Annotated in this window: 55 protein-coding genes and 3 pseudogenes (1 of these 58 running past the window's edge); 29 read left to right on the top strand and 29 right to left on the bottom strand. The window is 72.1% G+C overall.

The features are described from left to right. Nucleotides 1-10, top strand: the final stretch of a protein-coding gene (locus ACZ6WH_RS13125) for an MFS transporter (protein ID WP_469728097.1). The gene continues 1,241 nt to the left of window position 1, outside the view; only the last 10 of its 1,251 coding nucleotides appear in the window; its start codon lies beyond the left edge, outside the window; the stop codon is at nt 8-10. A gap of 58 nt (nt 11-68) precedes the next feature. Here ACZ6WH_RS13125 and bioD read toward each other — a convergent pair whose 3' ends face one another. The 3 genes from bioD to bioB are packed head-to-tail and all read right to left on the bottom strand — an operon-like array spanning nt 69 to nt 3,331. Then, nucleotides 69-761 carry a dethiobiotin synthase gene (gene bioD, locus ACZ6WH_RS13120; protein ID WP_469728095.1) on the bottom strand — a complete coding sequence of 231 codons (693 nt, stop codon included), beginning with the start codon at nt 759-761 and terminating at the stop codon, nt 69-71. Nucleotides 762-777: 16 nt separating this feature from the next. Then, complete coding sequence (locus tag ACZ6WH_RS13115) at nt 778-2,082, bottom strand: adenosylmethionine--8-amino-7-oxononanoate transaminase (protein WP_469728093.1); 1,305 nt, start codon at nt 2,080-2,082, stop codon at nt 778-780. After that, the gene (gene bioB / locus ACZ6WH_RS13110; protein WP_469728091.1) at nt 2,075-3,331 is read right to left on the bottom strand and encodes a biotin synthase BioB; all 1,257 of its coding nucleotides are present in this window, start codon (nt 3,329-3,331) and stop codon (nt 2,075-2,077) included. Before bioB ends, ACZ6WH_RS13115 begins: the two co-directional genes overlap by 8 nt. A gap of 144 nt (nt 3,332-3,475) precedes the next feature. On the opposite strand from bioB, the gene ACZ6WH_RS13105 reads away from it, so the two are divergent. Beyond that, a complete protein-coding gene (locus ACZ6WH_RS13105) occupies nt 3,476-4,663 on the top strand; it encodes an 8-amino-7-oxononanoate synthase (RefSeq protein WP_399703385.1) in 1,188 nt (395 codons plus the stop codon). A gap of 63 nt (nt 4,664-4,726) precedes the next feature. Here ACZ6WH_RS13105 and ACZ6WH_RS13100 read toward each other — a convergent pair whose 3' ends face one another. Both ACZ6WH_RS13100 and ACZ6WH_RS13095 read right to left on the bottom strand, forming a co-directional pair. After that, nucleotides 4,727-4,963, bottom strand: a complete 237-nt coding sequence (locus ACZ6WH_RS13100) for a DUF397 domain-containing protein (RefSeq protein ID WP_361561497.1) — start codon at nt 4,961-4,963, stop codon at nt 4,727-4,729. A gap of 35 nt (nt 4,964-4,998) precedes the next feature. After that, nucleotides 4,999-5,871: a helix-turn-helix domain-containing protein gene (locus tag ACZ6WH_RS13095; RefSeq protein WP_432862139.1), complete on the bottom strand. Its 873-nt coding sequence runs from the start codon at nt 5,869-5,871 to the stop codon at nt 4,999-5,001. A gap of 256 nt (nt 5,872-6,127) precedes the next feature. On the opposite strand from ACZ6WH_RS13095, the gene ACZ6WH_RS13090 reads away from it, so the two are divergent. Then, entirely contained in the window at nt 6,128-6,592 is a 465-nt protein-coding gene (locus ACZ6WH_RS13090) for an ATP-binding protein (RefSeq protein ID WP_432862142.1), read from the top strand. A gap of 576 nt (nt 6,593-7,168) precedes the next feature. Here ACZ6WH_RS13090 and ACZ6WH_RS13085 read toward each other — a convergent pair. From ACZ6WH_RS13085 to ACZ6WH_RS13075, 3 genes are all read right to left on the bottom strand, one after another. Further along, nucleotides 7,169-7,339 carry a hypothetical protein gene (locus tag ACZ6WH_RS13085; RefSeq protein ID WP_469728088.1) on the bottom strand — a complete coding sequence of 57 codons (171 nt, stop codon included), beginning with the start codon at nt 7,337-7,339 and terminating at the stop codon, nt 7,169-7,171. A 48-nt stretch (nt 7,340-7,387) separates the two neighbouring features. Beyond that, nucleotides 7,388-7,834 carry a DUF4328 domain-containing protein gene (locus ACZ6WH_RS13080; RefSeq protein ID WP_469728086.1) on the bottom strand — a complete coding sequence of 149 codons (447 nt, stop codon included), beginning with the start codon at nt 7,832-7,834 and terminating at the stop codon, nt 7,388-7,390. A gap of 72 nt (nt 7,835-7,906) precedes the next feature. Then, a complete protein-coding gene (locus ACZ6WH_RS13075; RefSeq protein WP_469728084.1) occupies nt 7,907-8,242 on the bottom strand; it encodes a winged helix-turn-helix transcriptional regulator in 336 nt (111 codons plus the stop codon). Between ACZ6WH_RS13075 and ACZ6WH_RS13070 the strand changes: the two are divergent. Next, nucleotides 8,190-8,637 (top strand): annotated as a pseudogene (locus tag ACZ6WH_RS13070) (NAD(P)-binding domain-containing protein). The gene ACZ6WH_RS13075 and the pseudogene ACZ6WH_RS13070 sit on opposite strands and share 53 nt — an antisense overlap. Nucleotides 8,638-8,720: 83 nt before the next feature. Here ACZ6WH_RS13070 and ACZ6WH_RS13065 read toward each other — a convergent pair. From ACZ6WH_RS13065 to ACZ6WH_RS13055, 3 genes and pseudogenes are all read right to left on the bottom strand, one after another. Further along, nucleotides 8,721-9,263 (bottom strand): C40 family peptidase, encoded by a 543-nt coding sequence (locus tag ACZ6WH_RS13065; RefSeq protein WP_469728082.1) that lies wholly within the window; start codon nt 9,261-9,263, stop codon nt 8,721-8,723. A 536-nt stretch (nt 9,264-9,799) separates the two neighbouring features. Continuing rightward, nucleotides 9,800-10,114 carry a hypothetical protein gene (locus ACZ6WH_RS13060; RefSeq protein WP_469728080.1) on the bottom strand — a complete coding sequence of 105 codons (315 nt, stop codon included), beginning with the start codon at nt 10,112-10,114 and terminating at the stop codon, nt 9,800-9,802. Nucleotides 10,115-10,238: 124 nt separating this feature from the next. Continuing rightward, nucleotides 10,239-10,862, bottom strand: a pseudogene (locus ACZ6WH_RS13055) (ATP-dependent Clp protease proteolytic subunit); the annotation flags it as partial. 65 nt (nt 10,863-10,927) lie between these two features. Between ACZ6WH_RS13055 and ACZ6WH_RS13050 the strand changes: the two are divergent. After that, entirely contained in the window at nt 10,928-11,242 is a 315-nt protein-coding gene (locus ACZ6WH_RS13050) for a type II toxin-antitoxin system Phd/YefM family antitoxin (protein ID WP_432862156.1), read from the top strand. A 41-nt stretch (nt 11,243-11,283) separates the two neighbouring features. Here the strand turns inward: ACZ6WH_RS13050 and ACZ6WH_RS13045 are convergent, their stop codons facing one another. Beyond that, entirely contained in the window at nt 11,284-12,231 is a 948-nt protein-coding gene (locus ACZ6WH_RS13045) for a M28 family metallopeptidase (RefSeq protein ID WP_469728077.1), read from the bottom strand. A 438-nt stretch (nt 12,232-12,669) separates the two neighbouring features. Between ACZ6WH_RS13045 and ACZ6WH_RS13040 the strand changes: the two genes are divergently transcribed. The 7 genes from ACZ6WH_RS13040 (at nt 12,670) to ACZ6WH_RS13010 (ending at nt 19,033) form a co-directional block, all read left to right on the top strand. Further along, on the top strand, nt 12,670-12,972 hold the full coding sequence (locus ACZ6WH_RS13040) for an urease subunit gamma (protein WP_469728075.1): 303 nt from the start codon (nt 12,670-12,672) through the stop codon (nt 12,970-12,972). Between the two features lie 17 nt (nt 12,973-12,989). Further along, on the top strand, nt 12,990-13,301 hold the full coding sequence (locus ACZ6WH_RS13035; RefSeq protein WP_399703366.1) for an urease subunit beta: 312 nt from the start codon (nt 12,990-12,992) through the stop codon (nt 13,299-13,301). Next, entirely contained in the window at nt 13,294-15,015 is a 1,722-nt protein-coding gene (locus tag ACZ6WH_RS13030; RefSeq protein WP_469728072.1) for an urease subunit alpha, read from the top strand. The genes ACZ6WH_RS13035 and ACZ6WH_RS13030 overlap by 8 nt, the downstream gene beginning before the upstream one ends. A gap of 64 nt (nt 15,016-15,079) precedes the next feature. Next, nucleotides 15,080-15,754, top strand: a complete 675-nt coding sequence (locus tag ACZ6WH_RS13025) for an urease accessory protein UreF (RefSeq protein ID WP_432862166.1) — start codon at nt 15,080-15,082, stop codon at nt 15,752-15,754. Between the two features lie 56 nt (nt 15,755-15,810). Then, nucleotides 15,811-16,512 carry an urease accessory protein UreG gene (gene ureG / locus ACZ6WH_RS13020; RefSeq protein WP_361561718.1) on the top strand — a complete coding sequence of 234 codons (702 nt, stop codon included), beginning with the start codon at nt 15,811-15,813 and terminating at the stop codon, nt 16,510-16,512. Then, the gene (locus ACZ6WH_RS13015) at nt 16,509-17,342 is read left to right on the top strand and encodes an urease accessory protein UreD (RefSeq protein WP_469728070.1); all 834 of its coding nucleotides are present in this window, start codon (nt 16,509-16,511) and stop codon (nt 17,340-17,342) included. Before ureG ends, ACZ6WH_RS13015 begins: the two co-directional genes overlap by 4 nt. A 110-nt stretch (nt 17,343-17,452) precedes the next feature. Beyond that, nucleotides 17,453-19,033, top strand: coding sequence for an alpha/beta hydrolase (locus tag ACZ6WH_RS13010; RefSeq protein WP_469728068.1), 1,581 nt, complete (start codon nt 17,453-17,455; stop codon nt 19,031-19,033). A gap of 74 nt (nt 19,034-19,107) precedes the next feature. Here the strand turns inward: ACZ6WH_RS13010 and ACZ6WH_RS13005 are convergent, their stop codons facing one another. Together ACZ6WH_RS13005 and ACZ6WH_RS13000 are read right to left on the bottom strand one after the other, a co-directional pair. Beyond that, on the bottom strand, nt 19,108-19,806 hold the full coding sequence (locus tag ACZ6WH_RS13005; protein WP_432862175.1) for a lysophospholipid acyltransferase family protein: 699 nt from the start codon (nt 19,804-19,806) through the stop codon (nt 19,108-19,110). A gap of 143 nt (nt 19,807-19,949) precedes the next feature. Continuing rightward, the gene (locus tag ACZ6WH_RS13000; protein WP_469728066.1) at nt 19,950-20,876 is read right to left on the bottom strand and encodes an alpha/beta fold hydrolase; all 927 of its coding nucleotides are present in this window, start codon (nt 20,874-20,876) and stop codon (nt 19,950-19,952) included. Nucleotides 20,877-20,984: 108 nt separating this feature from the next. Between ACZ6WH_RS13000 and ACZ6WH_RS12995 the strand changes: the two genes are divergently transcribed. Next, nucleotides 20,985-21,683, top strand: coding sequence for a TetR/AcrR family transcriptional regulator (locus ACZ6WH_RS12995; RefSeq protein WP_469728064.1), 699 nt, complete (start codon nt 20,985-20,987; stop codon nt 21,681-21,683). 24 nt (nt 21,684-21,707) lie between these two features. Here the strand turns inward: ACZ6WH_RS12995 and ACZ6WH_RS12990 are convergent, their stop codons facing one another. After that, on the bottom strand, nt 21,708-22,298 hold the full coding sequence (locus tag ACZ6WH_RS12990; protein ID WP_469728063.1) for a TetR/AcrR family transcriptional regulator: 591 nt from the start codon (nt 22,296-22,298) through the stop codon (nt 21,708-21,710). Between the two features lie 403 nt (nt 22,299-22,701). Here ACZ6WH_RS12990 and ACZ6WH_RS12985 point away from each other — a divergent pair, with 403 nt between their 5' ends. After that, entirely contained in the window at nt 22,702-24,360 is a 1,659-nt protein-coding gene (locus ACZ6WH_RS12985; RefSeq protein ID WP_469728061.1) for a catalase, read from the top strand. A gap of 217 nt (nt 24,361-24,577) precedes the next feature. Continuing rightward, nucleotides 24,578-25,552, top strand: a complete 975-nt coding sequence (locus ACZ6WH_RS12980) for an MBL fold metallo-hydrolase (protein ID WP_469728059.1) — start codon at nt 24,578-24,580, stop codon at nt 25,550-25,552. Nucleotides 25,553-25,568: 16 nt separating this feature from the next. On the opposite strand, the gene ACZ6WH_RS12975 is transcribed toward ACZ6WH_RS12980, so the two are convergent. Continuing rightward, nucleotides 25,569-25,964, bottom strand: coding sequence for a tautomerase family protein (locus ACZ6WH_RS12975; protein WP_432862191.1), 396 nt, complete (start codon nt 25,962-25,964; stop codon nt 25,569-25,571). Between the two features lie 213 nt (nt 25,965-26,177). On the opposite strand from ACZ6WH_RS12975, the gene ACZ6WH_RS12970 reads away from it, so the two are divergent. Further along, nucleotides 26,178-26,873, top strand: coding sequence for an alpha/beta hydrolase (locus tag ACZ6WH_RS12970; RefSeq protein ID WP_469728940.1), 696 nt, complete (start codon nt 26,178-26,180; stop codon nt 26,871-26,873). Between the two features lie 72 nt (nt 26,874-26,945). On the opposite strand, the gene ACZ6WH_RS12965 is transcribed toward ACZ6WH_RS12970, so the two are convergent. Together ACZ6WH_RS12965 and ACZ6WH_RS12960 are read right to left on the bottom strand one after the other, a co-directional pair. Further along, nucleotides 26,946-28,226, bottom strand: coding sequence for a family 16 glycosylhydrolase (locus ACZ6WH_RS12965; RefSeq protein ID WP_469728057.1), 1,281 nt, complete (start codon nt 28,224-28,226; stop codon nt 26,946-26,948). A gap of 218 nt (nt 28,227-28,444) precedes the next feature. Then, nucleotides 28,445-29,374 carry an alpha/beta fold hydrolase gene (locus ACZ6WH_RS12960; RefSeq protein WP_469728055.1) on the bottom strand — a complete coding sequence of 310 codons (930 nt, stop codon included), beginning with the start codon at nt 29,372-29,374 and terminating at the stop codon, nt 28,445-28,447. A gap of 147 nt (nt 29,375-29,521) precedes the next feature. On the opposite strand from ACZ6WH_RS12960, the gene ACZ6WH_RS12955 reads away from it, so the two are divergent. Beyond that, nucleotides 29,522-30,139: a TetR/AcrR family transcriptional regulator gene (locus ACZ6WH_RS12955; protein WP_469728053.1), complete on the top strand. Its 618-nt coding sequence runs from the start codon at nt 29,522-29,524 to the stop codon at nt 30,137-30,139. On the opposite strand, the gene ACZ6WH_RS12950 is transcribed toward ACZ6WH_RS12955, so the two are convergent. Then, entirely contained in the window at nt 30,136-30,711 is a 576-nt protein-coding gene (locus ACZ6WH_RS12950) for a TetR/AcrR family transcriptional regulator (protein WP_469728052.1), read from the bottom strand. The two genes, ACZ6WH_RS12955 and ACZ6WH_RS12950, sit on opposite strands and share 4 nt — an antisense overlap. A 123-nt stretch (nt 30,712-30,834) precedes the next feature. Between ACZ6WH_RS12950 and ACZ6WH_RS12945 the strand changes: the two genes are divergently transcribed. Together ACZ6WH_RS12945 and ACZ6WH_RS12940 are read left to right on the top strand one after the other, a co-directional pair. After that, nucleotides 30,835-31,293, top strand: a complete 459-nt coding sequence (locus tag ACZ6WH_RS12945) for a nuclear transport factor 2 family protein (RefSeq protein ID WP_469728050.1) — start codon at nt 30,835-30,837, stop codon at nt 31,291-31,293. 22 nt (nt 31,294-31,315) lie between these two features. After that, nucleotides 31,316-31,953: pseudogene (locus ACZ6WH_RS12940) on the top strand (LysE family translocator). A gap of 87 nt (nt 31,954-32,040) precedes the next feature. Here ACZ6WH_RS12940 and ACZ6WH_RS12935 read toward each other — a convergent pair. Continuing rightward, nucleotides 32,041-32,319: a DUF6355 family natural product biosynthesis protein gene (locus ACZ6WH_RS12935; protein ID WP_469728049.1), complete on the bottom strand. Its 279-nt coding sequence runs from the start codon at nt 32,317-32,319 to the stop codon at nt 32,041-32,043. A 414-nt stretch (nt 32,320-32,733) separates the two neighbouring features. Between ACZ6WH_RS12935 and ACZ6WH_RS12930 the strand changes: the two genes are divergently transcribed. After that, complete coding sequence (locus ACZ6WH_RS12930; protein ID WP_469728047.1) at nt 32,734-33,771, top strand: alpha/beta fold hydrolase; 1,038 nt, start codon at nt 32,734-32,736, stop codon at nt 33,769-33,771. A 393-nt stretch (nt 33,772-34,164) separates the two neighbouring features. After that, a complete protein-coding gene (gene gntA, locus ACZ6WH_RS12925; RefSeq protein ID WP_432862217.1) occupies nt 34,165-34,857 on the top strand; it encodes a guanitoxin biosynthesis heme-dependent pre-guanitoxin N-hydroxylase GntA in 693 nt (230 codons plus the stop codon). Between the two features lie 129 nt (nt 34,858-34,986). On the opposite strand, the gene alaS is transcribed toward gntA, so the two are convergent. Further along, a complete protein-coding gene (gene alaS, locus ACZ6WH_RS12920; protein WP_469728045.1) occupies nt 34,987-37,632 on the bottom strand; it encodes an alanine--tRNA ligase in 2,646 nt (881 codons plus the stop codon). 79 nt (nt 37,633-37,711) lie between these two features. Next, entirely contained in the window at nt 37,712-38,782 is a 1,071-nt protein-coding gene (gene tsaD, locus ACZ6WH_RS12915) for a tRNA (adenosine(37)-N6)-threonylcarbamoyltransferase complex transferase subunit TsaD (RefSeq protein ID WP_469728043.1), read from the bottom strand. A gap of 199 nt (nt 38,783-38,981) precedes the next feature. Between tsaD and ACZ6WH_RS12910 the strand changes: the two genes are divergently transcribed. Next, complete coding sequence (locus ACZ6WH_RS12910) at nt 38,982-40,334, top strand: cytochrome P450 (protein WP_469728042.1); 1,353 nt, start codon at nt 38,982-38,984, stop codon at nt 40,332-40,334. A gap of 34 nt (nt 40,335-40,368) precedes the next feature. On the opposite strand, the gene ACZ6WH_RS12905 is transcribed toward ACZ6WH_RS12910, so the two are convergent. The 5 genes from ACZ6WH_RS12905 to ACZ6WH_RS12885 all read right to left on the bottom strand — a co-directional run bounded on the left by ACZ6WH_RS12905 (nt 40,369) and on the right by ACZ6WH_RS12885 (nt 45,080). Beyond that, nucleotides 40,369-40,527, bottom strand: coding sequence for a hypothetical protein (locus ACZ6WH_RS12905; protein ID WP_361561460.1), 159 nt, complete (start codon nt 40,525-40,527; stop codon nt 40,369-40,371). 138 nt (nt 40,528-40,665) lie between these two features. Continuing rightward, nucleotides 40,666-41,628 (bottom strand): cytochrome c oxidase assembly protein, encoded by a 963-nt coding sequence (locus ACZ6WH_RS12900; RefSeq protein WP_469728039.1) that lies wholly within the window; start codon nt 41,626-41,628, stop codon nt 40,666-40,668. 116 nt (nt 41,629-41,744) lie between these two features. Continuing rightward, on the bottom strand, nt 41,745-42,770 hold the full coding sequence (locus ACZ6WH_RS12895; protein ID WP_469728038.1) for a 6-phosphofructokinase: 1,026 nt from the start codon (nt 42,768-42,770) through the stop codon (nt 41,745-41,747). Nucleotides 42,771-43,081: 311 nt separating this feature from the next. Continuing rightward, nucleotides 43,082-43,810 (bottom strand): type 1 glutamine amidotransferase, encoded by a 729-nt coding sequence (locus ACZ6WH_RS12890; RefSeq protein ID WP_399703286.1) that lies wholly within the window; start codon nt 43,808-43,810, stop codon nt 43,082-43,084. A 31-nt stretch (nt 43,811-43,841) separates the two neighbouring features. Further along, nucleotides 43,842-45,080 (bottom strand): Mur ligase family protein, encoded by a 1,239-nt coding sequence (locus ACZ6WH_RS12885; protein WP_361561456.1) that lies wholly within the window; start codon nt 45,078-45,080, stop codon nt 43,842-43,844. Nucleotides 45,081-45,336: 256 nt separating this feature from the next. Here ACZ6WH_RS12885 and def point away from each other — a divergent pair, with 256 nt between their 5' ends. Continuing rightward, the gene (gene def, locus ACZ6WH_RS12880; RefSeq protein WP_469728035.1) at nt 45,337-45,885 is read left to right on the top strand and encodes a peptide deformylase; all 549 of its coding nucleotides are present in this window, start codon (nt 45,337-45,339) and stop codon (nt 45,883-45,885) included. A gap of 228 nt (nt 45,886-46,113) precedes the next feature. Here the strand turns inward: def and ACZ6WH_RS12875 are convergent, their stop codons facing one another. Continuing rightward, nucleotides 46,114-46,755: a TetR/AcrR family transcriptional regulator gene (locus tag ACZ6WH_RS12875; protein ID WP_432862232.1), complete on the bottom strand. Its 642-nt coding sequence runs from the start codon at nt 46,753-46,755 to the stop codon at nt 46,114-46,116. A 149-nt stretch (nt 46,756-46,904) separates the two neighbouring features. Here ACZ6WH_RS12875 and ACZ6WH_RS12870 point away from each other — a divergent pair, with 149 nt between their 5' ends. Then, complete coding sequence (locus ACZ6WH_RS12870) at nt 46,905-48,131, top strand: acyl-CoA dehydrogenase family protein (RefSeq protein WP_361561453.1); 1,227 nt, start codon at nt 46,905-46,907, stop codon at nt 48,129-48,131. Nucleotides 48,132-48,241: 110 nt separating this feature from the next. Here ACZ6WH_RS12870 and ACZ6WH_RS12865 read toward each other — a convergent pair whose 3' ends face one another. Beyond that, a complete protein-coding gene (locus tag ACZ6WH_RS12865; RefSeq protein ID WP_469728033.1) occupies nt 48,242-48,997 on the bottom strand; it encodes a GntR family transcriptional regulator in 756 nt (251 codons plus the stop codon). Nucleotides 48,998-49,188: 191 nt separating this feature from the next. Here ACZ6WH_RS12865 and ACZ6WH_RS12860 point away from each other — a divergent pair, with 191 nt between their 5' ends. The 5 genes from ACZ6WH_RS12860 to ACZ6WH_RS12840 form a co-directional block, all read left to right on the top strand. Beyond that, on the top strand, nt 49,189-50,226 hold the full coding sequence (locus tag ACZ6WH_RS12860) for a nucleoside hydrolase (protein ID WP_469728031.1): 1,038 nt from the start codon (nt 49,189-49,191) through the stop codon (nt 50,224-50,226). Beyond that, nucleotides 50,223-51,683 (top strand): MFS transporter, encoded by a 1,461-nt coding sequence (locus tag ACZ6WH_RS12855; RefSeq protein ID WP_469728029.1) that lies wholly within the window; start codon nt 50,223-50,225, stop codon nt 51,681-51,683. The genes ACZ6WH_RS12860 and ACZ6WH_RS12855 overlap by 4 nt, the downstream gene beginning before the upstream one ends. A gap of 251 nt (nt 51,684-51,934) precedes the next feature. After that, complete coding sequence (gene gcl / locus ACZ6WH_RS12850; RefSeq protein WP_432862248.1) at nt 51,935-53,722, top strand: glyoxylate carboligase; 1,788 nt, start codon at nt 51,935-51,937, stop codon at nt 53,720-53,722. 133 nt (nt 53,723-53,855) lie between these two features. Next, the gene (locus tag ACZ6WH_RS12845; protein ID WP_469728028.1) at nt 53,856-54,680 is read left to right on the top strand and encodes a TIM barrel protein; all 825 of its coding nucleotides are present in this window, start codon (nt 53,856-53,858) and stop codon (nt 54,678-54,680) included. 50 nt (nt 54,681-54,730) lie between these two features. Continuing rightward, a partial coding sequence (locus tag ACZ6WH_RS12840) for an NAD(P)-binding domain-containing protein (protein WP_469728027.1) occupies nt 54,731-54,962 on the top strand: 232 nt, incomplete at its 3' end.

The raw sequence follows: 54,962 nt of genomic DNA, 5'->3' as shown, positions 1-54,962 counted from the left end.
GCTGGACTGAGCCGCGCCTACGACGAAGGGGGCACCGGCTCGCAGCCGGTGCCCCCTTCGTCGTACCGCTAGCCTTGCCAGGTCCCGCCGAGCCGCGGCGCCAGCCACCCCGGCGCCTGCGTGCGGAACGTCTCCGGTGCCAGCGCGCCCGAGCCTTCCGGTACGAGGCCGAGCAACGGCGCGCCGGCCGACCTGGGCAGATCCTCCAGATTGCACCGCGAGGCCAGATCCGGCTCGGCGGGCCAGCTGCCGACGACGACGCCCGCGCACGCGATGTCCATCGTGCGCAGCGCGAGCGCTGTCAGGGCGGTGGAGTTGAGCGTGCCCAGGCCCGCCCGGGCCACGACCAGCATCGGCGCACCGGCCGCCCGCGCCGCGTCGGCGAGCGTCGCGCCGGCCTCGTCGAAGCGGACCAGCAGCCCGCCCGCGCCCTCGACCAGCACGAGGTCGTGCTCGGTGGCCAGCTTGGCCGCGGCCTCGGCGATCTCGTACGGCCGCAGCGTCGGCATCCCGGCCCGGCGGGCCGCCGTGTCGGGCGCCAGCGGTTCGGGATAGCGGGCGAGTTCGGCGGTGGTGACGCCGGGGCCCGCCAGCCGCGCGACCTCGGCCGCGTCGCCCGGCTCGCCCGGCGCGACCCCGGTCTGGGCTGGTTTGAGCACCGCGACCGACCGGCCGCGGGCCGACTCCGCCGCCGCGACGGCCGCCGTGGTGACCGTCTTGCCGATCTCCGTGCCCGTGCCCGTGATGAACAGCACCGACATGTGAACCGTGTTCCTCTCAGCCCTCGCGCGCGGCAGCGCACACCGCGGCACAGATACGGGCGATGTCCTCGTCGCCGGTGATGTACGGCGGCATCGTGTAGATCATGTCGCGGAAGGGACGCAGCCAGACGCCCGCGCCGACCGCGGCCCGGGAGGCGGCCGTCATGTCGACGGGATGGTCGAGCTGGACGACGCCGATGGCGCCCAGTACCCGTACGTCCCGAACGCCCGGGATCGTCCTGGCCTGTTCCAGTCCGTCGCGCAGCCCGGCCTCGATCCGCTTGATCTCCTGGCGCCAGTCCTGCGCGAGCAGGACGTCCAGCGAGGCGTTGGCGACGGCGGCGGCCAGCGGGTTCGCCATGAACGTCGGCCCGTGCGCGAGCACCGGCACCTCGCCGCGGGAGATCCCGTCGGCCACCCGCGGTGTGCACAGCGTTGCCGCCATGGTCAGATAGCCGCCGGTCAGCGCCTTGCCGACGCACATGACGTCCGGCACGACACCGGCGTGCCCGGCCGCGAAGAGTTCGCCGGTGCGGCCGAAGCCGGTGGCGACCTCGTCGAAGACCAGCAGCACGTCGTGCGCGTCGCACGCCTCCCGCAGCACCCGCAGGTAGGCGGGGGAGTGGAAGCGCATGCCGCCGGCGCCCTGCACGACCGGCTCGACGATCACCGCGGCCAGCTCCTCGGCATGGCGGCCGATCAGCTCCCGCAGGTGGTCCGCGTACGCCTCGTCCGGCGGCGCGTCGAAGCCGGCCGGCGGCTCGTCGGCGAAGACCTGCCGGGGCAGCACCCCGGACCACAGGTCGTGCATCCCGCCGTCCGGGTCGCAGACCGACATCGGCTGCCAGGTGTCACCGTGGTAGCCGCCGCGCCAGGTCAGCAGCCGCTGCTTGGCCGGGCGGCCGAGCGAACGCCAGTACTGCAGGCACATCTTGGCGGCGACCTCGACCGAGACGGACCCGGAGTCGCACAGGAAGACGTGCTCCAGGTCGCCCGGCGCGATGTCGGCGAGCCGTTTGGCGAGCCGGACGGCGGGCTCGTGCGTGAGCCCGCCGAACATCACATGGCTCATCCGGTCCAGCTGGCCGCGCGCGGCCTCGTTCAGCACCGGGTGGTTGTAGCCGTGGATGGCCGACCACCAGGACGACATGCCGTCGACCAGTTCGGTGTGGCCCTGTACCGGTTCGGCGGTGCGCAGCCGGACCCCGGCGGCGGACTCGATCACCAGTGGATCGTCCGTGCCGGGCATCGGGCCGTACGGGTGCCACACGTGCTGCCGGTCCAGGGCCAGCAGGTCGCGCACGTTCATCGGCTCAGGCATTGGGCGGCAGGTCGGTGCCGGCGCCCCGGCGGCGTACCGAGACCAGGTCGGTACGGACACCGTCGGCGTCCCGCGCCTCCGCGACCGCGCCGGCGGGCACCGGCTCGGGCTCGGCGGCCACCGGCTCCGGCTCCGCACCGCCGTCACCGCACGGCCCGCAGCCACCGCCGCCACCGTGTCCGCCGCAGCCGCCGGCGGCGGGTTCCCCGGCGTGGCTGCCGCAGCCGGCCGCGGCGAGCGCGTCGGCGCGGTGCGCGGGCAGCGTGGTGGTGCCGGTGCCCTCGACCTCGAACCCGGCGTCCTCGATCATCGCCAGGTCGTCCTTGCCGGCCTGGCCCTCACTGGTGAGGTAGTCGCCCAGGAAGATGGAGTTGGCCAGGTGCAGCGCCAGCGGCTGGAGCGTCCGCAGATGCACCTCGCGCCCGCCTGCCAGCCGTACCTCCACGTCCGGGCAGACGAAGCGGACCATGGCCAGGATGCGCAGCGCGCGCTGCGGGGTGAGGTGCCACTCCTTGGCCAGCGGAGTTCCCTCGAACGGGATCAGGAAGTTGACCGGTACCGAGTCCGGGTCCAGGTCGCGCAGCGAGAAGACCACGTCGACCAGGTCCTCATCGGTCTCGCCCATGCCCGCGATCAGGCCGGAACACGCCGACATGCCGGCCGCCTGGGCCTGCTGCACGGTCGAGACCCGGTCCGCGTACGTATGGGTTGTGGTGATCTGTCCGTACTGCGCCTCGGACGTGTTGAGGTTGTGGTTGTACGCGTCGGCGCCCGCGTCCCGCAGTCGCGACGCCTGGCCGTCGGAGAGCAGCCCCAGGCAGGCGCAGACCTCCACGCCCTCGTTCTGCTCCTTGATGGCCGAGATCGTCTCCGAGACCCGGTCCACGTCCTTGTCCGTCGGCCCGCGGCCGCTCGCCACGAGGCACACCCGCTTGGCGCCGCCCGCGACGCCGGCGGCTGCCGCCTTGGAGGCCTCGTCGGGCTTGAGCCAGGTGTACTTGAGGATCTCGGCCTTGGAGCCCAGGCGCTGGGAGCAGTACGAGCAGTCCTCAGGGCACAGGCCCGACTTCAGGTTGACCAGGTAGTTGAGCTTCACCCGCCGCCCGAACCACTGGCGACGGACCTTGCCCGCCGCCGCCACGACGTCGAGCAGCTCGTCATCGGATGTCGCCAGTACGGCGAGTGCCTCTTCGCGGGACGGCGACTCGCGCCGCAGCCCCTTCTCCACCAGAGCGTTCAGCAGGTCCATGGCGAAGATCCTGGCTTACGGCACCGGCCCCGGCCAAGGAGGATTCCAACAACGCCGCAGGTTGGGGGTGTGTGTATTGCCACACCGTAGACAGGCGTAACGACCGCTAACGTCTATCGACAGCCAACAAACCCGAGGATGCCGATGCCTGCCGACCCCGCCGCCGTCCCGTCCGGTGACGACCCCTTCGACTGGATCGACGAGGCGCGCGAGAAGCGCCGCAGAGCGGGGCTCGTACGGACCCTGAAGCCCCGCCCGGCCGACTCGGCCCTGCTGGATCTGGCGAGCAACGACTACCTCGGCCTCGCCCGGCACCCCGAGGTCACCCGTGCCGCCGCGGCCGCCGCGCACCGCTGGGGCGCCGGCGCGACCGGCTCCCGGCTGGTCACCGGTACCACGGAACTGCACGCCCGGCTCGAAGCCGAACTGGCCGAATACTGTGGTTTTGAAGCGGCGCTGGTGCTGTCCTCGGGGTACGCGGCCAATCTCGCGGCCGTCACCGCGCTCACCGGGCGCGGCTCCCTGGTCGTCTCCGACGCCGGGAACCACGCCTCGCTCATCGACGGCTGCCGGCTCTCGCGCGCCCGTACGGCCGTGGTGCCGCACAGTGATCCCGAGGCGGTGCACAAGACCCTCGACGCCGCGCGCGCCGAACCGGACCACGAGGGCCGCGCCGTGGTCGTCTCGGACTCGGTCTTCTCGGTGGACGGCGACGCCGCGCCGCTGGCCGCGTACGCCACCGCCTGCCGCGCGCACGGCGCGGCGCTGCTGGTGGACGACGCGCACGGGCTGGGCGTCCTGGGGGAGGGCGGGCGCGGCGCGCTGTGGGACGCGGGCCTGGCGGGGGACCGGGACGTGGTCGCCACCATGACCCTCTCCAAGTCCCTGGGCAGTCAGGGCGGTGCCGTGCTCGGCCCGGCGAAGGTCATCGAGCACCTGGTCAACACGGCCCGTACGTTCATCTTCGACACGGGGCTGGCGCCGGCGGCGGCCGGGGGCGCGCTCGCCGCGCTCCGGCTGCTGCGCCGGGAGCCCGAGCGGGCCGGCCGGGCCCGTGCCGTGGCCCGTACGCTCCACCGGCGGCTGACGGCCGCGGGGCTCGCCGCGGTCCTCCCGGACGCCGCCGTGGTGTCCGTACGCGCCCCCTCGCCCGAGCAGGCGGTGCAGTGGGCGGCGGACTGCCGCGCGGCCGGTCTGGCCGTCGGCTGTTTCCGCCCGCCGTCCGTTCCCGACGGCATTTCGCGGCTGCGGCTGACCGCCCGCGGGGACCTGACCGACCGCCAGATGGACGAAGCGGTCGGCGCGATCCTTTCGACCGCACCGACCGCTTGAACTATTTCCCCGGAACCGGTCGCCGAATTTTATTCTTGAACCGGTTCCTCGAAGGTGTCCGGATCAGCCCGCCTTTGTGGGCTCACCGGTGTGCAGGGCGTCGACAAAAGCCCGCCACGCGGAGCCCGCGAACAGCAACGCGGGCCCCGAAATGTCCTTCGAGTCGCGAACGGCGAGAGTTTCACCGTTGACCCGGGCGGTCTCGACGCAGTTGTTCATTCCCGTACTGCGCGTGCTGCGCACCCAGCACGCGCCCGTAAGGGCGGTGCTGGCGGGTACGTACCGCGGCGATGCCGTCATGATGGAGCCTCCTCAACGCGCCCGGACCAGGCCACTCAGCCGTCTGCGATCCGGGCAATCAAAGCCGATGATTCCTCGCATGAGAGGGCGTGCCCCCGCAGCGTGTCGAATGCATCGCTGTACGCCCTGAGGTCCTCTTTGCGTTCGAGGTAGAGGCTACTCGTCAAATGGTCGAGAACCACCACATCCAAGTCAGCAATGAGCGGAAAGGAGAAGATAACGAAAGGGCCGGTGATGCCGATGTGGACACCGGCTGCAAACGGCAGCACCTGCAGCCGCACGTGCGGCAGTTCCATGACCTGAAGCAGATGCCGCAATTGGTCCTTCATCACCTCCGGACCACCCGCCGGACGGCGTAGGACGGCCTCGTCCAACACGGCTGAAAGATTCAGTGGAGCGTCCCCGTCCAGCACGTTCTGACGCTCCATGCGGACACGGACCAGCGCATCGATTCTGCTCTGCGGCAGATCGGCCAGGGCCGCCCGGGTGACCGCCCGTGCGTAGTCCGGGGTCTGCAGCAGCCCCGGTACCACCGTCGTCTCCAGCGTCCGGGCGTGCGAGGCGCCGGCCTCCAGGCTGATGAAATCCCGGTACTGCGGCGGCAGCAGGTCACGGTAGGTGTGCCACCAGCCTCGTCCCGCGTCCCCTCCGCTCCCGCCGCCCGCGTCCTGGCCGCACAGCGCGGCCAGCAGCGCACGCGACTCCTCGTCGCGCACGTCGTACGCGTCCAGCAGCCGTTCCACGTCGGCCGGACGCACTCCGCTCCGGCCGGTCTCGATCCGGCTCACCTTCGACTGGTGCCAGCCCACAAGGCGGGCGGCCTCGCCGCTGGTGAGCCCGGCCAGATTCCGACGGCGCCTCAACTCCGCACCGAGCTTGCGACGGCGCACTGCGGGACCGTGGTGCATGAACCCTCCTCACGGATAACCGCGACTCGTCATAACTGACACCGATGCGTCAGTGTGCCGCCCAAATACGGTCTCGCGTAGCAGAGTTCACCGCTTCGAGCGACAGATATATGCATATCTTGGTGGATGGCTCACGACAGGGGCAGCATGAGTGGCAGTCTGGCGCAAAGCAGCGGCACGGGGCCCATTTTCGGACCTGATCATGCTCCTGCGCAGCGGAGAGACGGCCTCGGGCGGGAAAGGGACGGGCGCGGCGATGGCAGACCACCAGGAAGCATCACTGACCCTGCCGAGCGCGCCGGAGTCGGTGCCCATGGCGCGCAGATACGTTACTGGAGTCCTCGCGGGGTGGGACGAGGCGGGTGGCGCGGAACGTGCGGACCTCCACGACATCGTGCTGCTCATCGTCTCCGAACTGGCCACCAACGCTGTCGTCCACACCCTCGGCAGATCCCCGGCCTTCACCGTCGTCCTCCACCTCGACCGGGACGAAGTCCTGACCATCGGTGTCACGGACAGCCACCCCCGCATGCCGCGCCGGCTCCCGGCCGCCGTCCAGCAGGACAACGGCCGCGGGCTCGTCATCATCCGCACCCTCGTCGCGGAAACCGGCGGAAAGATCACCATCGAACCGACCGACGCCGGCGGCAAGACGGTCCGGGTCGCCCTCCCCTGGCCGACCCCGGCCCCGCGTGCCGCTCCCCGCGGTGCGAAGGCGTGAGCGACCGCCGCCAATGCGGCCGAGATCATTCGCCGCCGGTGTCCCTCGTGCGACCGGTGTCCGGCGTTCCGCTCTCCCTCGTCACGAGGAGCGCCTCGGCGCCGACCGGGGTGAAGCCGGCCGCGAGCAGTGCCCGTACGCCGGCGGCGTTCGCCGGGGCGACCTGAGCCCACAGGGGCCGGCCCGCCGGTACGAGATGGCGGGCCGCCTCCGCCGGCGGTCCGCTCCGAGGTCAGGCCGGCGGTCAGGTCGGCAGTCACGCCGACGGCGGCGGCCCTGGAAGCGGTTCGGCGACCGTGAGCATGTCGACGCCCTCGACCGTACGACCGGTACGGTCCGCCAGCGCGGCCAGGAACCCCGGGCTCAACGGGGACCCGGATCCCCCGGCGCGATCCGCCGTCGCACCCAGTCGGGGGAGACGTCGGCGCACACGAACGCGCACCCCGAGAACGAGAGGACACCGCTGTCGCGTTCCGACACCGGCGGCAGCACGGTGACGCTCCCGTCAGCAGCCGGAAACGCACCGCGGGCAGCGGCGGCCGGCACCTTGCCCAGCGCGTGGCCCACGCGGCGCGCCTACGCCGGTTCCGGGAGCGGGGTACGCGTGTTGATCCGTACGTGCTGCAGCGCGGTGAGCCGCCACACGAACACGATCGCGAGGACGGCGGCGGCCGCGTCCAGCAGATCGGACAGCAACAGGGTCCGCACCGCCGCCCGCAACTCCCCGAACGCCTCCGCTCTGCGCATCTGAGAACTGCCGACAACGCCGAGGAAATTCGTCGCGACCCACATTCCTCACCAGGCATTCACCACGACATGGGAAACACGGCTCCCGGGCGGGCTGCCGGCCCTCCAGATGTCCCCGGCGATCTGCCGCGGAAACCACAGATTGACGATCGGCACGACCCACGTACCGACCGTCCAGAGCCGCCCCCTCCGGTGACCGTCGGGAGCGAACACCTCGCCATTGATTCGCGCGCGGAAGAACCAGAAGAGGAACGCCACCGCGACGACCGGCAGGAGTTGGGACGAGAGATTCCCGTAAAAGGAATAATCCTCGTCAGCCGCAACGAACTCCGCCCGGAAGGAGCCGAAGGACCCGAAGGACCCGAAGGACTCGAAGGTCGAGCCCCCAAATTCCCCCTTCTCCGCGGTCAATTCACCCAGCACACGCAAATACCGCCCGCCGGCGGCCAGTATCAGCACGTCCACCGCAAGGAACACACCCAGCAGTACCACCACAACCGCCGCCCCAGTAATCGCCGAGCCCCCTGGCCCCGCCCCCAACGGCACCCTCACGGCCGCCGGCGGAAGCTACGACAGCCAACCCGCCACGTCCATACGGAATTTCGAATCGTGAGGCGTTGTGCTCACCGCCTGTCGCAGTGCGCAGGCCGATTCCTGGGCCGTCATGACCTCGTCGCCATGCTCGAAGGCCCATGCGCCGATCGCGTCGATCGGGGCCAGCAACGTCCGGCCCAGAGCCGTGAGGTCGTACTCGACCCGGCCGGGCGCGTCGGGCGGGGGCTGTCGGCTGACCAGTCCATTGAACTGCAGCCGTCGCAGAGTCTCCGTGAGGACCTTGGAACTGAGCAACATGGCCGACGCGCTCGCCACCCATTGGGTGCGGGCCGGGCACCAGGTGACCATCGGGGGTCGGGACGTACACAGGAGGCCCTTCGGCCGCACAGCAGCTGGCCGCGGCGGCACCGGGAGCCCGGGTGGTCAAGGCCTTCAACCTCTGCCACGAGGACGAATGGCGCATGCGGCCGCCTGTCTTCGACGGGCGCCCCCTGGCCGTCCCCGTCTGCGGGGACGACGAGACGGCCCTCGCGCACGTGCGCGAGCTGGTGCGGGACGTGGGCTGTGAACCCGTGGCGGGCGGCGGTCTTGACCGGGCAGGACTCCTGGAGGCGACCGCGGCGCTGTTCGTCGCGCTGTGGGTCGGCCAGGGAGCGGACGTGCAGGCGATCGCACCCCCACTGGCGTACGCGGCCGGACCGAGCCCCCCGGAGAGGGAAGGTGACACAGGGGCTTCCCGGTAGGGGCGCTCTGTGGTGCCCGGGCGGGAGGCCCGGGGAGGCCGCCGCGGTTCGGCTCCCCGGGGTCCCTGGTGGCCTATGGGCCCCTACGCGCGGCCATACCAGACGCTTCGGGTCCAGATGCGTTCCTTGCGTACCGAGGCGCCGGGTTTCGGAGCGTGCCAGATGCGGCCCTTTCCGGCGTAGATGCCCACGTGGTACACCGAGCGGCCGGAGTGGAAGAAGACCAGGTCACCCCGCTTTCGTGCGGAGGTGCTGATGTGCCGGACGTGGCGGTACTGGGAGTCCGCCGTGCGTGGCAGCCGCTTGCCCACGCGCTTGAACGCGTACTGCGTCAGCCCCGAGCAGTCGAAGCTGTGCGGGCCCGTGGCTCCCCAGCGGTACGGCGATCCCTTCTTTGACGCCGCTACCCGCAGCGCCCTGTGGCCGGACCCCGACGAGGCCGCCGTGACCGCGGCCGTCGCGGACACCGTCGTGGACGCCGCGGCGGGTGCCGCCGTCGCGTCCGCCGTGCTGCCGGGGACCAGGCCCCCGCCTCCCACCAGTGCCAGCGTGAGCACCGAAACCGCCGCGGCGCGGGACACCAGGGCGGGCACACCAGAAGCAGGATGATCATCGCGCGCAGACATGCGCACTCCTTCGTCAGCCGCCTGCGAAGGAAGACCTGTCGGGTTCGGGCAGGCGAAGATGCCCGGCCGGATGTACTGCCGCCCGAAGGCGGGCACCGGCTTCACCCCAAGGGACCGCCGGCCGCAAGAGCGGTCGGCCGGTGGCCCCGTCGTGCTCGGGTCCTCCGCTCCTGCCGGTCCACGTGTATCGACCAGACGCCCGGGTACGGCGGCAGGATTCGGCGTCCGCCCGGACCGCCCCGCCGCTGTGGCGGGGGCTTGTCGTCGGAGGGATCGTTGCGCAAGGCACCGGTGAAGCCGGAGTGGAACATGCCTGGTGTGAGGGTCGTCACGCTTGATCCATTCGGGTGGACAGGTGCCGTGCGTCGAGCGGATCGAACGCCGTACGCACCCCCGTACCGGCGCTGTCGTACGGGCCGCCATCCGACACGTCGGCGCGGCGCGCAAGTCGAGCCCCGCACCCGTCGCATCCCCAGCCACTCCAACAGGCGGAGACCGATCGGGTGCCCGAGGCCCCACGGGAGGGAATCGTCCCGTCATTCCTCAGCAGGCGGCGGGACGGCGACGAGACCGGCCCGCCGCTCCCCGTCCAGCACCCGCAGCGCGCGGGTGAGGGTGTCGGCGTGCAGCTCCGTCTCGCCGCGCTCGTGCATCAGCGCCAGCGCGTCCCGCAGGTCCGCGGCCCGGCCGACCAGTGCCTGCGCGGCCCGCAGCCCCTGGTACGCGCCGTTGCCGCGGGCCGGGTTGATCCGCCCCAGCAGGTCCAGCACCTGGAGGTAGCTGTCGATGAAGGCGCCTTCGGCCCTGGTCAGCGCGGGCAGCGGCGGCAGCTCGGGAGGGAGGGCGGCCATCCCCTCACCTCGCGCCGGGAGTTGTACCGGGGCCCGCGCCCGAAGCCCCGCCGGGGCCCGCGCCCGAAGCCCCGCCGGGTCCCGCGCCCGAAGCCCCGCCGGGTCCCGCGCCCGGAGTCGCGCCGGGCACGCCTGCCGAGGCCTTGCGGCCGCGGGTGATGTCGTCGATCAGCCCGTAGGCCACGGCCTGCCGTGCGTCGAGGATCTTGTCGCGTTCGATGTCGGCGGCGATCTGCTCGCGCGGCCGGCCGGTGTGCCGGGCGAGCAGCTCCTCCAGCAGATCGCGGGTGCGCAGCAGTTCGCGGGCCTGGATGTCCAGGTCGGTGGCCTGGCCCTCGATCGGTTCGCTGAAGGACGGCTGGTGGATGAGGACCCGGGCGCCGGGGAGGGCGAGGCGGCGGCCGGGGTGGCCGGCGGCGAGCAGGACGGCGGCGGCGGAGGCGGCCTGGCCGAGGCAGACCGTCTCGACGGGGCTGGTGACGAACTGCATCGTGTCGTAGATCGCGGTCATCGCGGTGAACGAGCCGCCGGGGGAGTTGATGTAGAGCGAGATGGCCTGGTCGGGGGCGGCGTGCTCCAGCTGGATCAGCTGTGCCATCACGTCGTTGGCCGCGGTGTCGTCGATCGGCGTGCCGAGGAAGACGATGCGCTCGTCGAAGAGCTTGGAGTACGGGTCGAGCGTGCGGGCGCCCTGTGTCGTGCGCTCGGTGAACTCCGGAAGGACGTAGCGGGCCGTCGGTTCGAGCATGAGGGACCCTCCTCTTTTCGTTTGTAAAAAATGTACAGGACGTACATCCCGTTAGAATGGGGAGCATGACCTACGAGATTCCGGTGACGCAAGCCCGGGCGGAGCTCGCGGATTTGATCAACCGCGTGGTGTACGGCTCCGAGCGCGTGGTCGTCACGCGCCACGGCAAGCCGTTGGTCGCGCTGGTGTCCGCCGCTGACCTGCAGCGGCTTGAAGATCTCGACCGCGCGGAAGCGGGTGCCGAGGAGGAGGTCGTCAGCACCGTCTCCACGGTCCGGCAGCTGCCGGCGTCCGCTCCGGGCGAACGGCGGCGGTTCGGCATCGCCGCGGAGCACCGCGGCCCGGCCGCCGGGGATCGGCGACCGGGCCACGAGAGGTGAGGCGGGTCAGCGGCTGAGCCGACCCGGCGGGGGAGCGGGTGTCAGGAGCTGAGCTCCCAGAGCGCGTGCGCGATGGCGTCGGTGTTGGTGTCCAGCGCCTTCTCGTCGATGTTCTTCGTCGTGTCGCAGGACCGGTGGTAGCAGGCGTCGAAGGGCTCGCCCTCCGTGCCGCCCCAGTTCTCGGCCTGCTCGGCGGTCTTCCGGTAGTCGGCGCCGGAGAAGAGGCCGCCGACGGGGATGCCCGCGTCCTTGAACGGCGCGTGGTCGGAGCGGCCGTCGCCCTCGGTCTCGATCTCGGTGGCGATGTTCTTGCTCGCGTACCAGTCCTTGAAGACCTTCTCCAGCCGGGTGTCGTCGTCGTAGACGAAGTAGCCGGGGTTGGGAGAGCCGATCATGTCGAAGTTCAGGTAGGAGTCGAACTTCGCGCGGTCGCCCTCGGGCAGCCCGTCCACGTAGTGCGACGAGCCGACCATGCCGAGCTCCTCGGCGCCCCACCAGCCGAACCGCAGGTGCTTGGCGGGCTTGAGGTCCGCCTTGGCGACCGCGAGGGCGACTTCGAGGATGCCGGCCGAGCCGGAGCCGTTGTCGTTGATGCCCGGGCCCGCGTCGACGGAGTCCAGGTGGGCGCCGGCCATCACCGTCTTGCCCTCGTCGCCGCCGGGCCAGTCGGCGATGAGGTTGTAGCCCTTGCTGCCGCCCGAAGTGAACTCCTGGACCTGGGTGGTGAATCCGGCCTTGTCCAGCTTGTCCTTGATGTAGTCCACGGACGCCTTGTAGCCGGGCTGTCCGTGGGCGCGGTTGCCGCCGTTGGCGTCGGCGATGGACTGGAGCTGGTCCAGGTCGCCCTGGACGGCGGAGACCGGGATGTCCGGCGCGGCGAGCGGGGCGGTACCGGCCTGGGCGCCGGCCGCGGTGAAGAGCGTGGCGGCGACGGCGGTGCAGGCGCCCGCCGCGAGGACGGCCCGGCGTATTCGTACGGTTCGGGTCACGATGTGGCTCCGATACTGGTGTGGGGGGTGGTGTTGCGGAGCTTTCTCTTGTGCTGGAGCGCGTGCGCGACGCGTGAGGCGTGCGAGCGCGCGGACATGAGCATCGTGACTTGTCGATGGGCAGTCAAGAGCGGATAGCGAACGCGCTGTTCCGGGCAGCGGGGCTCCGGTCTGTTTTGTCTCTTTCGAGGGACATGTCGACCGGACGGGGAATTGGCGCCGAGGGGTCCGGTCCCCAGATTTAACAAGGGATTCACCGCGGTAACGCGGACGACATCGGGCGTGGCTAGCCTGCGAAGTCCGCGCCGATTCATGGAACTTATCTGGAGATCGGTTTGCCTTCCCTTTGTTTAATGTGTGATACATCTACTTGGCGGGTGTGTCTACGCTCGTGACCTGGGCCGATGCGGTCCGGGCGCAAGATTTGTGAGGTGGAATATGCAACTGACCCCGCATGAACAAGAACGACTGATGATTCATGTCGCGGCGGACGTTGCCGAAAAGCGCCGGGCCCGCGGCGTACGGCTCAACCACCCCGAAGCCATTGCCCTGCTGACCGTGCACATCCTCGAAGGCGCGCGCGACGGCCGGACGGTCGCCGAGCTGATGTCCTCCGGGCGCAAGGTCCTCACCCGGGACGACGTCATGGCGGGCATCCCCGAGATGATCCACGACGTCCAGGTCGAGGCGACCTTTCCGGACGGCACCAAGCTCGTGACCGTCCACGACCCCATCAGCTGACCCAGGGAGAGCCGAAGATGATCCCGGGACAGATCATCCACGCGGACGAGCCGGTACGCCTCAACGAAGGCCTTCCCGTCACCCGCATGACCGTCCTCAACATCGCCGACCGCCCCGTGCAGGTCGGCTCCCACTACCACTTCGCCGAGGCCAACCCCGGCCTCGACTTCGACCGTGCGGCCGCGCACGGCAAGCACCTGAACGTCCCCGCCGGCTCGGCCGTGCGCTTCGAGCCCGGTATCCCCACCGAGGTCGAACTCGTGCCCCTCGGGGGCAAGCGGATCGTCGCGGGCCTGCGTGGCGAGACCGGAGGCACCCTCGATGGCTGAACTTTCCCGCGCCGCGTACGCCGACCTCTTCGGCCCGACGGCGGGTGACCTGGTGCGGCTGGCCGACACCGACCTGCTGATCGAGATCAGCGAGGACCGGTCGGGCGGCCCCGGGCGCAGCGGCGACGAGGCCGTCTTCGGCGGCGGCAAGGTCATCCGGGAGTCGATGGGCCAGTCCCGGCTCTCCCGCGCGGACGGCGCGCCGGACACCGTGATCACCGGCGTGATCGTCATCGACCACTGGGGCATCGTCAAGGCGGACGTCGGCATCCGGGACGGCCGGATCGTGGGGCTCGGCAAGGCCGGCAACCCCGACACCATGGACGGCGTCCACCCCGACCTGGTCATCGGCCCGGAGACCGAGATCATCGCCGGGCAGGGCAAGATCCTCACCGCCGGTGCCATCGACACCCACGTCCACTTCATCTGTCCCGAGCAGGCCAACGAGGCGCTGGCCTCCGGCGTCACCACCATGATCGGCGGCGGCACCGGCCCGGCCGAGGGCAGCAAGGCCACCACCATCACCCCCGGCGCCTGGCACGTCGCCCGGCTCTTCGAGGCGATGGACGCCTTCCCCGTCAACGTCGGGCTGCTCGGCAAGGGCAACACCATGTCGGCCGCCTCCATGCGCGACCAGCTGCGGGCCGGCGTGCTCGGTTTCAAGATCCACGAGGACTGGGGCGCCACCCCGGCCGTCCTGGACGCCTGCCTCGGCGTCTGCGAGGAGAGCGGCGCCCAGCTCGCGATCCACACCGACACCCTGAACGAGGCCGGCTTCCTCGGCGACACCATCGGCGCCATCGCCGGACGCTCGATCCACGCCTTCCACGTCGAGGGCGCCGGCGGCGGCCACGCGCCCGACATGATCGCGATGGTGTCGGAGCCGAACGTGCTGCCCGCTTCGACCAATCCGACCCGGCCGCACACCGTCAACACCGTCGAGGAGCACCTCGACATGCTGATGGTCTGCCACCACCTGAACCCCGCGGTCCCCGAGGACCTGGCCTTCGCCGAGTCCCGCATCCGCCCCTCGACGATCGCGGCCGAGGACATCCTGCACGACATGGGCGCCATCTCGATGATGTCGTCCGACGCGCAGGCCATGGGCCGCATCGGCGAGGTCGTCATGCGGACGTGGCAGACCGCGCACGTGATGAAGAAGCGCCGCGGCGCGCTGGCCGGGGACTTCGCGGCGGACAACAACCGGGTACGGCGCTACGTCGCGAAGTACACCATCAACCCGGCGATCGCCCAGGGCGTCGACCACCTCGTCGGCTCCGTCGAGGCCGGCAAGCTCGCCGACCTCGTGCTGTGGGACCCGGCCTTCTTCGGCGTCAAGCCGCGGCTGGTCATCAAGGGCGGCCAGATCGCGTACGCGCAGGTCGGCGACGCCAACGCGTCCATCCCGACCCCGCAGCCCGTTCTGCCGCGCCCGATGTTCGGCGCGATGGGCAAGGCGCCCGGCGCGAACTCGCTCAACTTCGTCTCCGAGCAGGCCGTCGAGGACGGGCTGGCCGGCCGGCTGGGCATCGCCAAGGAACTGACCGCGATCCGCTCCACGCGTCAGGTCGGCAAGGCGTCCATGCGCAACAACGACGCGCTGCCGAGGGTGGTGGTCGATCCCGACACCTTCACGGTGACCATCGACGACGAGGTGGTCGAGCCCGCCCCCGCCGCCGAACTGCCCATGGCCCAGCGGTACTTCCTGTTCTGATGGCTGAGCTGACGATGCGTTACGGGAGGGCCGCCGGGCGTACCGGCCGGAAGCGGGCCGCCCGATGAGCCGCGCCGCACTGCTGGTCCTGGCCGACGGGCGGTTCCCGGCCGGCGGGCACGCGCACTCCGGCGGCGCCGAACCGGCCGTCGCCGCCGGCCGTGTCACCGACGCCCGCACCCTCGCGGCGTTCTGCCACGGCCGCCTGCACACCGCCGGGCTGGTCGCCGCCGGACTGGCCGCCGCTGCCGCCGCCGGGTGCGACCCGCTCGCCCTGGACGAAGCGGCGGACGCCCGTACGCCGGTACCGGCCCTGCGGGCCACCGCCCGCAAGCTGGGCCGCCAGATGATGCGGGCGGCCCGCGCGACCTGGCCGTCGGCGGAGCTGGACGCGCTCGCCGCGGCCCGGCCCCGCGGCGCCCACCAGCCCGTCGTCCTCGGTCTGGCCGCGCGCTCGGCGGGCCTGGGACCGGAGGACGCCGCGTACGCCGTCGCCTACGAGACGGTGAGCGGTCCGGCCACCGCCGCCGTACGGCTGCTGAGCCTGGACCCCTTCGACGCGACGGCGGTCCTCGCGCGCCTCGCCCCCGGCATGGACGCGGTCGTGGCCGAGGCGGTTGAGGCCGCCGCACGCGTCCCGCTGGAGGGGACCGCCGTCCTGCCCGCCCGCTCGGCGCCGCTGCTGGACATCACCGCCGAGCAGCACGCCGGCTGGCCGGTACGGCTGTTCGCCTCCTGACGGTGCGGTGACGCACCGTCACCGCACACACGACCTTCTGCACCAACGGAGTTGCCATGCACCTCGACCACGACCTCGACGAGAAGTTCCCCCACCGGCACACCTACAGCGCCGCCGACCCGAAGCGCCCCGACGGCACCCGCCGTGCCGTACGCATCGGCCTGGGCGGCCCGGTCGGCTCGGGCAAGACCGCCACCGTGGCGGCGCTCTGCCGCGCTCTGCGCGACACCCTCTCCATCGCCGTCGTCACCAACGACATCTACACCCGTGAGGACGCGGAGTTCCTGCTCCGCGAGGCGGTCCTGCCGCCCGAGCGGATCACCGCCGTGGAGACCGGCGCCTGCCCGCACACCGCCATCCGCGACGACATCTCCGCCAACCTGGAGGCAGTGGAGGACCTGGAGGACGAGATCGGCCCGCTGGACCTGGTCCTGGTGGAGTCCGGCGGCGACAACCTCACCGCCACGTTCTCCAAGGGCCTGGTCGACTTCCAGATCTTCGTGATCGACGTGGCCGGCGGCGACGACATCCCGCGCAAGGGCGGCCCCGGCGTCACCACCGCCGACCTGCTCGTCATCAACAAGACCGACCTCGCCCCGTACGTCGGCTCCGACCTGGAGGGAATGGCGCGCGACGCCAAGGCCCAGCGCGGTGAGCTGCCCGTCGCCTTCACCGCGATCAAGTCCGAGAACGGTGTGGCCCCGGTCGCCGACTGGGTCCGCGAGCGCCTCGCCGAGTGGACCGCGGGCCCGGCATGACCCTCGCGCCGCCCCCGCCCGCCACCGCCGCGCCCGCGGTCCCCGCCACCGTGGCGCCGGCCGCCCGGCAACTGCGCGCCACCGCCCGTATCACCGCGGTCGCCGCGCCGTCCGGGGCCTCCCGGCTGCCGGTGCTGGACGGTGAAGGGCCGCTGGCCCTGCGCCGGCTGACCTCGCACGACGGGGCGGCCCGGGTCTGCGTGGTCGGCGCCATGAGCGCGCCGGTGGGCGGCGACCACCTGCGCATCGAGGCGGCCGCCGGGCCCGGCAGCGACCTGCGGGTCACGGCGGCGGCCGCGACCCTCGCGCTGCCCGGCCACCACCCGGGGACGGCCCGCTACGACGTGGCGCTGGACGTGGCCGACGGGGCCCGTCTGGACTGGCTGCCCGAACCGCTGATCACCGCGGCCGGCAGCGACCTGATCCAGACCACCACCGTCGATCTCGCGGCCACCGCCCGGCTGGTGCTGCGCGAGGAGCAGGTGCTCGGCCGGGCCGGTGAGGACACCGGCCGGCTCGCGGCGCGGCTGACGGTCCGGCGCGCCGGCCGGGTCCTGCTGGACCAGGAGACCGCGTACGGCCCCGGAGTGCCCGGCTGGGACTCGGCCGCGGTGCTCGCCGGACACCGCGCCGTCGGCCAGCTGCTCGTCGTCGACCCGGCGTACGAGGAGCGGCCCGTGCCGGTACGGATCCTGGGGGCGCCGGACGGTACGGGCCAGGCCGTGGTCACGCCGCTCGCCGGGCCGGCCGCTCTGGTCACCGCCGTCGCGCCGGACGCACTGGCCGTCCGGCGCCTGCTCGACGCGGCCGCGATTCCTACGGGTTGGTAAAGAATAGGCCGCCCGGTCTTTTCATCGGACGGATGTACGAGACAGGATCCCCCTGCAGCTCTGTGATCATCGCCGCCACAAGTGGCGCACCATGCAGGGGGAACAACCACGTGAGACGTACAGCAGCGTTCGGCGCAGCCGGGAGCCTGGTGGCCGGCGCGCTCATAGCCGGCGCCATCGCCGCCACGCCCGCCAGCGCCGGCGTGAACCACCAGCGCGGCTCCGCCGAGGACCGCGGCGTGCAGCTCGCCGCGGCGCGCGCCGCCGATGCCGGTGTCGACTGGCAGACCTGTCCCAAGGACTGGGGCCTGGACGACCCGATCCAGTGCGGGTTCGTGACCGTGCCGGTCGACTACGCCAAGCCGAACGGCAAGAAGATCAAGATCGCGGTGGACCGGGCCAGGAGCACCGGCACCAAGGGCGAGCGCCAGGGCTCCCTGGTCTACAACCCCGGCGGTCCCGGTGGCTCCGGCCTCCGCTTCCCGACCCGGGTGACGACCAAGAACCCGATCTACGCCAAGATGGCCAAGGCCTACGACTTCGTCGGCTTCGACCCGCGCGGCGTCGGCCACTCGTCCCCGATCTCCTGCGCGGACCCGCAGGAGTTCGTCAAGGCACCCAAGGCCGACCCGGTGCCGGACAGCGAGGCCGACAAGCGCGCCCAGCGCAAGCTCGCAGCGGAGTACGCCGAGGGCTGCAAGGAGCGCAGCGGCAGCCTGCTGAAGCACATGACGACGCCCAACACCGTCCGTGACCTGGACGTGGTGCGCGCGGCCCTGGGCGACAAGAAGCTCAACTACCTCGGCGTCTCCTACGGCACGTACATCGGCGCCGTCTACGCCACGCTCTTCCCCGACCACGTGCGCCGGATGCTCGTCGACTCGGTCGTGAACCCCTCGCGCGAGAAGGTCTGGTACCAGGCCAACCTCGACCAGGACGTCGCCTTCGAGACCCGCTGGGGCGACTGGAAGAAGTGGGTCGCGAAGAACGACGCGACGTACCACATCGGCGACACCCCCGAGAAGGTCCAGGCGCAGTGGGAGAAGCTGCGCGCGGCCGCGAAGAAGGCCCCGCTCGGCGGCAAGGTCGGCCCGGCCGAACTCACCGGCTTCTTCCAGAACGCGCCGTACTACGACTCCATGTGGGCCACCGTGGCCAAGGCGTGGAGCGCGTACGTCGCCGGGAACGAGCAGCCGCTGATCGACAACGCCGCGCCCGACATGAGCGACAAGGCCGGCAACATCGCCTCGGAGAACAGCAACGCCGTCTACACGGCCGTGGAGTGCAACGACGCCAAGTGGCCCACGAGCTGGCAGCGCTGGGACCGGGACAACACCCGCATCCACCAGAAGGCCCCGTTCATGACGTGGTCCAACGCCTGGATGAACCTGCCCTGCGCCACGTGGCCCGAGAAGCAGCAGACCCCGGTGAACGTCAAGACCGGCAAGGGCCTGCCCGGCGTCCTCATCGTGCAGAGCACCCGGGACGCCGCGACGCCGTACGACGGCGCCGTCGAGCTGCACGAGCGGCTGGCCGGCTCGCGCATGATCACCGAGAAGGACGCCGGTTCGCACGGCGTCACCGGCCAGGTCAACCCCTGCATCAACGACCGCGTCGACGCGTACTTCGTGCACGGGAAGACCGATGCCAAGGACGTGACCTGCGCACCGCACGCCACGCCCAAGCCGTGACCGGCTGCCGTCACCACTGAGGAGGCGGGGGCGCCCGGGACGATCCCGGGCGCCCCCGCCTCGTGTCCGGCGGATCAGCGCCGATCGCCGTGCGCCTGCTGCTGTGCGGCCTTCGCGTCGGGTGCGTACAGGTCGACGTACTCCTGCCCCGACAGCTTCATGATCTCGTACATGATCTCGTCGGTGACGGCCCGCAGCGCCGCGTGCTCGGACGACAGATCCGCGTACCGGGAGAAGTCCATCGGCTCCCCGAAACGGATCGTGACGCGGATGGCGCGCGGCAGCCGCCGCCCGGTCGGCTGGGCCTCGAACGTGCCGATCACCGCGCACGGCACCACCCTCACCCCCGCCTCCAGCGCCATCGCGGCGACGCCGGTACGGCCCTTGTAGAGCCGCCCGTCGTGCGACCGGGTGCCCTCCGGGTAGATCCCCAGCAGCCGCCCCTTGCGCAGCACGTTGACCCCCGACCGGATCGCGGCCCGCGACGCCTTCCCGCCCGACCGGTCCACCGGAATCTGCCCGACGCCCCGGAAGAACGCCGCCGTCAGCCGCCCCTTGAGGCCGGGCCCGGTGAAATACTCGGACTTGGCCAGAAACGTGACCCTGCGCGGCACGATCGCGGGCATCACGAAGTGATCGGCGAAGGACAAGTGATTGCCGGCGATGATCGCCGCCCCTTCCTCGGGTATGTGCTCCAGCCCCTCCACCCTGGGCCGGAAGACCACCCGCAACAGCGGGCCCAGGAAGACGTACTTGAGCACCTGGTAGAACACGCCCTTGTCCCTCCCTCTGCCGACCGCGGTGAACGTCAGCGTTTCCGCAGGTCAGCTGTGTTGTGAGGGTCAGAAGTGTAAGCGCGTGAACGGGTAGCTGTAACCACGTACAACCGGACGGATACCGGATCGGTGCGGTGGGTTCATCCCGGAGCGGCCGGGCTCTCCGTGTCGGCCAGCGCGCGGATCTCCGCGGCGACGCCGTCCCACGCGCACGCCGGAAGCTCATGGCCGACCTCCGGCAGGAGCACCAGCCGCGCGCCGCGGATCCGGGCCGCGATCGCCCTGCCGGCGGCGGGTTTGATCAGCGGGTCGTCCGCGCCGTGCAGAACGAGCGTGGGCCGGGTGACGGCGCTGATCGGCGGGCCGTGCCACTGCGCGCCGATCTGCCGGCTCTGCGCCTCCCGGTCGTGCACGCCACTGTCGGCGTTGCCCTCGGCCGCCTCCCGGGCGGCCCGCTCGTCGAAGGGGCGGCGCGGCGAGGCGAGCAGACGGGAGACGGCGACGCCGGCCGCCACGGCCCCCTCCCGCGTATCGGGAAACCGCAGGCGGGCGAAGTGCGCCAGCGTCCCCAGCCGTACGTACCGCAGGGCCCGGAGCCCCGAGACGTCGCCGGGGACGGAGGCCATGGTGGTCAGCGTCCGCACCCGGCCCGGGTGCCGCAGCGCCACGCGCTGTGCGACGGCGCCGCCGAGCGAGACGCCCAGCACGTGCGCCGACCGCCAGCCGAGGGCGTCCAGGACGGCGACCGCGTCGTCCGCCATGTCCTCGGCGGTGTAGGCCGTTCCGCGTCGGCGGAGCAGCGCCGAGATCGGATTGCGGGTGGTGGTGGGCGGCAGGTGGGTCGACTCCCCGCCGTCGCGCTGGTCGTAACGGGCCACCGCGAAGCCCTGTGCGGCCAGCGTCCGGCACAGCCCGTCCGGAACCCACCGCCGGTTGGCGCCCAGGCCGATGACCAGCAGCAGTGGCTCGCCGTCGGCGCCTTCGGCCAGCCGGTCGTAGGCCAGCCGCACCGTGCCGTTCTCGGCCCGGCGTACCGGGCTCCACAGGCGCGTCGGTGATGAGGACACGAGCCCCTCCCTGAAACTGCGAACAGTGTTCTTGGTTTTAGGGTAAGGGATGCACCGAAAAGACGTGCACCGAAAGACGGGGACGGTCAAGAGAGGGTGGGTGGGCGAGTGTCCGGGGAACCTGTGACGGTCTGGGCGCGGCCCGAACGCGGCACCCGCGGACCGGCGGCCGCCCACAGCCGTGCGGAGCTGACCGCGGTCGCCGTCGCGCTGGCCGACGGCGGCGGCCTGGCGGCGGTGACGATGCGTCAGGTGGCCAGGGAGCTGGGCGCCGGCCAGGCATCCCTGTACCGCTACCTCTCGGGCCGCGCGGATCTGCTCGACCTCATGGCGGACGCGGTGACCGGCGAGGTCGACCTCGTGGAACCGCTCTCCGGCGACCCCGTCGCGGACCTGGTCGCCCTGGCGGTCCGGACCAAGGCCGTCCACCTGCGGCACCCCTGGCTGTCCGACATCCCGCCGGAACCGCTCCGGCTGGGCCCCCGGGGGCTGGACTACCTGGAGTACGCGCTCCGGGCGCTGGCGCCCGTCCGGCTGCCGGGCCGGGCGAAGACGGAGGCCGTCGCCCTGATGAACGCCCTGACCGCCCAGTTCGCCCGGACGGAACTCCAGGGTGCCCGCACGGACTCCGACCGCCGGACGGCGCAGGCCGCCTACCTGAACGAAGCGGCGGCCCGCGGCGACCACCCGCACCTCGCGGCCGCCCTGGCCGATGACGCCGCGCCGGGACCGGCGGCGGACCCGCAGGAACTGTTCGCGCGCACGATGCACCGCGTACTCACCGGCCTCGTGCGGCCCGCCCCCTGAACCGCCCGGCCGGGGCGGCGGCGCTCACGGGCGTACGGACTGCCAGATGCGGTCGGGGAGGATGCGGGCGGCCTCATCCAGGTCGACGTCCCCGACGGAGAGCCAGCGGCGGGCTACTCCGATCACGGGACCGAGCAGCAGGGACTCCAGCAACGGGGCGGGCAGCGGGGCGAGTTCGCCGGCGTCGGTACGGCTCTTGATCCAGTCGGCGATCGGCGACAGCCGGGCCTCCTGGGCGGCACGGACCTGCGGGGCGTGGGCCATGCCGTAACGGTCGGCGCTCGCGGAGTGCACCAGCCGCGCCGCGTCCGGATGCTCCCGGAGGAAACCCAGATAGGCCCGGACGACGGCCCGGATCCCGGACCGGGCGGTGCGGGTCCCCGCCAGTTCCCCGGACAGCCGGTCGAGCAGTCGCCCCAGCCAGCGCAGCGTGAGCGCCGTGACCAGGCCGTCGATGCTCCCGAAGTGGTGGTACAGGCTGCCCGGGCTGACTCCGCTGGCTCCGGTGACCGCGCTGACGGTGAGGCCCGGTTCGCCCGAGGCCGCGTACACCCCGAGAGCGGCGTCCAGGACCTGCTCGACGGTGGCCTCGCCACGCTGCTGCTTGGGGCTCATCGGGCGACCGTCCTCGGTGTCGTACGGGGCGGTGTCCTCATGGTCCCGCTGCGGGCAGCATAGGACACCCGGTTTCTGGAATTGTTTTCTAGAAACCACTTCCACATTCCCTGCCCGGTCCCGCAGACTGGGCGCGTGCCGGACCAGGTCCGTCCGCTCCGGGGGAGGCGGACGGCCCCGGTCCCGGCCTTGCCGGGAGGCGTCTCTCCCGAGCGCGCGGCACGGGCAGTGCCCGCCGTGACCGTGAGCGCCGTGGCCGTGAGCGCCGCTGCGCCGACCGGGCGCAGGCCAAAATGGTGAACTTCTGCACTGATTCCGCCCGAATGGGTACCCCTGTTCAACCCGAGCCCTACCCGTACGGCGCGGACCGAGCGCCTTCGAGTGCTGAAGGAAACCGAGAGCAGTGACAGACGTAGCAAGCCAGGGGCCGGCCCCCGGCGACGACCGCCCCGTGCTGACCAACCGTCAGGGCCACCCGGTCTACGACAACCAGAACCAGCGGACGGTCGGCGCGCGCGGACCCGCCACTCTGGAGAACTACCAGTTCCTGGAGAAGATCAGCCACTTCGACCGGGAGCGCATCCCGGAGCGCGTCGTGCACGCCCGCGGTGTGACGGCCTACGGCTACTTCGAGAGCTACGGGAAGTGGGGCGAGGAGCCGATCGGCCGGTACAGCCGGGCCAAGCTGTTCCAGGAGGCCGGCAAGCGCACCGACGTGGCCGTGCGCTTCTCCACCGTCATCGGCGGCCGGGACTCCTCCGAGGCCGCCCGCGACCCGCGCGGTTTCGCGGTGAAGTTCTACACCGAGGACGGCAACTGGGACCTGGTCGGCAACAACCTGGGCGTGTTCTTCATCCGGGACGCCATCAAGTTCCCCGACGTCATCCACGCGCTCAAGCCCGACCCGGTCACGCACGAGCAGAAGCCGGCCCGGATCTTCGACTTCATGTCGCAGACCCCGGAGTCGATGCACATGCTCGTCAACCTCTTCAGCCCCCGCGGCATCCCCGCCGACTACCGCCACCAGCAGGGCTTCGGCGTCAACACCTACAAGTGGGTCAACGGCGAGGGAAAGACCGTCCTGGTCAAGTACCACTGGATGCCCAAGCAGGGCGTACGCAGCATGACCGAGGAGGACGCGGCCAACGTACAGGCCGGGGAGCTCGGTCACGCGACCAAGGACCTGTACGAGGCGATCGGCCGCGGCGAATACCCCGAGTGGGAGCTGCTCGTCCAGATGATGGACGACCACGACCACTCCGAGCTGGACTTCGACCCGCTGGACGACACCAAGACCTGGCCGGAGCAGGACTTCCCGCCGCAGCCCGTCGGCCGGATGGTGCTGAACCGCATGCCGGACAACTACTTCGCCGAGAACGAGCAGATCTCCTTCGGCACCGGCGTCCTCGTCGACGGACTGGACTTCTCCGACGACAAGATGCTCGTCGGACGCACCTTCTCCTACAGCGACACCCAGCGGTACCGCGTCGGCCCGAACTACCTCCAGCTGCCGGTCAACCGTGCCAAGAACGCCACCGTGCACACCAACCAGCGCGACGGCCTCATGGCGTACGAGCAGGACCAGCACGGGGGCAACCCGGAGGTCAACTACGAGCCGTCGATCACCGGCGGGCTGCACGAGGGCCAGTACCCCACCCACGACGAGCAGGGGCCGGAGATCCGGGGCCGGCTCACCCGCAAGCGCATCCCGCGCGCCAACGACTACCTCCAGGCGGGCCAGCGGTACTGCCTCCTGGAGGACTGGGAGCGCGACGAGCTGGTGAACAACTTCATCACCCTGATCTCCCAGGCCGACCGCGCGGTCCAGGAGCGGATGGTGTGGCACTTCCTGCTGGTCGAGAACGACCTGGGCCTGCGCGTCGGCAAGGGCCTGGGCATCGGCCCGCAGGACGTCACCCACCTGAAGCCGCTGGCCGGCCAGGACCTGACGGACGAGGACCGCAAGCGGCTGTCGAACCTCGGCGACAACCCGCCGCGTGACGTCTCCGGCCTGACCATGACGCACTGCGTCCCCGACGAACGGCATGTCGTCACCCGCTGACGGGCACCCGTGACCGCGCGGACGACGCTCTCGGGCGCGGCCCGCCGGGCGACCGGCGGGCCGCGCCCCGGCCGGCATCACAGGCGGCTCCGGCCGGGCGGAACGCACCCGTCCCCCGTGGGTGCTCCCGTATCGTGGGCGCGGTCCGGCACCGGTGCCGGGCCGCCACTCACCTGCCGGCGCCACTCATCTGCCGGTCACGGCCCGGGAGATGCCCATGACGTCCTCGTACCGCCATGACGGAGCAGCCGGCCGACAGCTCTCGCGGCGTCGCTTCGGACAGCTGGCCGCCCTCGGCCTCGCCGCGGGCGCCGCCACGCCGGCCCTCGCCGCGCCGGCCCTGGCCGCCGGGGAGGACGCGCAGGCGCACTACGACCGGGCCCGCAGGCTCGCCGGACGTGACCCGGTCCTGCGTGCCGTCGCATCGGCCCTGGCCCCTGGTGTCGAGTTCCCCCGGCCGCCCGCGCCGGCCCCGCTCCGGCTCTTCGACAACCTCGCCTTCCTGAGCGCGGGCTGGGTCTCCGCCATGGCGGTGCTGACCGACGACGGGATCGTACTGATCGACGCGCTCACCTCTCCGGCGGAGGCCGAGAGCATCATCGTCGGCGGGCTCCGCGAGCTGGGCGCCCGCCCGGAGACCATCAAGTACGTCATCGCCACCCACGGCCACGCGGACCACATCGGCGGTGCCCAGTACCTGGCCGACCGCTACGGGACTCGCGTACTGATGACGCCCGCCGACTGGGACCTCGTCGCCCGCACCCGACCGGACCACGCCCCCGACCGGGACCTGGAGATCACGGACGGGCAGCGCCTCGCGCTCGGCGGCACGACGATCCGGCTGCACCGCACTCCCGGCCACACCCCGGGCACCGTCTCGCCGGTCCTCCCGGTACGGGCGGGTCGCGCGCGGCACACGGCCATGCTGTGGGGCGGCACCAACCCGCCCGGCACGCCCGCCGAGCTCCGCGCCTACCTGGCGTCCCTCCGCACCTTCCGGCACCGGACGCGCCGGGCGGGCGCCGACGTGGAACTCTCCAACCACCCCAACGACCACGGCCTCCAGCGCGCCGAGCAGCTCCGTGCGGCGCCCGACGGCCCGAACCCCTTCGTCCTCGGCCGCCGGCGGACGGACCGCTACCTGGCGGTCATGGAGTCCATGCTCCGCGGCCGGCTCGCCGACGCGTCCTGACGCCGTGCGGGCCCGGTCAAGCGGGTGGGGAAGCGGCGTACTGCGCCTCGCCGTTGCCGAGTGACCAGTCGACCGGTGCGTTTTCGGTGAGCGTGATGAACACGTTCCGCGGTTCGGTCCCGGCGTACTCGTGGGCCAGTTCGGCGATGCGCCGGTACAGCGCCTTCTTCTCCTCGGGGTTACGTCCCGCGCGCATGGTGAGGGCGACGTAGACGATGCCGTCGTCGCGGTGCACGCCGAGGTAGTCGTCGTAGCGCAGTGTGCTGTGCGTACCGTCGTGGCCGGTCAGGATCTGGAAGCGGTCGTCGGGCGGGAAGCCGAGCGTTTCCACGAGGGCGTCGTGCACGGCGCGGCCGAGCGCGTCGAGGCGCTCGCCGGCGGTGCCCATCGCGTCGATACGGACCAGTGGCATGGGGTTTCTCCTCGGGGGGCGGGGGACCGGGGCTCGATCCTCGGGACGTACATACTAGTAGTTACAGAAGGGTGGAAGGAGTGCGCCGCCGACCGGGGCGGCGCCTGGGGGAGGGCGTTCTGCTTGAGGTGCGGGCATCGTGGGCAGGACTGGCCGACAGATGTCGACGAGCGAGGCGAGGCGGGAACGGTGCAGGAGACGGGGGTGCGCGGCGTGGATTCCGCGCTGGTGACGCGGGCAGCCACGGCCCGGACGGCGGCGGCCGCGGTGCTCGTGCTCCACGGCGGGCGGGAGGAGGGGCTCGACGCGCCCCGGCGGGGAAACCTGGCGGCCGCCCGCATGCGCCCCTTCACCCGGGCGATCGCGCGGGCGACGGCGGCGGACAGTGTGTTCGTGGGGGAGGTGCGGTACCGCCACCGCGGGTGGAACGGCGACCGGGAGGACGCGGCGCGGGACGCCCGGCGCGCGGTCGACGAGCTGGTCCGGCGGGTGGGGGAGGTGCCCATCGTGCTGGTCGGGCACTCCATGGGCGGCCGTGCGGCACTGCGGGCCGCCGGGCATCCGCTCGTGCGCTCCGTCGTGGCCCTCGCCCCCTGGTGCCCCACCGGTGAGCCGGTGGCGCACCTGGACGGCCGCCGCCTGGTCCTCGTGCACGGCGACCGGGACCGGACGACCGATCCGCGCGACTCCTGGCGGTTCGCCGCCCGGGCCGCCGAAGCGGGCGCTCGCCCGTGCACCGTGACGATGCGGGGCGGCGACCACCCCATGCTGCGCAGAGCCGGCGACTGGCACCGGCTCACCGTCTCGCTCGTCACGGGCCTTCTGGGGTCCACGCCGCTGCCGCCGACGGTGGCGGAGCGGCTGTCCGGTGAGGGTGGGACGGAGGCGCCGAGCCCGCTGGAGTGGTGACATGCGGAACGCGCCGCCGCGTACGACTGTTGAAGGCAGTCGTCCGCGACAGCGCGCCGCGATGCTCTTACCTCATGTCACCAGCGACCACTTCTGGTTCGCCGCGCCCGTGCACGTCCAGATCTGTGTCGGCGTGCCGTCCGCCGGGTTGTTGCCGACGACGTCCAAGCACTTGTTCGCGGGGAGGTTGACCAGGTCGTTGCTCGACGCGTTGTACGACCACCGCTGTGCGCCCGTGCCGTTGCAGTCCCACAGCTGTACACGGGTGCCGTCCGCCGTACCGGCGCTCGCGGCGTCGAGGCACTTGCCGAGCGCCCGTACGGTGCTGTCGGAGCCCGTCGTCCAGCGCTGCGCGGCGTTGCCGTTGCAGTTGGCGAGCTGCACGGTCGTGCCGTTGGCGGTGTTGGCGCCGGCCACGTCCAGGCACTTGCCGGACAGCCCCCGGAAGGTGCCGGTGGTGCCGGCGCTGTCGGAGGTGGTGACCTTGACGTGGTCGACGACGAGCTGCTGGGGGAAGGACGTCGACCCGTCGGGGTCGCCCGGCCAGTAGCCACCGACGGCGAGGTTGAGGATGAGGAAGAACGGCTTGTTGAACGCCCACTGCTTGCCGCCGAGGTCGGCGGGGGTGCGGCGCTGGTAGACGTTGCCGTCCACGGACCACGTGATGGAGTCCGGCGCCCAGTCGATGGCGAAGGTGTGGAAGGCGTCGGCGAAGGCCTGGCCGTTCGGGAGGGTGTACCCGGCGCCGATGCCCCCGCTGCCGGAGTAGCCGGGGCCGTGGAGGGTGCCGTGCACCGTACCGGGCTCGAAGCCGACGTTCTCCATGATGTCGATCTCGCCGCTGTTCGGCCAGCCGACCTGGCCGATGTCGTTGCCGAGCATCCAGAACGCCGGCCACATGCCCTGGCCGCGCGGTACCTTCATCCGGGCCTCGACGTGGCCGTACTGCGCGGTGAATTTCCCGGAGGTGTTGAGCCGGGCCGAGGTGTACTCACAACGGCCGTACCAGCATTGGTAGTTGTTGGGGTTCTCCTTGCGCGCGGTGATGACCAGCTGCCCCTGGCCGTTCAGGGCGGCGTTGGAGTTGCCGGCGGTGTAGTACTGGCGCTCGTGATTGTTCACGTTGTCGCCGGTCTCCACCTGCCACTTGCCGCCGTCCACGGCCGATCCGGCCGGGCCGTCGAAGTTGTCCTCGAAGGTCACCGCCTGGGTCGACGCGGTGCGTTCGGCGGGCGGGGCCGCCGCGACGGCGGAGCCGGGCGCCCAGCTCAGCGCGGCGGTGAGCGCGGCGGCGGCCAGCGCCGTGCCGCGAAGGAAGCGCCGGTGTTTCGGTATGGGCACGCGTAGGGACATCTGACTCCCTCGGGGTGTGGGGGCGGGGAGGGGTGACCGCGCGGCCGGACGAGGGCTCGGCCGTACGAGGGGCGCGAGGGACGCCGACCGGTGCGGGTGGGTGCAGTCCGATTTGGTCCGGACCTGTCGTGTCTTCGGGAAGTGAAGCGCTGTTGGCGCGAGCCTGTCAATAAGTTGGTGAGAGCGCTCTCGAAGAAGTGGCCCCGGGCATGGGCCGGTTACCCGGCCGGCGGCCGCGAGTCGACCGTGTCCATGAAGGCGAGCATCCGGGCGTTCATCTGCTCCGCGTGATCGATCCACGGCCCGTGGCCGGTGTCCGTGACGATCTCGGCACGGGCACCCCGCACCAGCCGCGGGACACGCTCGGCCTGCCGCCGCGGATGCACGAGGAGGCTCCGCCGGCCCAGCAGGAGGAGGAGAGGGGTGCGGAGAGTGCGGAGTTCGTCGTCGGTGAGCGGCAGCGGGGCCGGGCGGCGGATGCGGTGGGCGCGGACGCCGGCCCTGATCATCGCGCGCAGCTCGGGCACGACGAGGACCGGCTGCTCCAGCCGGGCGGCCAGCCGTGGCCGGAGCGCCTTGGGTGCGAAGGTCGCGAAGAGGCCGGCGAAGATCCAGACGAAGAAGCGCAGGCCCACCTTCTCCAGGCCGCCCGGATCGAGCAGGGTGACCGAGGCGAGCCGGCCGGGCCCGCGGTGCGCCTGGTTCAGGGCCAGCCAGCCGCCGTAGGAGGCGCCGACGAGGTGCACCCGGTCCAGCCCGAGCCCGGCCAGCGTCTCGTCCAGCCACTGCGCGGCCCGCTCCGGCCGGTGCAGGGGCGCGCGCTGCACGCTGCGGCCCGGGTCGCCGGGGGTGTCGATCGCGTAGACGGGCCGATCGGTGCTGAGCGCCGGGGTGTTGGGGTACCACATGGCGGAGCAGCTGCCCGCGCCGTGCACCAGGACGACCGGGGTGCGGGCCTGCGCGGCCGGGTCCTCGGGGGCGTACCGGTACACGTGCGTGGTGCCGAAGGCCGTCTCCACGTCCGTCTCCGCGCACGCCCGTGCCCCCAGCGCGAACACCGCGTCGCAGGCGGCGAAGTAGCGGTCGCGCAGGGCGTCGTTCACGTAGCGGCCGACGTCCTTCCGGGCGCGGGTCGTGGTCTCGGGCATGGTCGGCCACCTCCGGGGGAGCGTCCAGTTTTTGTGATACGACCGTACCATGATGGTGGTACAGGCGTATCATCAAAAGGCGGGCCCGCTCCGGTGCGGCCCGCCGCACGACGGCAGGCGGACACATCGGTGAGCGGAGGCGCGGCAATGCCCAGACGCGTGGACCACGACGTACGGCGCGCCGAGATCGCCGAGGCCCTGGTCCGGGTCGCCGGGCGGCGCGGACTGCACGCGGTGGGAATGCGCGACGTGGCCGCGGAGGCGGGGGTGTCGCTGCGGCTGGTGCAGTACTACTTCGAGACCAAGGAGAAGCTGCTGCTCCACGGGCTGCAGCACCTGGTCGAGGGGTTCGGCGCACGGGTCGCCGCCCGGGTCCGGGACGCCGGCGCTGAGCCCGGACCGCGCGCGACGGTCGAGGCGCTGCTGAAGGCGGCGCTGCCGACCGACGAGGAGAGCCGCACCTTCCACCTCCTCTACACCTCGTACGCCGTGCTGGCCGTGACCGACGAGGCGCTCGCGGCCCAGCCGTTCCTGAAGAACCCCGACGCGGCGGAGGACACCCTCGCCGGCCTGCTCCAGCAGGCGTGGGACACCGGGCGCACGCCGGAGGACCTGGACGCGCGGATGGAGGCGGCCGGCCTGCTCGCCCTGTCCGCGGGGCTCGGCACGAGCGTCCTCGTCGGCCAGCGCACTCCCCGGTCCGCCACCGCCGTCCTCGACCACCACCTGGACCGGATCTTCCCGGCCGCGCGGGGCGGCGACTAGGAGCCGGCGGGCGCCGCGGCCGCGAGGAGGGCCGCGGCCGTGTCGCGGGCGAGGCGGGCGGCCGACGGGTCGCCGTTGATCGCGGCCGTGGTGCCGGCGCCGTCGATCAGCAGCGCCAACTGACCGCCCAGTACGTCCGGTTCGGCGGCCCCCAGGGCGGCCGCGAGCCCGGTCGTGTACCCCCGGACGGCGTACTTGTGGTCGTGTGCGGCCCCGGCCACACCGTCCGAGACCGCGCCCAGTTCGCCGTACGCGTTGACGAAGGCGCAGCCGCGGAAGCGGGGGCCGGCGAACCACTCCTCCAGCCAGTCGAACAACGCCAGCACCCTGTCCGCCGGTGTGGCCCCGTGCGCGGCGACGTACTCGGCCAGGGCGGCGCGCCAGCGCTCGTCGCGGCGCCGCAGATACGCCTCCACCAGCTCGCGCTTCGCGGGAAAACACTGGTACAGCCGCTTCAACGACACCCCGGCGGCGGTGCGGAGCTCGTCCATGCCCACGGCCTGGACGCCGCGCTCGTAGAACAGCCGGTCGGCGGCGTCGAGCAGCCGGGTGCGGGCCTCGTCATGATGCACGGCTTCTCCCCTCCCCCGGCCGCGGAGAACGTACGTTCTCCAGGGTAGTCGAGAGACGTGGAGAACGTTGGTTCTCCATCGGTGCGCACCGGTGCGTGAGGACGCACGACGACAGGAGACGCCATGTCAGCAGCTCGGCCCCCCTTCCCGCCCTTCGACGAGCAGACCGCGCGACAGAAGGTCCGGGCCGCGGAGGACGCGTGGAACACCCGCGATCCCGAACGTGTCGCGCTCGCCTACACCGAGGACACCGTCTGGCGGAACCGCGACCGGTACCTCACCGGGCGGGACGAGGTCACGGCCTTCCTGCGGGAGAAGTGGGCCCGGGAGCTGGACTACGTACTGCGCAAGGAACTGTGGGCCTTCGAGGGCGACCGGATCGCGGTCCGTTTCCAGTACGAGTGCCGTGACGCGGCCGGCCAGTGGTGGCGCTCCTACGGCAACGAACTGTGGGAGTTCGCCGAGAACGGGCTGATGCGCCGCCGGGAGGCGAGCATCAACGACGTCCGCATCGGCGCGGAGGACCGGCGGCTGTCCGGCCCGCGCCCGGTCGGCGAGCGAAATTCGCTCCCCATTTGGTGATCCGGCTGCTTACCTGAGTGCCATGGTGTCCACCGACCGGCTGCCGGCCTTCGCGCTCATGTCCCTGCTGCTGATCGTGGTGCCCGGCCCCAGTGTGCTGTTCGTGGTCGGGCGGGCGCCGGCGCAGGGGCGCCGGGCCGCGCTGACGACGGTCGTGGGGAACACACTCGGTGCGTACGTCCTCGTCGTGGCCGTGGCCTTCGGGATCGGGGCGGTGGTGGAGCGCTCGCTCCTCGTCTTCACGGCCCTGAAGCTCGTGGGGGCCGCGTACCTGGTGTGCCTCGGCGTCAAGGCGGTGCGCAACGGCGGTCCCTGACAGCCGCGTTCGCCGGTGACGGGCCCGCGCACGGCATCCTGCGCACGCTGGGCGAGGGGTTCGCGGTCGGTGTGGCCAACCCCAAGACGATCGTGTTCTTCGCCGCCGTGCTGCCGCAGTTCGTGGACCGCGGGCAGGGGCACGTCGTGGCGCAGATGCTGCTGCTCGGGCTGGTCTTCAACGCCATCGCGGTGGCCTCCGACAGCGTATGGGGCCTGGGTGCCGCCGCGGCGCGCAGCTGGTTCGCCCGCTCGCCGCGGCGGCTCGCGGCGGTCGGTGGCGTGGGCGGGCTCGCCATGATCGGCCTGGGCGTCACGGTCGCCGCGACAGGCCGCAAGGACTGAACCCGCACGCCGTGTCCGTCGTACTCCGGCACCGGCGGGAGAGCGGGACCGGCGGCTTCCGCCGGCCGGCCCCGCCGTCGTACCGGATCAGCAGGTGCGGCCGACGTAGTGCGCGCCGTCGATCTTCCCGGAGGAGCCCAGCCAGGTCACGCCGGGGCCCACGCAGCGCTCGTAGTTGGGGCCCCACACCTCCACCTCGACGACCACGTGCGAGCCGTCGTTCGTGCAGTGGTTGTAGTACGCGTCGCTGCCGGTCTCGTAGAAGCCGCAGGGGTCGGCGGCCGCGCCGGGGGCGGCCGCGACGGACATGCCGAGGACGAGGGCCGCGGCGCCGATGGCACCGGTCAGGAAACGGCGAACGCTCATGGCGGAACTCCTTGTTGAGAGAATCCAGGGCCGAGCAGTGGGTGACTCGGTCGTGCGACGAGCGTTGCGCCATTCGTGTGGGGGTGTCAGTCGATCTCGCCCGGACGAGTGAGGCGAACCATCAGATCGTGCACAGCTATTCGTCATACCGCCGGCCAGGAGCATCGAGCCGCGGGGCGTACTCCGGCCGTACCCGCGCCGCGCCTGCCGGTCCGGGGCGAACACGCCGTTCGGCGCCTCCCGCCACGCGGGAGCACGGCCGGGAAGCACGCCGTGCGCGCCGGCCATCACCGCGGCGGACCCCGCGGGCCGGGCGGCGGAGCGGACGGGAAACGCTCGGGTAACGGTGCGGGGGCGCGACAGCTTCTACGCTCGTACGCGGACCCTGCCGGCCTGCCCGGGAAGGTGGTGCCCGTGGCCATCGGACCGCGTCCGCCCCGCGCGGGGCGGCTGCACGCCGCCGTGCCCGACGACGTGGAGCTGCGCTACCACGTGGTGCACGGTTACCGCCGCGCCTACCGCTGCGCGGGCCGCGGCCCCGCCGTCGTCCTCGTCCACGGCATCGGCGACTCCTCGGCGACCTGGGCCGGCATCATCCCGGCGCTCGCCCGGAACCACACGGTCATCGCCCCCGACCTGCTCGGCCACGGCGCCTCGGACAAGCCCCGCGCCGACTACTCCGTGGCCGCCTACGCCAACGGCATCCGCGACCTGCTCGGCGTGCTCGGCATCGACCGGGCGAGCCTCATCGGGCACTCGCTCGGGGGCGGGGTGGCCATGCAGTTCGCGTACCAGTTCCCGGAGCGCACCGAGCGCCTGGTGCTGGTCAGCGCCGGGGGAGTGGGGCGGGAGGTCACCCCCGTCCTGCGGGTCGTGTCGATGCCGGTGGCGGCCGCGCTGCTCTCGGTGCTCGGCCTGCCGGGCATGCGCTGCCAGACCCGGCTGGCCCTCGGGCTGCTCAGGACCCTCGGCACCGACCTCGGCCAGGACGCTGCGGTCCTGATGCGGCTGGTCGACGCGCTGCCGGACGCGGCGTCCCGCAGCGCCTTCGTCCACACCCTGCGGGCGGTGGTCGACTGGCGGGGCCAGGTCGTCACCATGCTGGACCGCTGCTACCTGGCCGAGGGCATGCCGACGCTGCTCCTGTGGGGCGCGCGGGACGGTGTGATCCCCGTACGGCACGCCCACCGCGCGCACGCCGCGATGCCCGGCAGCCGGCTGGAGGTCTTCGACGGCGCCGGGCACTTCCCCTTCACCGCGGATCCGGCCCGCTTCCTGGCCACGGTGGAGCACTTCCTCGCCACGACCCGGCCGGCCGACTGGAGCCCCGAACGATGGCGCGAGCTGCTCAGGGCGGGCCGCCCCGGCAGCGCCGCCGGGCGGCCGGACGACGCCCGCAACCGCGCCGTCGCACGCGAACTCCACAGCGAGAGCGAGCGCAGCGCCACCTGACCCGCGGCCTGCCGCCGGGAGGTCCCGGGGAAGGTACCGGCTCTCGCTCCACGGCTCCCCGCACCGGGTCCCGTTCGTGGGACGCCGGCCGCCTCCGGCCCGTCCGCCACGCCCGAATCACTCGCTCACCGTCCGTGAAACGCCGTGGTCGTCCCGAGATGTGAGCGATTCGTCGTCGGCAATTTTCCCGCGGATTTTCTTTGACCGGCCTTTGGCCGTCACAATCACTCAGCGACCCTTCCCCGTTCTCAGCGGACTCGGTCCTGCCCGCGTGCGGCGACGACTTGCCCTCGCACGCGGATCCCGGGAGCCGCCGGTACAGGGTGGGCGCATTCGTACGCACGCAGGAACGGCTGCCTTTGAGGAGGCACGTAATTGGAAGGAAGGCTGGCCATGACGACGGATGCGCGTGGTGAGGTCGAGGAGTTCATGCTGGGCGACCGGTTCGCCTGCCTGGCAGGCCGTTCGGCCTGGCGTCGGGGCGGTATAACGCACCGGCACTACGACCGGATGGGTACCGAGGATTCCGCCCGGCTGATGGCTCTGGATCTCGCGGAATTCGTCGGCTCGGCGGACTGGAGCGCCCGCACCTTCACCAGCTTCATCGCGACCTTCGAGGAGCCCCGCGGGGTCGATGAGCTGCGGTTCGAAGAGCTGCTCTGGGAACAGCTGCAGCTGCTCCACGAACAGGACGCGGAAAGCCATCGCTGGGCCGAGGGCTATTCGTCCGATCCGCAGTCCGGTGAGTTCGCGTTCTCCGTGGCCGGCCATCCCTTCTTCGTGATCGGCCTGCACGAGACCCACCGCCGCTGGGGCCGTCGGCCTCCCTTCCCGATGCTGGCCTTCAATTCCCACGAGCAGTTCGCCAGCATCAAGGGCGCCGGCATGTGGGACCGGCTGGCGGACAAGATACGCAAGCAGGACATCAAGCTGCAGGGCGATATCAATCCGAATCTGTACGAGTACGAGCAGCTTTCCGAAGCCCGCCGTTACTCCGGCCGCCCCAAGCCCGCCGATTGGCAGTGCCCCTTCGCCGCAAGGCAGCGCGAGGAAGAGCGCGAGCTGACGACGGTCTCGGCACTGTAAGCAGCGCGAGACGCCGGCCGCCGGGCAATAGGCCGATTACCCCGGCGGCCGGCCGGCAGCCGCGCCCGGCCGCCGGGTCCGGACAAGGGCCGGTGCCGGGTCAGCGGCCCGGGCCCGTGTTGGGCCGGGTCAGCGCTCGCCGACCAGGCGGGGCAGCTCCGCCAGCGTGCCGACCAGCCGCCCGGCGGGCAGGCCGCCGCCCTGCGCCAGCTCCCCCGAGCCCCCGCCCCGGCCACCCAGCAGCTGCTTGACCAGCGCGGACGCGTCCAGGCCCGCCTCCCGCGCGGCCTTGTTCAGCGCGATGACGACCACCCCGGCAGCCGTACCGACACCGGCCACGCCCGGCACCGCGGCCGGGAGCCGGTCGCGTACGGCCGTGGCCAGGGCACGGGCCTCGTCCGTGCCGCCCTCGGCGGTCGCGGTCACGACCCGCACCCCGCCCGCGTCCACCGCACCGGCCGACAGCTCGCCGGCGCGCCGCGCGACGGCCTGCTGCTTGAGCCGGGCGTTCTCCCGGTCGGCGGCCCTGAGCCGGTCCAGCAGGCCGGCGATCCGGTCGGGAAGCTCGGCGCGCGGCGCCCCGAGCTGTTCGGCGATCCCCGCGACCAGGTCCCGCTCGCGGGCGAGGTACGCGAAGCCCTCGATGCCGACCGCCGCCTCCAGCCGGCGCATCCCGGCGCCGACCGACCCCTCGGAGGTCAGCGCGAGGGTACCGATCTGGGACGCGTGCGCGACGTGGGTGCCGCCGCACAGCTCCCGCGACCAGGCCCCGCCGATCTCCACGACGCGGACGCTGTCCCCGTACGTCTCGTCGAACAGGGCGAGCGCCCCCAATTCCCTGGCCTCGGGGAGCGGCATCCACTTCACCTCGACGGGCAGGTCCCGGCGCAGCGCCCGGTTGGCGACCTCCTCCACCTCGCCGCGCACGGCGGGGGCGAGGGCGCCGCGCCGGGGGAGGTCCAGGCGCAGGTAGCCGGGCCGGTTGTACGAGCCGGACTGGAGGGCCGTGGGGCCCAGGACCTCGCGCAGGGCGGCGTGCAGCACGTGGGTGCCGGAGTGCGCCTGCCGGGCGCCGAGCCGCCATTCGGCGTCGACGGCCGCGTGCACCGCGTCCCCGGCGGCGAGCTCGCCCGCGGTGACCCGCACCTGATGGGCGACCAGCCCGGGCAGCGGACGCTGCACGTCGAGCACCTCGGCCTCCACCGACGTCCCCGACAGCGTGCCCGCGTCGCTCTCCTGGCCGCCGGACTCCGCGTAGAAGGGCGAGCGGTCCAGGACGACGGTCACGATCTCACCGGTACGCGCCACGGGCACCGGGCCCCGGGCCCCGAGGACGGCCAGTACGCGGGATTCGGTGGCCAGGGTCTCCCAGGCCCGCCAGTCGGTCGGGCCGTGCGCGTCCAGCACGCCGCGCAGCGCCGAGGTGTCGGCGGTGGCACCGGCCTTGCGGGCACGGGCGTCGGCGCGGGCCCGCTCGCGCTGCTCGGCCATCAGCGCCGTGAAGCCCTCACGGTCCACCTCCACACCCTGTTCGGCGGCCATTTCCAGGGTGAGGTCGATGGGGAAGCCGTACGTGTCGTGCAGCAGGAACGCCCGGTCGCCGGGCAGCGCCCGCCGGCCCTGCCGCTTCACCTCGGAGATCGCGGTGTCCAGGACGGTGGTGCCCTGCTTGAGGGTGGCGCGGAAGGCGTCCTCCTCGCCGTACGCCTGGTGGGCGATCCGGGCGTACGACTCGGCGACGTCCGGATAGCCGGGGGCCATGCAGTCCCGGGCCACGGGCAGCAGCTCGGGCAGCGCCGGGTCGTGGTGGCCGAGCCGGCGCATGGACCGGACGGCGCGGCGCAGGATCCGGCGGAGCACGTAACCGCGGCCCTCGTTGCCCGGCGTGGTGCCGTCGGCCAGCAGCATCAGCGCGGTGCGCACGTGGTCGGCCACCACCCGCAGCCGGACGTCGGCGCCCTCCTCGGCGCCGTACCGCACCCCCGCCAGCTCCGCTGCCCGGTCCAGCACGGGCCGGGTCTCGTCGATCTCGTACAGGTTGTCCTTGCCCTGGAGCAGGGTGGCCATACGCTCCAGGCCCATGCCGGTGTCGATGTTGCGGCGGGGCAGCTCGCCGAGGATCGGGTAGCCCGACTTGCCGCCGCCCTCGCCGCGCTCGTACTGCATGAAGACGAGGTTCCAGAACTCCATGAAGCGGTCCTCGTCGACGGCCGGGCCGCCCTCGGGACCGAACGCCGGGCCGCGGTCGTAGTACAGCTCGGAGCACGGCCCGCAGGGCCCCGGCACGCCCATCGACCAGAAGTTGTCCTCGTCGCCGCGTGCCACGATCCGCTCGTCGCTCAGCCCGGCGATCCGCCGCCACAGGACGCGCGCCTCGGCGTCGGAGTGGTGGACGGTGACCCAGATCCGGTCCGGGTCCAGGCCGAAGCCGCCGTCGGCCGGTGCGGCGGTGGACAGCTCCCAGGCGTATCCGATGGCCTCCTCCTTGAAGTAGTCGCCGAAGGAGAAGTTGCCGTTCATCTGGAAGAACGAGCCGTGCCGGGTGGTCCTGCCGACCTCCTCGATGTCGAGCGTGCGGACGCACTTCTGCACGCTGGCGGCCCGCGGCCACGGGGGAGCGCTCACGCCCGTCAGGTACGGCTTGAAGGGCACCATGCCGGCGTTGACGAAGAGCAGCGTCGGGTCCGGGGTGGGCAGCGGCGCGCTGGGCACGACCGTGTGGCCGCGGGCGGCGAAGTAGTCGAGGAAGCGGCTGCGGATGTCGGCGGTACGCAAGGTTCGGTGCTCCGGTGGGTGGGTCCGACGGACGGGAGGGGGGCGGCGCGCGGGCCGCCGGGGCGGGCGGCGGCGGTGGTCATGCCGCTCGTGCGGGCGTGCGCGCGACCGGGTGCAGGGCCGCGTGCACGAGCGGCGCCGAGGGGTCGATGGAGACGTCCAGCGGGGCGGGCGCGGCGCCCGCACGCACCAGCAGGTCACCGACGGCGGCGATCATCGCGCCGTTGTCGGTGCACAGCCGCGGCGGCGGCACCCGCAGGGCGACGCCGGCGGCCCGGCAGCGTTCCTCGGCCAGCGCCCGCACCCGGGAGTTGGCGGCCACGCCGCCCACCACGACCAGCGTGGCGACGCCGTACTCGCGGCAGGCGGCCACCGCCTTGCGGGTCAGCACGTCGGCGACGGCTTCCTGGAGCGCGGCGGCGCCGTCGGCGACCGGCACGTCCACGCCCCGCGCGCGGTGCCGCTCGGCCCAGCGCGCCGCGGCGGTCTTCAGCCCGGAGAAGGAGAAGTCGTGGCGGGAGTCGCGCGGTCCGGTCAGCGGGCGGGGGAACGCCACCGCGTGCGGATCGCCGTCGCGCGCCGCGCGGTCGATGGCGGGGCCGCCGGGGTAGGGCAGCCCGAGGACGCGCGCCGCCTTGTCGAAGCACTCGCCCGCAGCGTCGTCGACGGTGTCGCCGAGGTGCACGATCGGGTCCCGGGCCGGCTCGCGGACGAGCAGCAGCGAGGTGTGCCCGCCGGAGACGATCAGCACCATGCACGGGTCGGGCAGCGGCCCGTGCTCCAGGGTGTCGGCCGCGACATGCCCGGCCAGGTGGTGCACCCCGTACAGCGGCACGCCGAGGGAGTACGCCAGTGTCTTCGCGCCGGCCAGGCCCACGTGGAGGGCGCCCGACAGTCCCGGTCCGGTGGTGACCGCGACGGCGCCGATGTCCGTCATGCGCAGCCCCGCCCGGTCCAGGGCCTCGTGGACGACCGGCGTGAAGGAGTGCACGTGCGCTCGTGCAGCGATCTCCGGCACCACCCCGCCGAACCGGGCGTGTTCGGCCATGCTCGACGCCACGGCGTGGCCCAGCAGCCGCCCGTCCCGCACCAGCCCTGCGCCGGTCTCATCGCACGACGACTCGATCCCGAGCACCACCGGAGAGCCCACGACAGCCTCTTTCGCATAGATCCTGCAATTGCAACAAGTATGCAGTAAAGTACCCGCGCCTCCCCCTCCAGCGCGAAAGCGCGTACCGGGGTGACCGCGTGGAACCCATGATCAACGGGGCAAACCCTGCGATACTCTCCGCAAGCACATCGGACCGGCCCGCCACCCCTCCGTGCCGCCTCGCGTTCCGGGAGCCCCCATGCCCGTGTCCACCGTCCCCCTCAGGCCCGTGCCCGGACCGCGCGGCGTGCCGCTGCTCGGCAACCTCCCCGCCTTCGGACGGGACCCCCTCGGCTTCCTCGTCCGGCTGCGCGACGACTTCGGGGACGCCGTCACCTGGTCCCTCGGCCCCAAGCGCAGCCTGTTCCTCTTCCACCCCGAACACATCGCGGAATTCCTGGCCGCCCGGGAACGCACCTTCGAGCTCCTGGAGATCGGCTGGGCCTTCAAGCAGCTCACCGGCGACAGCCTCATCCGCAGCAAGGGCAGCGACTGGCGCCGCAAGCGCTCCCTGGTCCAGCCCACCGTCCGCCCCCGCCAGGTACGCGCCTACGCCTCGGCCATGGTCGAATGCGCGCGGACCGCGTCCGACGAGTGGCAGGACGGCGACCGCATCGACGTACGGCAGCAGATGACGCTGATCACCCAGCGGATCGTGCTGCGCACCCTCTTCGGCAACGACCTGGGGGACCGCACCCGGGCGCTCGGCGAGGCGATGGCCGAGGCCGAGCACGGCATGGGGGCCGAGCTGCGCAACATGACCCTCTTCCTGCCCGGCTGGGTCCGCACCCCCGGCCGGCGCCGCTTCCTCCGCGCCGTCGCCACCATCGACGCCGAAGTCCACCGCCTCATCCGCGCCCGGCAGCGGTCCGGCGACACCGCCGACCGCGACGACCTGCTCAGCAGGCTCCTCGCCGCCCGCGACGAAGAAGGCCGGCCGCTCACCGCCAAAGAAGTACGCGACGAGGCCGCCACCCTCTGGGCCGCCGGACACGAGACCACCTCGACCGCCCTGACCTGGACCTGGTACCTGCTGTCCCGTGCACCCGAGGCCCGCGAACGGCTCACCGCCGAACTCGCGCAGGTCCTCGCCGGACGCCCGCCCACCATCGACGACTACGACCGCCTGCGGTGGACCCGCCAGATCATCAAGGAAGCGCTCCGGCTCTACCCGCCCGCCTGGCTCATCCCCGCCGTCGCCCGCGACGGCGCCGCCCTCGCGGGCACCCGCATCCCCGCCGGCACCGTCGTGTGGTGCAGCCAGTGGACCACCCACCGCGACCCGCGATGGTTCCCCGAGCCCACCAGCTTCCGTCCCGAACGCTGGGACCCGGACGCCCCCGACCCCGTACCGGACCACGCCTGGTACCCCTTCGGCGGCGGCCAGCGCACCTGCCTCGGGGCCCGTTTCGCCCAGGTCGAGGCCGCACTCCTGCTCGCCACCCTCGCCCAGCGGTGCCACCTCGACGTCGCACCCGCCGACCCGAACCCGAGCGTCGGCCTGCTCCTCCAGCCGGCCGCACCCCTGCACGCCACGGTGCGCTGCCTCTGACCCCCGCCGCCGGCCTGGCCGGCCGCACACGGGCTCACCAGCGCTTGCCGGTCACCACCCCGACCGTCACCAGGGCCAGCACCACCCACGCGAACCACAGCCAGCCACTGCTGCCCAATGCCACCGTGTAGGCCGTGGCCAGAATCAGCCCGCCCACCGTGCAGCCCGCCATTGCCTTGGTCGATCCGGGCATCCTGGACCTCCTCACGGCAGCCCGGACACGGATATGCCACGGGCCGCGGCCTTGGGAACATGTTCCCCGGCCGCGGCCCGTACCGCCAGCTTTCGCCGGATTCCGCCGCGCTCGCCCGGCCCCCCGACCGGACCGCCCTCAGCCCTGGCTGCCCTGGCTGCGCGCGTTCAGCGACGCCAGATACGCGTTGTACGCCGCCAGCTCCTTGTCACCGTCCCGGTCCGCCGCCCGGTCCTTCCGCACCGACTGCCGCTTCTCCGTCGTGTACCACTGGAAGACCAGCGCGATCAGCACCAGCACCGACGGAATCTCACTGAACGCCCAGGCGATGCCGCCCGCCGCCTGCTGATCCGACAACGCGTTCACACCCAGCGACGCCGGCGGATTCCGAAACGTCTTGACCATCGTCTCCGACGCCATCATCAGCGCGATGCCGAAGAACGCGTGGAACGGCATGCCCGCGAACAGCTCCAGCATCCGCATCACGTAACCGGGCCGGTGCGGCCCCGGGTCCACGCCCATGATCGGCCAGAAGAACACCAGGCCCACGGCGAGGAAGTGCACCATCATCGCGATGTGCCCGGCCCGCGACTCCATCAGGAAGTCGAACAGCGGCGTGAAGTACAGCGCGTACAGGCTCGCGATGAACAGCGGGATCGTGAACGCCGGATGCGTGATGATCCGCATGTACCGGCTGTGCAGCAGCGCCACCAGCAGCTCACGCGGGCCCTTGCGGCCGCGCCCCGCGGTCGGCAGCGCCCGCAGCGTCAGCGTCACCGGCGCGCCGAGCAGCAGCAGGATCGGCGACAGCATGCTGATCACCATGTGCTGCACCATGTGGACGCTGAACATGGCCATGCCGTAGTCGTTCAGCTTCGTGCACATCACCAGCGCGACGCTCAGCACACCCACGACCCAGGCCACGATCCGGCCCACCGGCCAGTTGTCGCCGCGCCGCCGCAGCCGCAGCACGGCCCAGCCGTACAGCGCCAGCCCCAGCAGGCAGCCGACCAGGAAGAAGGCGTCGCCGCCGAACTCCAGCCCGCGCCCCAGCGTGAACGGCGGCAGATCCATCATCATGCCGTGCCCGCTGTGATCCATCCGCTCGCTCCTGATTCGCACCAATGCTCCGTGAACAGCCTAGAGCCGCCCCCGGCGCGAACGGCGACCGGGGGCGGCTCGTACAGGCCACACCTACCTGGACGGATCCCCGCCGCTCAGAGCACCCACTCGGCCTCCGCGTACCGGTCGCCCGGCACGGTCTTCAGCGTCTCGACGGCCTCGGCCAGCGGCACCAGCGTGATGTCCGTACCGCGCAGCGCGGTCATCATCCCGAAGTCGCCGCGGTGCGCCGCCTCCACCGCGTGCCAGCCGAAGCGGGTCGCGAGCACGCGGTCGTACGCGGTCGGGGTGCCGCCGCGCTGCACATGCCCCAGGATCACCGCACGGGCCTCCTTGCCGAGCCGCTGCTCCAGCTCGACGGCCAGCTGCCGGGCGACGCCGGCGAAGCGCTCATGGCCGTACATGTCCTTGCCGCCGACCTCGAAGTCCATCGAGCCCTCGCGCGGCTTGGCACCCTCCGCGACGACCACGATGGCGAACTTCTTCCCCGCGTCGAAGCGGGCCGCGACCCGCGCCGACAGCTCCTCGATGTCGAAGGGCCGCTCGGGCACCACGACGGCGTGCGCGCCGGCCGCCATGCCGGAGTGCAGCGCGATCCACCCGGTGTGCCGGCCCATGACCTCCACGATCAGCACCCGCTGGTGCGACTCGGCGGTGGTCTTGAGGCGGTCCAGCGCCTCGGTCGCGACGCCGACCGCCGTGTCGAACCCGAAGGTCAGATCGGTCGACGCGATGTCGTTGTCGATGGTCTTCGGCACGCCGACGATCGGCAGCCCGGCGTCCGACAGCAGCCGCGCCGCCTTGAGCGTCCCCTCGCCGCCGATCGGGATGATCGCGTCCAGGCCGAGGTCGCCGACGTGGCCGCGGGCCCGCTCGACGCCGTCCCGCAGATGCGCGGGCTGTACGCGGGAGGACCCGAGGATGGTGCCGCCACGGGCCAGGATGCCGCCCACCGCGTCGAGGTCGAGCTTGCGGTAGTCGCACTCCAGGAGGCCGCGCCAGCCGTCCTGGAAACCGATGACGTCGTCACCGTGGTCGGCGACGGCGCGGTGGACGACGGAGCGGATGACGGCGTTCAGACCGGGGCAGTCGCCTCCGGAGGTGAGTACACCAATACGCATTGCTCGTAGAAACCCTCTGCGATTCAACCGGATGCCCGGACCCCGTCGTCCGGTTGGATGCCGTCACCCTACAAGCGCCGGCCGCCCCGTAGTGCCGTTGCCCGCACTACGGACCAGGACGTCCGAAACCCCGCCCACGGCACGGACAGCCCCGTGCCACGGCATGAACAGTCCCGAACCCCGGGAGAACCACCCACCCGCCCCGGCCACCCGAACCCGGCACACGAAACCCCCCTCACCCGTTGAAAAGCAAGGGGGGCCGCGCGCCGAAACGTTGCCCCGCAGCCGCTCCCGGCCGCCGGACAGTGACCTCAGGCCGGCTGCGTCGCCGCCGCGATCCGCTCCTGGCGCAGCGCCTCGTACCAGTGGTCGTTCACCGGCGGCAGCGCGTTCACGTCCAGCGCCAGCTTGATCAGCAGGTCGGCGATGTGCGGGTTACGGGCCATCACGGGACCGTGCATGTACGTACCGAAGACCGTGTCGTTCCACGCGCCCTCGAAGCCGTCGCCCACGCCGTTGCCCTTGCCGAACCGCACCTTCGCGAACGGCCGGGCGGTCTGGCCGAGGTGCGTGATGCCCTGGTGGTTCTCGAAGCCGGTCAGCGGCGGGAGGTTGAGCTGCGGGTCGATGTCGGCCAGTACGTCGCCGACGCACCGCTCGCCCTCGCCGCGGGTGCTCACCACGTCCAGCAGCCCGAGGCCCTGCTCGCGCTCGCCCAGGTCGTTGATGAACTCGTGGCCCAGGATCTGGTACCCGGCGCAGACCGAGAAGACGATCGCGCCGTTGGAGACGGCCCGGTTCAGGCCGCCGTCCCGGCGCAGCCGCTCGGCCGCCAGGCGCTGCGGCCGGTCCTCGCCGCCGCCGATCAGGTAGATGTCGCCCGAGGTGGGGATCTGCTGGTCGGAGCGGACGTCCAGGCGCTGGACGTCCAGCCGGCGCTGGCGCGCGCGGCGCTCCACCACCAGTGCGTTGCCCTGGTCCCCGTACGTGCTCAGCAGGTCCGGGTAGATCCACACCAGACGCAGGCTGTTCTCACTCATGCTTGCTCGTCCTTGTCCGTTGCGGAGCCGGTCAGTTGCCCACGCGGCGGCGCAGGTCCTGGAAGGCGGTGTAGTTCGCGATGACCTCGATCCGGCCGGGCGGCGCCTGCCGTACGGCCTCGTCGACGTCCTCGCACACCTGGAAGTCCAGGCCCGCGACCTCCAGCCGGACGGCCAGGTCCAGCTTGCGGTCGCCGATCACGAAGATCGGGTGGCCGGCGAGCCGGGTGTAGTCGACGTCCCAGAGCCAGGAGGTGTCCGTGCCGTCGGCGCCGCGGGCGTTGACGGAGAGGATCACCGGGGTCGGCGGCGGGTCGATCAGCGAGAACGTCTCCAGCCAGCCGGCCGGGTTCTTCGCGAGCAGCAGCCGCAGCTCGCGCTGCATGAAGGAGACCACGTCGTACCGGCCGGCGACGGCCTGGACCCCGTACATCCGCTCCAGGGCGATCTGCGGGGGCACGCCGAACGCGGCGGCGACCGCGGCCGAGGTCGTGGCGTTGGCCTTGTTGGCGCGGCCCGGCAGCTGGAGCTTGATCGGCCAGGCCGAGCCGTGCGGGTCCAGTACGTGGTCGCCGGAGAGCGCCCAGCTCGGCGTCGGGCGGCGGAAGCCGCACTCGCCGCAGAACCAGTCGTCGCCGGGGCGCTGCATCACGCCGCCGCAGGACGGGCAGGACCAGGCGTCGTCCTTCCACTCCTGGCCGGCCGCGACCCAGACGACGTTGGCGGACGAGGAGGCCGCCCAGACGATCAGCGGGTCGTCGGCGTTGGCGACGACGAGAGCCTTGGAGCCGGCCAGCCCCTCGCGCCACTTCTCCGCGAGCATGCGGGTCTCGGCGGCGCGGTCGAGCTGGTCACGCGAAAGGTTGAGCAGCGCGATGGCCTTGGGGGTGACGTCCCGGGCGACGCCCGCGAGGTACTTCTCGTCGACCTCGATGACGCCGTACTTCGCGTCCGAACCTCCGGCCAGCGCCGAGGTGATGCCGGCCGGCATGTTCGCGCCGAGTGCGTTGGAGACGACCGGGCCGCTGGCTCGCAGTGCCTCCGCGATCAGCCGCGTGGTGGTCGTCTTGCCGTTGGTCGCCGACACCAGGACCACGTCCAGGTGGGTCGCGAGCCGGGCCAGCAGGTCGGGGTCGAGCCGGAGCGCGACCTTGCCACCGATCACCGAGCCGCTGCCGCGGCCTACCGCGCGCGACGCCGCCGCCGCGGCCCTGCCCGCCGTCACGGCCAGCTTGGCCCGCGGCGACAGCGGGTCCGTGTTGCCTGCCATCGTCCTAGATCCTCCTTGCATCCGGCGCCCTCCTGCCCCCTGGGGCCGCCGGTGGAACGCCCCTCCGTACCGGCCCGGCCGGCCGGGAGGCTGTGGTTGGGGATCAGCCTATCGATTTCCGCGCCGGAGCCCGAACCAGACCACCCGTGAGGAAGTGTGAAGGTTACCGTTCGGACCACGTTCGGCGCGGTCCGGCGGGACCGTCGGCCGGGACCGGAACGTCCCTGGTCGTCGGCCGGAACGTACCCTTTCCGTCATGCGAAACCGCTCCCTCCCCGGCAGTACCGGCCGCGTCCGCCCGATGCGGCTGCTCGGCGACCCGACCCTGCACGCGCCGTGCGAGGAGGTCACCGACTTCGGGCCGGCGCTGGCCCGGCTGGTGGAGGACATGTTCGCGACGATGTACGCGGCCCGGGGTGTCGGCCTCGCGGCGAACCAGATCGGCGTGGCCCGGCGGGTGTTCGTCTACGACTGCCCGGACGACGAGGACGTACGGCACCTCGGGCACGTGGTCAACCCGCGGCTGGTGGCGGTGGACGGCGGCCTCGTACGCGGTCCCGAAGGGTGCCTGTCGCTGCCGGGCATTGAGGCCGGTACGCCGCGCCACGACGAGGCGGTGGTCGAGGGCGTCACGGTGGACGGGGAGCCCTGCCGGATCTCCGGCACCGGCTTCTTCGCCCGCTGCCTGCAGCACGAGTGCGACCACCTCGACGGCGGCCTGTACGTCGACCACCTCACCGGCCTGCGCCGCCGCCGCGCGCTGCGGGCGGCGGCGAAGGCGCCGTGGGCGGCGGGGCGCGCGTAGCGCATGGGCCGAGGCGCGCAACGGCTGTCCCGGACGGACCGGAGTCCCGGGTGTGCTGGGACCCGGACGGACCGGACCCGGGTGTGCTGTGGGGCCCCGGGCGGGCTGGAATTCCGGGCGGGGCGGGCACCACGCCGGTTGCTGGAGCGTTCCCCGGTACAAGGGGGGCCCGAGGGCCGAAACGTCACCTCCGGTCCCGGCCCGTCCTGCCCGGGCCTGGCCCCGCCCCTAGAAGCCGGGGCCGCCGGGGCGGTCGCCCGCCGCCGCGAGCCGTCCCCAGAGCAGGTCAGCGAGATGCTGTACCAGTTGCGCTCGCGAACACGGCTGTTCCCGCAGCCACCAGTCGCCGGCCGCGTGCATCATGCCGACTATGCCGTGGCCCCACACCCGCGCCAGCTCGCCGCCGGCCGGTCCCAGGTCCACCCGCTCGGCGATCACCTGCGCCAGTTCCTCGCCGAGGCGGCGCAGCAGGGGGGCGGAGTGCCGGCCGACGTCGAAGCCGCGGTCGCCGGTCTGGCCCTCGTCGGACGGATGCATCAGGAAGCGGTACACCTGGGGCCGGGCCTCGATCGCCGAGAGGTAGGTGTCGAGCGTGGCCTCGACCCGGTCCCTTCGCGGTACGGGGGAGTCCAGCGCGGCGCGCAGTCCGGCGAGCAGGGCGTCGGTGTGGCGTACGGCGAGCGCGCGGTAGAGACCGCCCTTGTCGCCGAAGTGGCGGTAGAGGATCGGCTTGGTGATCCCGGCCTCGGCCGCGATGGCGTTCATCGACGCCTCGGGGCCGTCGCGGAGGACCACGCGGTCGGCGGCCTCCAGCAGCTCGCGTCGTCGGCGCTCACTGGCCGTACGGCGGCTCTCCTGTGTCATTTCCATCGTCCGGCTCCCCGCCCTGGTGAATTCGTGCTGTTCGCGCAACGTAACACCCTGCCATCGGAGGGGAGATATCGGTCGCTGAGGTTGACAGTCCTTACTCGCGAGTAACAGACTGCTGTTACCGCAAGTAACGCACTGCTGGAGGGGTCATGGCCGAGTTCATCATGGAACTCAACGACGAGCAGAAGGAAGTCCGGGACTGGATCCACGGGTTCGCCGCGGACGTCATGCGCCCCGCCGCCTCCGAGTGGGACGAGCGGGAGGAGACGCCCTGGCCGGTGATCCAGGAAGCGGCCAAGATCGGAATCTACTCCCTCGACTTCTACGCCCAGCAGTACTTCGACCCCACCGGCCTCGGCATCCCGATGGCCATGGAGGAGCTGTTCTGGGGCGATGCGGGCATCGCCCTGTCGATCGTCGGCACCGGCCTCGCCGCCGTCGGCGTCCTCGCCAACGGCACCGAGGAGCAGATCGGTACCTGGATACCGCAGATGTACGGCGACGTACAGGACGTGAAGGTCGCCGCCTTCTGCTCCTCCGAGCCCGACGCCGGCTCCGACGTCGCCTCGATGCGTACGCGTGCCGTCTACGACGAGGCCAAGGACGAGTGGGTGCTGAACGGCACCAAGACCTGGGCGACCAACGGCGGCATCGCCAACGTCCACGTCGTCGTCGCGGTCGTCGACCCCGAGCTGGGCTCCAAGGGCCACGCCTCCTTCATCATCCCGCCGAACACCCCGGGTCTGTCCCAGGGCCAGAAGTTCCAGAAGCACGGCATCCGTGCCTCGCACACCGCCGAGGTCGTCCTGGAGGACGTACGCGTCCCCGGCAGCTGCCTGCTCGGCGGCAAGGACAAGCTGGACGAGCGGCTGGCCCGCTCCCGCGAGCGTGCCAAGAAGGGCGGCGAGCGCGTGAAGAACGCCGCGATGGCCACCTTCGAGGCCTCCCGCCCGGCCGTCGGCGCCATGGCCGTCGGCACCGCCCGCGCCGCGTACGAGGAGGCCCTGGAGTACGCGAAGACCCGCGAGCAGTTCGGCCGCCCGATCATCGACAACCAGGGCGTCGCCTTCCAGCTCGCCGACATGCGTACCTCGATCGACGCGGCCCGGCTGCTGGTCTGGCGCGCCTCCTGGATGGCGGTCAACGGCAAGCCCTTCACCGCGGCGGAGGGCTCCCAGTCCAAGCTCTTCGCGAGTGAGACGGCGAAGAAGGTCACCGGCCAGGCCATCCAGATCCTCGGCGGCAACGGCTTCACCCGGGAGTACCCGGTGGAGCGCATGCACCGCGACGCCGCGATCTACACCATCTTCGAGGGCACCAGCGAGATCCAGCGCCTGGTGATCGCTCGGACGCTGGCGGGAATGCCGATCCGCTGACCCGCGTCGCGGACGCCCCCGAGGCGCCGCGCCACGACGGAATGAAGGGCCTCGCTCCGCAGGGAGCGGGGCCCTTCGCCGTTCGGACGTTCAGATGGGCTCAGATGCGTTCAGAGGCGGTGCGTCGTCTGGAGGAGGGGCGCGCCCGCGGGGAGGAGGTACTTCGCGGTGAGGAGGGGGTGGGGGCCGGAGAGGACGGTCTGGGTCACCAGGACGGCGGGGGTCTCGGCCGGGCGGGACATGGCCTCGCCGCGCACCTTGCCCAGCGTCGTGGCACCGGTGGAGCTGCGGGCGGCGAGGGGATGGTCGCCGAGGGCGGCGAGGAGCCGGGCCAGCATGGTGGTCGTCGGCTCGCCCTCGCCGGGAGGCGCCGCGAGGGCGGCGGGGAGAGCGGGGGTGAGGGACGCGAGGGTGTCGTCCTGCGCCGCCCATTCATGGGCGAAGCAGGCCGGTACGCCGTCGACCTCGATGAGCGTCTCCCAGAACCAGGCGCGGCTGGAGGGCGGCAGGCGCAGGTGGTAGCCGGAGAAGTCGGTGGGCTCGTCCTTCTCCGCGACGCGTCGGCGGCACGCGATCCGGCCCTGGCCGAGCAGTGACTCGATGGGGGCCAGGCGCTCGAAGCCGCGGGCGGGCGGCGGCTGGTTGACCCGGCTGCCGACGCCGTGCCGGCGGGTGATCACCCCGTCCTCCTGGAGCAGGATCAGCACCTCGCGCAGGGCCGGGCGGCTGACTCCCATGAGGCTCGCGAGCTCGGGCTCCGAGGGGAGGTTGGAGCCGGGCGGGAAGGTGCCGTCGTGGATGGCCGCGACGATGCGTTCGTACAGCTCGACGCGGGGCTGGCGCCGACGCGTCACCGGGGGAGTCATGGGGTTGTCTTACCTCTTTGTGAGTGCCTGAGAGCAAGAGTGTCGTGCCTCGCGGTGCTGGTCAAGGCTGCCGAGGGTCTGTTTCGGTGATCGTCGGCTCTTGTCAGGGCCGAAACGTAGGGCTAGCCTCCTCGCGCCGACGCCAAGATGTCAGACAACAATGCGTCGCGCTGGATCGAAAGGCCCCATTCATGACCTCCCGTATCTCCCGCCGGCCCCTGCTCATGGACTGCGACACCGGCGTCGACGACGCCCTCGCCCTGCTCTACCTCGCCTTCACTCCCGGCGTCGACCTGCGCGCGGTGACGACCGTCGCGGGCAACACCGACGCCGTCAGCGCCGCGCGCAACACCCTCCAGGTGCTGGAGCTGGCCGGCCGTACGGACATCCCGGTGGCGGCCGGAGCCGACACGACGTACCGCGGTGAAGCCCCGCACTACGCCACCCACGTGCACGGCGACAACGGTCTCGGAGGGGTCGAGCTCCCCGTGCCGACGGCCCGGCCGGCCGCCATGGACGCCGCCGACCTCATCGTCGAGACCGCCCGCGCGGCCGGCGGCGAGCTGGCGATCCTCGCCACGGCTCCGCTCACCAACCTCGCCGTCGCCCTCCGCCGCGAGCCCGAGCTGCCGAAGCTCATCAGCCGGCTCACCGCGATGGGCGGCGCCGTCCACCACCCCGGCAACATCTCCCCGCTGGCCGAGGCCAACATAGGCAACGACCCCGAGGCCGCCGACCTGGTGTTCTCCGCCGGGTGGCGGGACCTCGTCATCGTCCCGCTGGACGTCACCATGCGGGAGAACCTCACCGAGGAGCTGCGGCAGCGGCTGCTCGCGCACGGTTCTCCGGCCTGCCGGTTCGCGGGCGAGATCCTGGCCCAGTACTACGCGTTCTACGAGGCGGGCACGTTCCCCTTCCGCGGCGCGGCCTGCCACGATCCGCTCGCCGCCGCCATCGCCGTGGACGAGGTCGAACCGGTACTGGCGCCGCGCGTCCATGTCGCCGTCGACACGGGGGACTCGGTGGGGCGCGGCGCGCTGGTCGCCGACACGCGCGGCTGCTACCTCGGGTATCCGGAGCGCGCCGAGGCCAACGCGCGGGTGGTGCTGGAGACCACGGGCACCTTCCCGGAGCTGCTGGTGGACCGGATCCGCGCGGGCGCCGAACGGCTCGCCCTCGGGGACGGGAGCGCGCCGGCCGGCGGGCTGGCACGGGCGGCCGGCGCATGAGCCTCCTTCGCGGCGCCGCCCCGGAGGCCGTACGGCAGGGCCCCGGGCCCGGCCGGCTCCTCCCCGCGCTGCTCCTCGGCGTCATCGCGTTCCAGCTCAACGCCTCGATGGTGACGCCCGCGCTGCCGCGCATCGCCGGCTCGCTCGCCGCGCCGCTCTCGCAGATCGCGCTCTCCCAGACGCTGTTCTTCCTGATCGGCGGCGTCGCGGGCGTGGTGCTCTCCCGGCTGGGCGACCACCTCGGGCGGCGCCGGGTGCTGCTCGGTTCGCTGGCCGTGATGTGCGTGGGCACCGTACTGGCCGTGTGCGCGCCAAACGCCGCGGTGCTGATCGCCGGGCGGATCCTGCAAGGCGCGTCCGGTGCCACGTTCCAGCTGACGTACCTGGTGCTGCGCGACACGCTGAGCCCGCAGCGGTTCGGTACGGCCATGGGGCTCACCACCGCGATCAACGGCGGCGTCGGGGGAGTGGACGGCTTCCTCGGCGGGCTGCTCGCCGACCGGCTGGGCTTCCGCTGGATCTTCGCGGTGATCCTGGTGGTCGGGCTGGCCGCGATCGCCCTGCTGTACCGGGTCCTGCCGGTGGACGCACCGGAAGCGGCGGACGCGGGCGGGGGCAGGGCCGGCAAGCCGGTGCGTGCCGGAGGGATGGACTGGTGGGGCGCGAGTGCCCTCTCCGGGGCGCTGATCTGCGTGAACCTCGGTATCGGGGAGGGTTCTTCCGGTGGCTGGGGGAGCGGCAGGACGGTGGCGCTGCTGGCTGCCGGACTGCTGCTCCTGGTCGTGTTCTGGCAGGTCGAGAAGGGGCGGTTCCGGCGGTCCGGGCGCCCTGGGGCCGAACCGCTCATCGCCGTCGCGCACGTGAAGTCCCGTCAGGTGTGGCCGCTGGTGGCGACCACCCTGCTGACGCTCACCGGTGTCTTCGCCGCGATGAACTTCACGGTCGTCCTGCTCAGCCAGGACACCGGCGTCGGATACGGGATGACGGCGGCCCTCTCCTCGCTGCTCCTGCTCACGCCGGCCGCCGCGATCGGCCTGGGCGCCGCCCCGTTGGCCGGCTGGCTCGCGCCGCGCCGCGGCTGGCTGCCCGTCCTGCGTACGGGACTGTTGTGCTGCGCGCTGGCCCTCGCGGTGGCGGCCGTCCTGCCGGGGGAGCGGTGGGTGGTGATCGGGGCGTTCTGCGCGCTGGGCATCTTCTACAACGGGCTGACGATGACCACGCTGAACGGGCTGGGTGTCGTGCTCTCGCCCAAGGAGAGCCCCGGCGCGCTGCCGGGGCTCAACGGCGCCTGCTTCGGCATCGGTGCCTCGGTCGGCATCGCCGTCGTCGGGCCGCTGGCCGGCGCCGGGACGCTCGGTGGTTACCGGGCGGCGCTGTGGGTCGCGGTGGGCATCGCGCTGCTGGCGCTGCTCGCCTCGCTGCTGATCGCGGCCCCGGAGCGGGAGGCGACGCCCTGACGGCGAGGCCGCCGTCCCGTTGCCGGACCTGTTGTCAGACCTCTTCTCGCTGCGCCCTCCCCTCGCCACGGGGGAGGGCGCAGCTGTCTTTGCTACCGGTCGCTCCGAGTCCGGTCTTGACGCCTGCCGTGACGCGCTCTACTTTCTTCTTCCATAAAGCAAAACAATATTTCCGCTATACGGAAGTAGCGGGTTCCGGGCCTCGTGGCCGGAGCGCGCCTGACAGGCCGATGACGACGCAGGAGTACTCGATGCCTCGTATGACCGCCGCGCGTGCGGCAGTGGAGATCCTCAAGCGCGAGGGTGTGACGAACGCCTTCGGCGTGCCGGGTGCGGCGATCAACCCCTTCTACGCGGCCCTGAAGGCCGGCGGCGGAATCGACCACACCCTCGCCCGCCACGTGGAGGGCGCGTCCCACATGGCCGAGGGGTACACCCGTACGCACCCTGGCAACATCGGTGTCTGCATCGGTACGTCGGGCCCCGCCGGCACCGACATGATCACCGGCCTGTACTCCGCGATCGGTGACTCGATCCCGATCCTGTGCATCACCGGGCAGGCGCCCACCTCGGTGATCCACAAGGAGGACTTCCAGGCCGTCGACATCGCCTCGATCGCCAAGCCGGTCACCAAGGCCGCGACCACCGTCCTCGAGGCGGCGCAGGTCCCCGGCGTCTTCCAGCAGGCCTTCCACCTCATGCGCTCCGGGCGTCCGGGCCCGGTCCTGATCGACCTGCCGATCGACGTCCAGCAGACCGAGATCGAGTTCGACCCCGACACCTACCAGCCGCTGCCGGTCTACAAGCCGGTCGCCAGCCGGGCTCAGATCGAGAAGGCCATCTCGATGCTGAACGAGGCCGAGCGGCCCGTGCTGATCGCCGGCGGTGGCGTCATCAACGCCGATGCCTCCGACCTCTTCGTGGAGTTCGCCGAGCTGACCGGCACCCCGGTCATCCCGACGCTGATGGGCTGGGGCGTCCTCGCCGACGACCACGAGCTGAACGCCGGCATGGTCGGTCTGCAGACCGCGCACCGCTACGGCAACGAGAACTTCCTGGCGTCCGACTTCGTCCTCGGCATCGGCAACCGCTGGGCCAACCGCCACACCGGTTACAAGCTCGACGTCTACCGCCAGGGCCGCAAGTTCGTGCACGTCGACATCGAGCCCACCCAGATCGGCAAGATCTTCGCCCCGGACTACGGCATCGCCTCCGACGCCAAGGCAGCGCTGGAGCTCTTCGTCGAGGTGGCGAAGGAGATGAAGGCCGCGGGCAAGCTGCCCGACCGCGGCGAGTGGGCCGCCTCCACCCAGGAGCGCAAGGCCACCCTCCAGCGCCGTACGCACTTCGACAACATCCCCATGAAGCCGCAGCGCGTCTACGAGGAGATGAACAAGGCGTTCGGGCCGGAGACCCGGTACGTCTCCACCATCGGCCTCTCGCAGATCGCCGGCGCGCAGATGCTGCACGTCTACAAGCCGCGCCACTGGATCAACTGCGGCCAGGCGGGCCCGCTGGGCTGGACCATCCCGGCCGCGCTCGGTGTCGCCACCGCCGACCCCGACGCGCAGGTCGTCGCGCTCTCCGGTGACTACGACTTCCAGTTCATGATCGAGGAGCTGGCGGTCGGTGCCCAGCACCGCATCCCCTACGTCCACGTCCTCGTCAACAACTCCTACCTGGGCCTGATCCGCCAGGCGCAGATCGGCCTGGACATCAACTTCCAGGTCAACCTGGAGTTCGAGAACATCAACTCGCCGGAGCTGGGGGTCTACGGCGTGGACCACGTCAAGGTCGCCGAGGGCCTGGGCTGCAAGGCGATCCGCGTCACCGACCCGAGCGAGCTGGGCGCCGCCTTCGAGCAGGCCAAGAAGCTCGCCGCCGAGCACCGGGTGCCGGTCGTCGTCGAGGCGATCCTGGAGCGCATCACCAACATCGCGATGAGCAAGACCGCGGACATCAGCGATGTCACGGAGTTCGAGGAGATCGCCACGGAGCCGTGGCACGCGCCGAGCGCGATCGTGCCGCTGAAGAGCTGATCGCGACGGGCCGCCCGCCCGCACCCCGGCGGGCGGGCGGCCCGTACCCGTACGGGCGGGGCCCGTACCTGTACGCCGGAGGCCGGTACCCGTACGCCTCCGGACCGACTGCACCGGAAGGAACCCACCCCTCATGGGCTTCACCGACAACCGTTTCGACGTCAATCTGTCGATCCTCTTCACCGAGCTGCCGCTGCTGGAGCGGCCCGCGGCCGCGGCTGCCGCCGGGTTCACGGCGGTCGAGCTGTGGTGGCCGTGGGTCGACGCGCCGGTGCCGGCGCAGTCCGAGCTGGACGCGTTGCGGGACGCGCTCAACGACGCCGGTACCCAGCTGGTCGGGCTGAACTTCTACGCCGGGCAGCTGCCCGGCCCCGACCGCGGCGCGCTCTCCGTCCCCGGCGAGGAGTCGGACAAGTTCCGCGCCAACATCGATGTCGCCGCGGAGTTCGCCCGCACGATGGGCTGCACGGCACTCAACGCGCTCTACGGCAACCGGGTCGAAGGCGTGGACCCGCAGGTCCAGGACACCCTGGCGCTGGAGAACCTGGTGCTCGCGGCGCGCGCCGCCGACCGTGTCGGCGCAACGCTGCTGATCGAGGCGCTGAACCAGCCGGAGTCGCCGCTCTGCCCGATCGTCTCGGCGCCCAAGGCGATCGAGATCGTCGACAAGGTCAACGCGGCTACGGGCCTGGGCAACGCCAAGTTCCTGATGGACCTGTACCACCTGGCCATGAACGGCGAGGACCTCAACGAGGTCATCGACACGTACACGGACAAGACCGGGCACGTACAGATCGCCGACAACCCGGGCCGTGGCGCGCCCGGCACCGGTGAGCTGGACTTCGCCGACCTGCTCGGCCGTCTGAAGAAGGCCGGTTACGACGGCTGGGTGGGCCTGGAGTACAAGCCCGGCGACCGCCCGAGCCACGAGTCCTTCGGCTGGCTGCGCAACGCCTGAGCCTGCCCCCTCCTCTCAACATCCCGTTACGGAAAGGATTTCTTACCTCAATGAGCGCTCTTCCCAAGGTCGCGTGGATCGGTCTGGGCATCATGGGCTCCCCGATGGCGGAGAACCTGATCAAGGCCGGCTACTCCGTCACCGGCTACACCCTGGAGCAGGACAAGCTGGACCGGCTGGCCGCGGTCGGCGGCACCGCCGCCGCCTCGATCGCCGAAGCCGTCAAGGACGCCGACGTCATCGTCACCATGGTCCCCGCCTCCCCGCAGGTCGAGGCCATCG

Source organism: Streptomyces sp. NPDC050806 (assembly GCF_055586425.1).
Note: the sequence above shows the minus strand (reverse complement) of the source record. Positions and strands in the feature narration are given on the sequence as shown.

Coding starts and splice junctions, on each gene's coding strand:
- ACZ6WH_RS12975 (WP_432862191.1), bottom strand. CDS start 25,964: ATGCCACTGGTCCGTATCGACGCGATGGGCACCGCCGGCGAGCGCCTC.
- ACZ6WH_RS12965 (WP_469728057.1), bottom strand. CDS start 28,226: ATGTCCCTACGCGTGCCCATACCGAAACACCGGCGCTTCCTTCGCGGC.
- ACZ6WH_RS13065 (WP_469728082.1), bottom strand. CDS start 9,263: ATGTCTGCGCGCGATGATCATCCTGCTTCTGGTGTGCCCGCCCTGGTG.
- ACZ6WH_RS12955 (WP_469728053.1), top strand. CDS start 29,522: ATGCCCAGACGCGTGGACCACGACGTACGGCGCGCCGAGATCGCCGAG.
- ACZ6WH_RS12990 (WP_469728063.1), bottom strand. CDS start 22,298: ATGAGCCCCAAGCAGCAGCGTGGCGAGGCCACCGTCGAGCAGGTCCTG.
- ACZ6WH_RS12935 (WP_469728049.1), bottom strand. CDS start 32,319: ATGAGCGTTCGCCGTTTCCTGACCGGTGCCATCGGCGCCGCGGCCCTC.
- ACZ6WH_RS12980 (WP_469728059.1), top strand. CDS start 24,578: ATGACGTCCTCGTACCGCCATGACGGAGCAGCCGGCCGACAGCTCTCG.
- ACZ6WH_RS12905 (WP_361561460.1), bottom strand. CDS start 40,527: ATGCCCGGATCGACCAAGGCAATGGCGGGCTGCACGGTGGGCGGGCTG.
- ACZ6WH_RS13050 (WP_432862156.1), top strand. CDS start 10,928: ATGACCTACGAGATTCCGGTGACGCAAGCCCGGGCGGAGCTCGCGGAT.
- bioB (WP_469728091.1), bottom strand. CDS start 3,331: ATGGACCTGCTGAACGCTCTGGTGGAGAAGGGGCTGCGGCGCGAGTCG.
- ACZ6WH_RS12875 (WP_432862232.1), bottom strand. CDS start 46,755: ATGGAAATGACACAGGAGAGCCGCCGTACGGCCAGTGAGCGCCGACGA.
- ACZ6WH_RS12890 (WP_399703286.1), bottom strand. CDS start 43,810: ATGAGTGAGAACAGCCTGCGTCTGGTGTGGATCTACCCGGACCTGCTG.
- gntA (WP_432862217.1), top strand. CDS start 34,165: ATGACGACGGATGCGCGTGGTGAGGTCGAGGAGTTCATGCTGGGCGAC.
- ACZ6WH_RS12865 (WP_469728033.1), bottom strand. CDS start 48,997: ATGACTCCCCCGGTGACGCGTCGGCGCCAGCCCCGCGTCGAGCTGTAC.
- ACZ6WH_RS12945 (WP_469728050.1), top strand. CDS start 30,835: ATGTCAGCAGCTCGGCCCCCCTTCCCGCCCTTCGACGAGCAGACCGCG.
- gcl (WP_432862248.1), top strand. CDS start 51,935: ATGCCTCGTATGACCGCCGCGCGTGCGGCAGTGGAGATCCTCAAGCGC.
- ACZ6WH_RS12885 (WP_361561456.1), bottom strand. CDS start 45,080: ATGGCAGGCAACACGGACCCGCTGTCGCCGCGGGCCAAGCTGGCCGTG.
- ACZ6WH_RS13115 (WP_469728093.1), bottom strand. CDS start 2,082: ATGCCTGAGCCGATGAACGTGCGCGACCTGCTGGCCCTGGACCGGCAG.
- def (WP_469728035.1), top strand. CDS start 45,337: ATGCGAAACCGCTCCCTCCCCGGCAGTACCGGCCGCGTCCGCCCGATG.
- ACZ6WH_RS12900 (WP_469728039.1), bottom strand. CDS start 41,628: ATGGATCACAGCGGGCACGGCATGATGATGGATCTGCCGCCGTTCACG.
- ACZ6WH_RS12960 (WP_469728055.1), bottom strand. CDS start 29,374: ATGCCCGAGACCACGACCCGCGCCCGGAAGGACGTCGGCCGCTACGTG.
- ACZ6WH_RS12895 (WP_469728038.1), bottom strand. CDS start 42,770: ATGCGTATTGGTGTACTCACCTCCGGAGGCGACTGCCCCGGTCTGAAC.
- ACZ6WH_RS13075 (WP_469728084.1), bottom strand. CDS start 8,242: ATGGTCACCTGGTGCCCGGCCCGCACCCAATGGGTGGCGAGCGCGTCG.
- ACZ6WH_RS13060 (WP_469728080.1), bottom strand. CDS start 10,114: ATGGCCGCCCTCCCTCCCGAGCTGCCGCCGCTGCCCGCGCTGACCAGG.
- ACZ6WH_RS12870 (WP_361561453.1), top strand. CDS start 46,905: ATGGCCGAGTTCATCATGGAACTCAACGACGAGCAGAAGGAAGTCCGG.
- ureG (WP_361561718.1), top strand. CDS start 15,811: ATGCACCTCGACCACGACCTCGACGAGAAGTTCCCCCACCGGCACACC.
- ACZ6WH_RS13015 (WP_469728070.1), top strand. CDS start 16,509: ATGACCCTCGCGCCGCCCCCGCCCGCCACCGCCGCGCCCGCGGTCCCC.
- ACZ6WH_RS13095 (WP_432862139.1), bottom strand. CDS start 5,871: ATGCACCACGGTCCCGCAGTGCGCCGTCGCAAGCTCGGTGCGGAGTTG.
- ACZ6WH_RS13030 (WP_469728072.1), top strand. CDS start 13,294: ATGGCTGAACTTTCCCGCGCCGCGTACGCCGACCTCTTCGGCCCGACG.
- ACZ6WH_RS13035 (WP_399703366.1), top strand. CDS start 12,990: ATGATCCCGGGACAGATCATCCACGCGGACGAGCCGGTACGCCTCAAC.
- ACZ6WH_RS12845 (WP_469728028.1), top strand. CDS start 53,856: ATGGGCTTCACCGACAACCGTTTCGACGTCAATCTGTCGATCCTCTTC.
- ACZ6WH_RS13085 (WP_469728088.1), bottom strand. CDS start 7,339: ATGCGCAGAGCGGAGGCGTTCGGGGAGTTGCGGGCGGCGGTGCGGACC.
- ACZ6WH_RS13100 (WP_361561497.1), bottom strand. CDS start 4,963: ATGACGGCATCGCCGCGGTACGTACCCGCCAGCACCGCCCTTACGGGC.
- ACZ6WH_RS13105 (WP_399703385.1), top strand. CDS start 3,476: ATGCCTGCCGACCCCGCCGCCGTCCCGTCCGGTGACGACCCCTTCGAC.
- ACZ6WH_RS13025 (WP_432862166.1), top strand. CDS start 15,080: ATGAGCCGCGCCGCACTGCTGGTCCTGGCCGACGGGCGGTTCCCGGCC.
- ACZ6WH_RS12910 (WP_469728042.1), top strand. CDS start 38,982: ATGCCCGTGTCCACCGTCCCCCTCAGGCCCGTGCCCGGACCGCGCGGC.
- ACZ6WH_RS12855 (WP_469728029.1), top strand. CDS start 50,223: ATGAGCCTCCTTCGCGGCGCCGCCCCGGAGGCCGTACGGCAGGGCCCC.
- ACZ6WH_RS12860 (WP_469728031.1), top strand. CDS start 49,189: ATGACCTCCCGTATCTCCCGCCGGCCCCTGCTCATGGACTGCGACACC.
- ACZ6WH_RS13040 (WP_469728075.1), top strand. CDS start 12,670: ATGCAACTGACCCCGCATGAACAAGAACGACTGATGATTCATGTCGCG.
- bioD (WP_469728095.1), bottom strand. CDS start 761: ATGTCGGTGCTGTTCATCACGGGCACGGGCACGGAGATCGGCAAGACG.
- ACZ6WH_RS13090 (WP_432862142.1), top strand. CDS start 6,128: ATGGCAGACCACCAGGAAGCATCACTGACCCTGCCGAGCGCGCCGGAG.